This is a genomic window from Allobosea lupini (genome assembly GCF_900109525.1).
In the GTDB taxonomy this organism is placed as follows: domain Bacteria; phylum Pseudomonadota; class Alphaproteobacteria; order Rhizobiales; family Beijerinckiaceae; genus Allobosea; species Allobosea lupini.
In genome coordinates, this window is the sequence record NZ_FOAN01000004.1 from 55,442 (window position 1) to 110,601 (window position 55,160).

General features: G+C 69.2%; 52 protein-coding genes, 1 other RNA gene and 1 riboswitch (2 of these 54 running past the window's edge). Of the genes, 32 read left to right on the top strand and 21 right to left on the bottom strand.

Going from position 1 to position 55,160, the window contains the following annotated elements; all coding sequences use genetic code 11:
• The 5 genes from BMZ21_RS12920 to BMZ21_RS12940 all read left to right on the top strand — a co-directional run.
• Positions 1-979, top strand: the 3' end of a protein-coding gene (locus tag BMZ21_RS12920) for a hypothetical protein (RefSeq protein ID WP_143079703.1). Its footprint begins 1,391 nt before the window's first position; the window shows 979 of its 2,370 coding nt (coding positions 1,392-2,370); its start codon lies off the left edge, out of view; its stop codon occupies positions 977-979.
• Positions 976-4,515, top strand: a complete 3,540-nt coding sequence (locus tag BMZ21_RS12925; protein WP_091834584.1) for a hypothetical protein — start codon at positions 976-978, stop codon at positions 4,513-4,515. The genes BMZ21_RS12920 and BMZ21_RS12925 overlap by 4 nt, the downstream gene beginning before the upstream one ends.
• A gap of 240 nt (positions 4,516-4,755) precedes the next feature.
• Complete coding sequence (locus tag BMZ21_RS12930) at positions 4,756-6,243, top strand: hypothetical protein (protein WP_091834587.1); 1,488 nt, start codon at positions 4,756-4,758, stop codon at positions 6,241-6,243.
• Positions 6,240-8,897 carry a penicillin-binding transpeptidase domain-containing protein gene (locus BMZ21_RS12935; protein ID WP_091834591.1) on the top strand — a complete coding sequence of 886 codons (2,658 nt, stop codon included), beginning with the start codon at positions 6,240-6,242 and terminating at the stop codon, positions 8,895-8,897. The genes BMZ21_RS12930 and BMZ21_RS12935 overlap by 4 nt, the downstream gene beginning before the upstream one ends.
• Entirely contained in the window at positions 8,894-11,926 is a 3,033-nt protein-coding gene (locus BMZ21_RS12940; RefSeq protein ID WP_091834594.1) for an MATE family efflux transporter, read from the top strand. The genes BMZ21_RS12935 and BMZ21_RS12940 overlap by 4 nt, the downstream gene beginning before the upstream one ends.
• A 169-nt stretch (positions 11,927-12,095) precedes the next feature.
• Here BMZ21_RS12940 and BMZ21_RS12945 read toward each other — a convergent pair whose 3' ends face one another.
• From BMZ21_RS12945 to BMZ21_RS12965, 5 genes are all read right to left on the bottom strand, one after another.
• Positions 12,096-13,631, bottom strand: coding sequence for a flagellar basal body-associated FliL family protein (locus tag BMZ21_RS12945; protein ID WP_091834597.1), 1,536 nt, complete (start codon positions 13,629-13,631; stop codon positions 12,096-12,098).
• Positions 13,632-13,701: 70 nt separating this feature from the next.
• Positions 13,702-14,259: a hypothetical protein gene (locus BMZ21_RS12950; RefSeq protein ID WP_091834600.1), complete on the bottom strand. Its 558-nt coding sequence runs from the start codon at positions 14,257-14,259 to the stop codon at positions 13,702-13,704.
• Positions 14,256-15,812, bottom strand: a complete 1,557-nt coding sequence (locus BMZ21_RS12955; protein WP_091834603.1) for a hypothetical protein — start codon at positions 15,810-15,812, stop codon at positions 14,256-14,258. The genes BMZ21_RS12950 and BMZ21_RS12955 overlap by 4 nt, the downstream gene beginning before the upstream one ends.
• Positions 15,813-15,995: 183 nt before the next feature.
• Positions 15,996-16,949: a hypothetical protein gene (locus BMZ21_RS12960; protein ID WP_091834606.1), complete on the bottom strand. Its 954-nt coding sequence runs from the start codon at positions 16,947-16,949 to the stop codon at positions 15,996-15,998.
• Positions 16,950-16,998: 49 nt separating this feature from the next.
• On the bottom strand, positions 16,999-17,634 hold the full coding sequence (locus tag BMZ21_RS12965; RefSeq protein ID WP_091834610.1) for an OmpA family protein: 636 nt from the start codon (positions 17,632-17,634) through the stop codon (positions 16,999-17,001).
• Between the two features lie 293 nt (positions 17,635-17,927).
• Between BMZ21_RS12965 and BMZ21_RS12970 the strand changes: the two genes are divergently transcribed.
• Entirely contained in the window at positions 17,928-18,881 is a 954-nt protein-coding gene (locus BMZ21_RS12970) for a hypothetical protein (RefSeq protein WP_091834614.1), read from the top strand.
• Between the two features lie 114 nt (positions 18,882-18,995).
• Here the strand turns inward: BMZ21_RS12970 and BMZ21_RS12975 are convergent, their stop codons facing one another.
• On the bottom strand, positions 18,996-19,967 hold the full coding sequence (locus BMZ21_RS12975; RefSeq protein WP_091834617.1) for a D-2-hydroxyacid dehydrogenase: 972 nt from the start codon (positions 19,965-19,967) through the stop codon (positions 18,996-18,998).
• A gap of 105 nt (positions 19,968-20,072) precedes the next feature.
• A complete protein-coding gene (gene cobD, locus BMZ21_RS12980; RefSeq protein ID WP_091834620.1) occupies positions 20,073-21,077 on the bottom strand; it encodes a threonine-phosphate decarboxylase CobD in 1,005 nt (334 codons plus the stop codon).
• Between cobD and cbiB the strand changes: the two genes are divergently transcribed.
• The gene (gene cbiB / locus BMZ21_RS12985) at positions 21,076-22,056 is read left to right on the top strand and encodes an adenosylcobinamide-phosphate synthase CbiB (protein WP_091834623.1); all 981 of its coding nucleotides are present in this window, start codon (positions 21,076-21,078) and stop codon (positions 22,054-22,056) included. The two genes, cobD and cbiB, sit on opposite strands and share 2 nt — an antisense overlap.
• Here the strand turns inward: cbiB and cobO are convergent.
• Both cobO and cobU read right to left on the bottom strand, forming a co-directional pair.
• A complete protein-coding gene (gene cobO / locus BMZ21_RS12990) occupies positions 22,053-22,664 on the bottom strand; it encodes a cob(I)yrinic acid a,c-diamide adenosyltransferase (protein WP_091834626.1) in 612 nt (203 codons plus the stop codon). The two genes, cbiB and cobO, sit on opposite strands and share 4 nt — an antisense overlap.
• 15 nt (positions 22,665-22,679) lie before the next feature.
• Positions 22,680-23,201, bottom strand: coding sequence for a bifunctional adenosylcobinamide kinase/adenosylcobinamide-phosphate guanylyltransferase (cobU, locus tag BMZ21_RS12995; protein WP_091834629.1), 522 nt, complete (start codon positions 23,199-23,201; stop codon positions 22,680-22,682).
• A 47-nt stretch (positions 23,202-23,248) separates the two neighbouring features.
• Positions 23,249-23,428, top strand: a riboswitch (cobalamin riboswitch).
• 35 nt (positions 23,429-23,463) lie between these two features.
• Between cobU and BMZ21_RS13000 the strand changes: the two genes are divergently transcribed.
• Genes BMZ21_RS13000 through cobJ form a run of 9 tightly spaced genes read left to right on the top strand, consistent with a single transcriptional unit; the run spans position 23,464 to position 32,757 of the window.
• Positions 23,464-23,637 (top strand): CbtB domain-containing protein, encoded by a 174-nt coding sequence (locus tag BMZ21_RS13000; protein ID WP_082613285.1) that lies wholly within the window; start codon positions 23,464-23,466, stop codon positions 23,635-23,637.
• Between the two features lie 10 nt (positions 23,638-23,647).
• A complete protein-coding gene (locus BMZ21_RS13005) occupies positions 23,648-24,403 on the top strand; it encodes a CbtA family protein (protein ID WP_091834632.1) in 756 nt (251 codons plus the stop codon).
• A 48-nt stretch (positions 24,404-24,451) separates the two neighbouring features.
• Entirely contained in the window at positions 24,452-24,877 is a 426-nt protein-coding gene (locus tag BMZ21_RS13010; protein WP_091834635.1) for a DUF1636 family protein, read from the top strand.
• Positions 24,874-25,923, top strand: a complete 1,050-nt coding sequence (gene cobW / locus BMZ21_RS13015) for a cobalamin biosynthesis protein CobW (RefSeq protein WP_091834637.1) — start codon at positions 24,874-24,876, stop codon at positions 25,921-25,923. Before BMZ21_RS13010 ends, cobW begins: the two co-directional genes overlap by 4 nt.
• Before the next feature lie 4 nt (positions 25,924-25,927).
• Entirely contained in the window at positions 25,928-29,293 is a 3,366-nt protein-coding gene (cobN, locus tag BMZ21_RS13020; protein WP_091834640.1) for a cobaltochelatase subunit CobN, read from the top strand.
• Positions 29,290-30,591 carry a precorrin-3B synthase gene (gene cobG / locus BMZ21_RS13025; protein WP_091834644.1) on the top strand — a complete coding sequence of 434 codons (1,302 nt, stop codon included), beginning with the start codon at positions 29,290-29,292 and terminating at the stop codon, positions 30,589-30,591. Before cobN ends, cobG begins: the two co-directional genes overlap by 4 nt.
• The gene (locus BMZ21_RS13030; protein ID WP_091834647.1) at positions 30,588-31,220 is read left to right on the top strand and encodes a precorrin-8X methylmutase; all 633 of its coding nucleotides are present in this window, start codon (positions 30,588-30,590) and stop codon (positions 31,218-31,220) included. Before cobG ends, BMZ21_RS13030 begins: the two co-directional genes overlap by 4 nt.
• Complete coding sequence (locus tag BMZ21_RS13035; RefSeq protein ID WP_091834650.1) at positions 31,217-31,969, top strand: precorrin-2 C(20)-methyltransferase; 753 nt, start codon at positions 31,217-31,219, stop codon at positions 31,967-31,969. The genes BMZ21_RS13030 and BMZ21_RS13035 overlap by 4 nt, the downstream gene beginning before the upstream one ends.
• Positions 31,966-32,757 (top strand): precorrin-3B C(17)-methyltransferase, encoded by a 792-nt coding sequence (gene cobJ / locus BMZ21_RS13040; protein ID WP_091834653.1) that lies wholly within the window; start codon positions 31,966-31,968, stop codon positions 32,755-32,757. Before BMZ21_RS13035 ends, cobJ begins: the two co-directional genes overlap by 4 nt.
• Here the strand turns inward: cobJ and BMZ21_RS13045 are convergent.
• The gene (locus BMZ21_RS13045) at positions 32,700-33,461 is read right to left on the bottom strand and encodes a cobalt-precorrin-6A reductase (protein ID WP_091834656.1); all 762 of its coding nucleotides are present in this window, start codon (positions 33,459-33,461) and stop codon (positions 32,700-32,702) included. The two genes, cobJ and BMZ21_RS13045, sit on opposite strands and share 58 nt — an antisense overlap.
• Between BMZ21_RS13045 and cbiE the strand changes: the two genes are divergently transcribed.
• The 5 genes from cbiE to bluB are packed head-to-tail and all read left to right on the top strand — an operon-like array spanning position 33,460 to position 37,808.
• Entirely contained in the window at positions 33,460-34,710 is a 1,251-nt protein-coding gene (cbiE, locus tag BMZ21_RS13050) for a precorrin-6y C5,15-methyltransferase (decarboxylating) subunit CbiE (protein ID WP_091834659.1), read from the top strand. The two genes, BMZ21_RS13045 and cbiE, sit on opposite strands and share 2 nt — an antisense overlap.
• Positions 34,707-35,093: a cobalamin biosynthesis protein gene (locus BMZ21_RS13055; protein ID WP_091834662.1), complete on the top strand. Its 387-nt coding sequence runs from the start codon at positions 34,707-34,709 to the stop codon at positions 35,091-35,093. Before cbiE ends, BMZ21_RS13055 begins: the two co-directional genes overlap by 4 nt.
• Positions 35,090-35,857: a precorrin-4 C(11)-methyltransferase gene (cobM, locus tag BMZ21_RS13060; protein ID WP_091834665.1), complete on the top strand. Its 768-nt coding sequence runs from the start codon at positions 35,090-35,092 to the stop codon at positions 35,855-35,857. Before BMZ21_RS13055 ends, cobM begins: the two co-directional genes overlap by 4 nt.
• Positions 35,854-37,179, top strand: coding sequence for a cobyrinic acid a,c-diamide synthase CobB (locus BMZ21_RS13065; RefSeq protein ID WP_091834668.1), 1,326 nt, complete (start codon positions 35,854-35,856; stop codon positions 37,177-37,179). The genes cobM and BMZ21_RS13065 overlap by 4 nt, the downstream gene beginning before the upstream one ends.
• Positions 37,176-37,808 (top strand): 5,6-dimethylbenzimidazole synthase, encoded by a 633-nt coding sequence (bluB, locus tag BMZ21_RS13070; RefSeq protein WP_091834671.1) that lies wholly within the window; start codon positions 37,176-37,178, stop codon positions 37,806-37,808. The genes BMZ21_RS13065 and bluB overlap by 4 nt, the downstream gene beginning before the upstream one ends.
• Here the strand turns inward: bluB and BMZ21_RS13075 are convergent.
• Positions 37,805-39,001, bottom strand: a complete 1,197-nt coding sequence (locus BMZ21_RS13075) for an MFS transporter (RefSeq protein ID WP_091834674.1) — start codon at positions 38,999-39,001, stop codon at positions 37,805-37,807. The two genes, bluB and BMZ21_RS13075, sit on opposite strands and share 4 nt — an antisense overlap.
• Positions 39,002-39,148: 147 nt before the next feature.
• On the opposite strand from BMZ21_RS13075, the gene BMZ21_RS13080 reads away from it, so the two are divergent.
• Complete coding sequence (locus tag BMZ21_RS13080; RefSeq protein WP_091834677.1) at positions 39,149-40,069, top strand: LysR family transcriptional regulator; 921 nt, start codon at positions 39,149-39,151, stop codon at positions 40,067-40,069.
• On the opposite strand, the gene BMZ21_RS13085 is transcribed toward BMZ21_RS13080, so the two are convergent.
• Together BMZ21_RS13085 and BMZ21_RS13090 are read right to left on the bottom strand one after the other, a co-directional pair.
• Positions 40,053-40,706, bottom strand: a complete 654-nt coding sequence (locus BMZ21_RS13085; protein WP_091834679.1) for a CoA transferase subunit B — start codon at positions 40,704-40,706, stop codon at positions 40,053-40,055. The two genes, BMZ21_RS13080 and BMZ21_RS13085, sit on opposite strands and share 17 nt — an antisense overlap.
• Positions 40,707-40,721: 15 nt before the next feature.
• A complete protein-coding gene (locus BMZ21_RS13090) occupies positions 40,722-41,429 on the bottom strand; it encodes a CoA transferase subunit A (RefSeq protein WP_091834690.1) in 708 nt (235 codons plus the stop codon).
• Between the two features lie 197 nt (positions 41,430-41,626).
• Between BMZ21_RS13090 and BMZ21_RS13095 the strand changes: the two genes are divergently transcribed.
• From BMZ21_RS13095 to BMZ21_RS13115, 5 genes are all read left to right on the top strand, one after another.
• Positions 41,627-42,895, top strand: coding sequence for a phosphopantothenoylcysteine decarboxylase domain-containing protein (locus tag BMZ21_RS13095; protein ID WP_091834693.1), 1,269 nt, complete (start codon positions 41,627-41,629; stop codon positions 42,893-42,895).
• Positions 42,896-42,900: 5 nt separating this feature from the next.
• On the top strand, positions 42,901-43,386 hold the full coding sequence (gene dut, locus BMZ21_RS13100) for a dUTP diphosphatase (RefSeq protein WP_091834701.1): 486 nt from the start codon (positions 42,901-42,903) through the stop codon (positions 43,384-43,386).
• Positions 43,383-43,835: an RrF2 family transcriptional regulator gene (locus BMZ21_RS13105; protein ID WP_091834704.1), complete on the top strand. Its 453-nt coding sequence runs from the start codon at positions 43,383-43,385 to the stop codon at positions 43,833-43,835. The genes dut and BMZ21_RS13105 overlap by 4 nt, the downstream gene beginning before the upstream one ends.
• Positions 43,836-43,938: 103 nt before the next feature.
• Positions 43,939-44,913, top strand: coding sequence for a cysteine synthase A (gene cysK / locus BMZ21_RS13110; RefSeq protein WP_091834707.1), 975 nt, complete (start codon positions 43,939-43,941; stop codon positions 44,911-44,913).
• On the top strand, positions 44,910-45,362 hold the full coding sequence (locus BMZ21_RS13115) for a GNAT family N-acetyltransferase (protein ID WP_091834710.1): 453 nt from the start codon (positions 44,910-44,912) through the stop codon (positions 45,360-45,362). Before cysK ends, BMZ21_RS13115 begins: the two co-directional genes overlap by 4 nt.
• 5 nt (positions 45,363-45,367) lie before the next feature.
• On the opposite strand, the gene BMZ21_RS13120 is transcribed toward BMZ21_RS13115, so the two are convergent.
• From BMZ21_RS13120 to rpmH, 7 genes are all read right to left on the bottom strand, one after another.
• On the bottom strand, positions 45,368-46,219 hold the full coding sequence (locus tag BMZ21_RS13120; protein WP_091834713.1) for a VOC family protein: 852 nt from the start codon (positions 46,217-46,219) through the stop codon (positions 45,368-45,370).
• 159 nt (positions 46,220-46,378) lie between these two features.
• Positions 46,379-46,654 carry a hypothetical protein gene (locus BMZ21_RS13125; RefSeq protein WP_091834716.1) on the bottom strand — a complete coding sequence of 92 codons (276 nt, stop codon included), beginning with the start codon at positions 46,652-46,654 and terminating at the stop codon, positions 46,379-46,381.
• 24 nt (positions 46,655-46,678) lie between these two features.
• Positions 46,679-47,458, bottom strand: coding sequence for a GTP-binding protein (locus BMZ21_RS13130; protein WP_091834738.1), 780 nt, complete (start codon positions 47,456-47,458; stop codon positions 46,679-46,681).
• A gap of 9 nt (positions 47,459-47,467) precedes the next feature.
• The gene (locus BMZ21_RS31000) at positions 47,468-48,100 is read right to left on the bottom strand and encodes a CatB-related O-acetyltransferase (protein WP_091834739.1); all 633 of its coding nucleotides are present in this window, start codon (positions 48,098-48,100) and stop codon (positions 47,468-47,470) included.
• Positions 48,101-48,229: 129 nt separating this feature from the next.
• A complete protein-coding gene (yidC, locus tag BMZ21_RS13140) occupies positions 48,230-50,131 on the bottom strand; it encodes a membrane protein insertase YidC (protein ID WP_091834740.1) in 1,902 nt (633 codons plus the stop codon).
• Between the two features lie 39 nt (positions 50,132-50,170).
• The gene (gene rnpA, locus BMZ21_RS13145; RefSeq protein WP_091834741.1) at positions 50,171-50,545 is read right to left on the bottom strand and encodes a ribonuclease P protein component; all 375 of its coding nucleotides are present in this window, start codon (positions 50,543-50,545) and stop codon (positions 50,171-50,173) included.
• Between the two features lie 56 nt (positions 50,546-50,601).
• The gene (gene rpmH, locus BMZ21_RS13150) at positions 50,602-50,736 is read right to left on the bottom strand and encodes a 50S ribosomal protein L34 (protein ID WP_057189143.1); all 135 of its coding nucleotides are present in this window, start codon (positions 50,734-50,736) and stop codon (positions 50,602-50,604) included.
• A gap of 247 nt (positions 50,737-50,983) precedes the next feature.
• Between rpmH and ffs the strand changes: the two genes are divergently transcribed.
• The 4 genes from ffs (at position 50,984) to recR (ending at position 54,179) form a co-directional block, all read left to right on the top strand.
• Positions 50,984-51,080: signal recognition particle sRNA small type (gene ffs, locus BMZ21_RS13155), an RNA gene on the top strand.
• A gap of 139 nt (positions 51,081-51,219) precedes the next feature.
• A complete protein-coding gene (locus tag BMZ21_RS13160) occupies positions 51,220-53,076 on the top strand; it encodes a DNA polymerase III subunit gamma/tau (protein WP_091834742.1) in 1,857 nt (618 codons plus the stop codon).
• 19 nt (positions 53,077-53,095) lie between these two features.
• Complete coding sequence (locus BMZ21_RS13165; protein WP_091834743.1) at positions 53,096-53,419, top strand: YbaB/EbfC family nucleoid-associated protein; 324 nt, start codon at positions 53,096-53,098, stop codon at positions 53,417-53,419.
• A 154-nt stretch (positions 53,420-53,573) separates the two neighbouring features.
• A complete protein-coding gene (recR, locus tag BMZ21_RS13170; protein ID WP_091834744.1) occupies positions 53,574-54,179 on the top strand; it encodes a recombination mediator RecR in 606 nt (201 codons plus the stop codon).
• Positions 54,180-54,186: 7 nt separating this feature from the next.
• Here recR and BMZ21_RS13175 read toward each other — a convergent pair whose 3' ends face one another.
• Positions 54,187-54,474 (bottom strand): hypothetical protein, encoded by a 288-nt coding sequence (locus BMZ21_RS13175; protein ID WP_091834749.1) that lies wholly within the window; start codon positions 54,472-54,474, stop codon positions 54,187-54,189.
• Positions 54,475-54,687: 213 nt separating this feature from the next.
• On the opposite strand from BMZ21_RS13175, the gene dapD reads away from it, so the two are divergent.
• Positions 54,688-55,160, top strand: partial view of a 2,3,4,5-tetrahydropyridine-2,6-dicarboxylate N-succinyltransferase gene (gene dapD / locus BMZ21_RS13180; RefSeq protein WP_091834750.1) — the 5' portion only. 370 nt of this gene lie beyond the right edge of the window; the window shows 473 of its 843 coding nt (coding positions 1-473); its start codon is at positions 54,688-54,690; the stop codon falls past the right edge of the window.

The following is a 55,160-nucleotide window of genomic DNA, read 5'->3' on the forward strand; positions in this document are numbered from 1 at the left end:
GGACGAGGCCGGGCTGGAACGGCTGCTCGCCTGGTACGAAGACCCCAATCTCCCGCAGGCGCTCGCCCGCGAGGCCATGGCGCTGGCGGGACACGACCGGCGCGCGATGCGGCTGCTCCACGACGTCGCCGCCAGCGTCCATCAGAGCTGGATCGACGCCGGGCTTGCCGCCGAAGTCGAGCAGGCGATGGCGGCGGCCGCGACGCAACGCGGACAGCGCCGGCTCTCGCCGCTCGATGCCTTGCTTCTGGAGTTGCGCCGGCAGCCGCTGCGGCAGCCGACACCGGGCCTCGAGGCGATCGCTCGCATGCGCAGCGAGCTCGGCGATGCCGCACGGCAGGCGAATCAGCCCGCCGCGATCACCGACGAGCTCGGGCGGCGGCTAGGCGAGCTGACCCCGGGCGAGATCGTCCTGCTGCACGGCCATTTCGCGTCCCTGAAACGCGAGGTCGAGCAGGCTGCGGCCGCAGCCGAGCTCATCCGCGAGTGGGAAGACGCGGCCGGGTGTCCCGGCCTCGCGGCTCGCGCGCATCGGTCCGGCGATCCCGTGCGTGGCGCGCAGCGGCTCGCGGCGGCCAGCCGCAATTTCGCAGGCTCTCTCTCGCAGATCGAAAGCCTGACCCTGGCGCTGACCGAGCTCGGGAACGCGATCGACAGGCTGCTCGGCCCGGCCGGCGAAGGCACGGCGCGCAATCGGGCCCTGCGCGAGACGCTCGACGGCTATGGCCGCCTGCTCCTCGCGCAGCTGGTCCGGCACGAGGCCGATGCTGCCTTCGCCAGCGTGCCCTTCGCCGGGAAGGCGCTGGCCGATCCGCAGGACACCGGCTTCGGCGCGGCCTATCGCCGGCTCAGGGCCGGCTCCGGCGACATGCTGCCGCGCTATCTCGCCGCCGCCGCCGCGCTGACCGGGCTGGATCACCACTGGGGCAGCACGCTCGGCGGCAACTCCGGGTCCGCCGCTTCGAGGCAGGACGCATGACAACCCTGCCCTGCTACAATCTCGAGACCCGCCTCGGGAGCTTTTCCGCGACCATCGCGCTCGACCGCAGCGGCGAGCTGATCGACCTCATCGCCTTCGAGGCCCCCGAGGACATGGTCAAGGCCGTGACGGTCTCGTTGGTCTCGCATGCGCCGAGCCTCGCCAGCGGCATCGACATCGGCTGGCTGCAAGGCAATGCCCTCCTCGACAAGGCCGCAGTCCGGGCGGGCGAGCGGCTGGTGCTGGGGTTGAAGCGCGAAGCCGTGATGCGCGCCGTGGCGAACCACCGCGCGCAGGCCGACATCGACAGTGACGCCAGCCTCGAGATCGCGTTCTCCACCATCGTCGAGACCGCGGCTGGCACGCGCGCCTCGCCGCGGCGCCTGCTCAAGATCGCCGCGCTCGCCGGTGCCTCGCAGCCGGAATGGCAGATCGAGCCGGTCGAGATCGACCTCGATTCGCTGCAGGCCGGCAAGCAGATCGCGATCGGCCAGATCGCGGTCGGCATTCCCAGGGACATCGTGCTCGAAGGCCGGCGTGGGTTGACCATCGAGGCCAGCTGCTTCGGCATCAAGGCCCAGCATCTTTCGCTCGGCGTCGCGGCTCCCATGGACCATTCGGTCTCGCTCAGGCGCTTTCCGGATGCCGGCACCGCGACCAGCCGGCACCTGATCTGGCTCGCCGACGCGCCGGCGCTCGCCGGCCAGGAGTTACGCCTCGACGTGACGCTGACGCGCGACGCCGTGCTCGACTTCGTCGACGAGACGATCCAGGCCAATCCGAAGGCGCCGCTGCAGGTCAGGCTCACCGCCAAGCTCGGCGGCTGGGTCGGGCAGGACGGCGCCGGCCATGATCCCGACGGCCCGGCCAAGCCCTGGTCGAGCGCGCTCGAATCCCGCTCGGTGCCGATCCTCAGCCAGAACCGCGGCGAGGTGGCGCTCACCATCGCCGGACAGCACTTCGCCTGCCCGCTGGGCAGCAGCGCGCAGTTCGAGATCACAGGCGGACTCAACGCCGAGGTCGATCCGGACGACGAGACCTCGATCGTGCGCTGCGACGGGCTGGTGATCGACCTGCGCCGCTGGCCGCTGACCCGGACGGCGCCATTGACGGTCGAGGTCACCAGCAAGATGGGCGAGAGCGAGATCGCCGAGCCGCCGACGCCCTTCCCGCTCGAGATCGTGCGCGAGGGTGATTTCGGCCGGCGCGGCCGCGCCGTCGTGCCGATGCAGAACCTGACGACGACCTTGTCGCGCGCCGTTCGCACCAGCGGTGCCAATGTGCTGCGCGGCGAGATCACCGTCTCGCTGGCGATCAAGGCCGCCGACGAGGGCGGCCGTGCCTTCGCGCAGGCGAGCCTGCCGCTGCGCTATAGCCGCCGCGTCCACCGCCTGCCGATCTGCATCGATCTTGGCGCGTCCGCGACCTCGATATGGTCGGGCGCACCGCGTGCTGCCGGCCGGGCGACCGAGATCAAGCCGCTGGCGCTCGGCACCTGGCTTTCCGCCCATGTCGACCCGCGCCATGGCGAGGCAGCCCTGCAGGATGCCGGCGCCGCGCCGCTGATCCCGAGCCATGTCGGCCTCGATTCCAGCAATAATCTGCGCGCCGACCATGCACCGCACAGCCTGCCCGACCTCGCCTTGATCGGCTCCGACCGCGCCAGCGTGGCGCGCCGGCTCAAGGCCTTCGCGCGGCGCTACGACGTCTCGGCGCCGGCCCCGCCGCCGCAATCCGGCCTGCCCGAAAGCGGCAAGCGGATCGACTCGCTCAAGCACGCGCTGACCTCCGGCGCGGTCTCGCTGACGCTCAACGAGCAGGTCCATCGCTACGACGCCGCCACCGACCGCGTCGTCGCGACCAACACGGTCGAGATCGCGCCCTTGGTCGCCGATGTGCTCGACGAGCTGGTCGATCTCTACGTGCTGCGCCTCGGCGAAGACCGCCTGCGCGTCGAGGACCATGCGCCGCCGCCGGTGGTGCCGCGCATCCTGGTCTCCTGCCCGAGCGGCATCGGCGACGAGATCTCCTCGCGCTATCGTGCCGCGCTCGAACTCTTCGCCCAGCGCCTGGAGCGGCTCTTTCCGGGCGCGACCAGCTTCCCGGATGCCGCGGTCACCGTGCCCGAGGCGGTCGCCGCGGCGCGCTATGTCTCCAGCCTGCCGGAGGTGCGCGCCGCTGTCCCGGATCAAAGCGAGGCGCTGCTTGTCACGCTCGACATCGGCGGCGGCACCAGTGACGTCGCCCTCGCCACTTTGCGCCGAGACGGCGACCGGCTGAGCCATCAGACGCTCGTGACCTTCGGCCTGCCCGTCGGCGGCGATCTGATCGACGAGGAGTTGACCGGTATCGCTGCCACCCTGATCGACCGCGCGATGGACGGGCAGGACGCTCATTGGCAGCCGGCCTTCGCCGAAGCGTCTCTCGCCCGCGCCATCCAGCGCGAGGACGCTGGCGCGCTGGCGGCGCGCAGCTGGCTCCGCAATGCGGTGAAGCGGGCCAAGACAGGTCTCGCCACCCGCCTGAGCGAGAAGGCGCAAGGTGCCGGCACGCGCTACCGCTGGGATGTCGAAGCGGCCGACGAGACCTTCGACATCGTCCTTGCCGAGCTGAAGCCGGACGGCGATCCGGCGGGCCTCTATGTCGCCCAGAACGAACCGGCACTGGCTGATGTCACGCAGCGGCCGGGCCTGCAACTCGCAATCGACGGGCCCGACAGGGCCGGGACGCGCCGGCTGGTGCTGAAGCTCTCGCGCAGCGCCCTGGAGAAGGGCGCGGGCGAGGCGTCGCAACACCTTGCCGAGATCGGCGCCGTGCTCGGCGGCCTGCTGCCGCGCCTCGCCCGCGCCGCCGGCCCGAACCCAGCGCGCCGGCCGACCGTGATCATGGTGCCGACCGGGCGCGCCGCGCTCTGGCCGCCGATCTTCGAGGCGATCGCCACGGAAGCCGACGCCAGCCGCGCCGCGTTCCCGTTCGAGCGGCCATTCTCGCCGGCTGCGATGAAGAAGGCGGTGATCGCGGGCGCCGCCATCCTCGGCATCGAGGGCGACATGGCCGGCAGCGCCGTACAGTACAAGAACCCGCTCGGCATCGCCGCCATGGCGGTGCAGATGCGCGATCTCGGCGCCACCGGCCTGCGCACCGAATTCGCGGCCGAGCGCATCCATTATCTCGGCTACGACATCGGCTCGGGCGCACGCGTCCATGCCGAGCATGACGAGGCGGCGCCGAGCCTGGGCGGGCGTGCCAATCTCGGCCGCCGCTTCCAGTTCGTGCGTACGATTCCGGGCCTAGACCCGCAGGGCAAGGCGCTGGCGCGCCTGCGTCCGCTGCTGGATGGCCAGGACCCGATGGTGCTGCTCGAAGGCGATTCGATCGTGGAGGCCCATCGCGAAGGGCTAGACGGCTTCGGCGTCTGCGAGATCATCAGCGAGGTGCTGTCACCGGTGAGCCGCAAGGTCACGGTGGTCGCCGCCAACGAAGGCTGGGAAGCCTGCTGGCGGATCGAGCACGACCGCGTCTCGCGGATCTATTGAGAATCGAGATGTGCCCCGCTCGCCATTCGAGGTCATTCCGGACAAGCCGCGAAGCGGCGCCGATCGGGAATCCATTCCGGAGCCTATCAGATAAGGGTTCTGGAATGGGTCCCTGGTCTCCCTCCGGTCGCCCGGGACGACTCGCGTATTTGATGACGTCCGGTTCCGAAAATTGCCCCGGAGCGCACAAGAGCGATTGCGCCCTGCAAACCCTTCTCCCCGCCCGAGTGAGCTGACGCCATGGCCCTGCCCGATCTCATGGACCTGGTGATGCACGACCCGCGGCGGCTGACGTCGTTGCGCGCAGTCGCCGGCGAGCCGGGCGAGGCCATGCCCGGCATCGAGAACCTTTGGCGCAAGCCGGTCTTCAGCCTGACCGCCGGCGGCCAGCCGACCAAGGACGGCAAGGCCTCGCTGGAGGACCTGATCGACCGCTATCGCAGCATCGCGCTGACCGATGGCGGCAGCGGCCCGCAGCCGATCGACGTCCCCTTCACCTCGCTGGTGGTGCTGACCGCCGAGGCGCTGCCGGGCGCGCAGGAGCTCGGGCGCTTCCTCGCCGACCGGATCGAGCAGCGCTTCCGCGACGTGATCGATCCCGATATCGGCGTCACCGTCCATGTCGAGCAGAGCCTGCACGCAACCGCACCGGTCGCGGTCTATCTCGGCCATGGCGTCCATGCCCCACCGGCCGACAGCCGATTGCCGCATGGCGAGGTGGTGATCCGGCAGGATGCGCAGACCGCGATCGGCCAGCCGATCATCGGCGTCAACACGCCGGGCGGGCTCTATTCCGGCCAAGCGCGCTTCGCCTTCTCGCGCAGCGAGATGCTGACGCCGGCGGTGCATCCCGATCTGCCGGGCGGCACGATCTTCTTTCTCGGCCGCTACCCCGTCGATGCCTCCGCCCGCGATGCCGGCGGCCTGCCGCTGCTCACCGCTTTGCCGCAGACGCCCGAGGCGCGCGCCCAGGCGATCCAGGTCGAGACGCTGGCTTTGCCCGGCGGCAATGTCGATGCCCGCTTCGAGATCCTCGGCGTGCGCCCGCAGGTCGGCCGCGTCTCGCTGGGGCTTGTCGACGTCACGCTCGACCGCAGGCCGAGCCGGCTGCAGGCGCAGCCGCCCAAGGGCCCGCATCTCGCCGTCACCGGCCTCGCCATCCCCGAGAATTTCGGCGGGAGGCGCATGGCGCGCTACTGGGTCGAGCGCAGCCATGGCGGGCGATTGCTGTCCTCGGCCATGCTGGCCCAGCGCGACAGCATCGTCGTGCAGGGCCGCGACGCCCGCCGCTACGACCGGCGCGAGCTGCGCTACAGCCGCGTCGGCGGCGAGTTCCGCGCCGAGAGCATGAGCTTCGACGGGCGCCGCCGCTCGCTGCTGAGGCTGGAGGACGGCGAGTTCGGCTATATCGGCCTGCCGCGCGAGCAGACGCCGATCGCCTTCGGACCCGACCAGTCCTCGCGCGGCTACGGCACCTTCGACTGGCTCGGCGAGGCCGTGCGCGTCCAGTTCGGCTCGGGCGTGGTCGAGCGGCTCGACGATCTCTATGATCACAACCCGGTCGGCTTCATCGCGGCTGCGCCCGATGGCGTCGCCGTGCAGTCGGCCGGCGATATCTGGCTCCTCGGCGGGCGCAAGCCGCAGGCCGCCGGGACCTGCATCATCCCGCCGAACGGCCCCTTCGTGCTCGGGCCGCTGGTGGTCGAGCTCCGGGAGGCGACGCCATGAGCCATCCGCTCCTCCGCAGCCTGAAGCGCAGCCTCACCGCCGTCGCGGTCGGCGCCGTCACCATCGCCGGTTTCCTTTGGCTGTCGGGCGGGCTGATCGGCGAGCTCGCCGCCAGCCGTGCCTGGATCAAGCAGCCCGATTTCACCGAGACCAGCCGCTCGAACGAGGACCTGTTCCAGCAGGGCGTCGCGACCGGGCTGATCTGGCTCGATGCCGCCGGCCCGGTCATCCGTTCGCAGCCTTGCGAAGCGCTCTACGACGCCTCGCTGACCGTGCCGACGCCGCAAGGCACCAAGGAGTTTTCGCGGACCTTGCTCGACCGGCTCTGCAACCTGCCGGCCGGCGCGCAGATCCGCTCGGAAATGCTGGCCTGGAACAACTCCTTCCTGATCGCCGGCGCTCGCGACGACCGCGCCCCGGATCGGCGCTGCGCCGACGGCACGGCGCTGACGCTGCCGGTGGTGCCGGCCGGCTGCCGCCCGTCGAGCTGGACCGCGCGCGTCGCCCAGACCACCGACCTCGCCGCGCCGCTCAATGTGATGCCCAATGCGGTGCCGCCGCCGCGCGACTTCGCCGATTTCGCCAAGCGCCGGGGCAACCAGCTCTCCGACTGGGCCCTGTTTGGCCCCTTGCGCGCGCCCGAGGACAGGCTCGTTCTCTCGACGCGACTGCCGGCCGGCAATCGCCGTATCACCGTCGACATGATCTTGGAGCCGGCGCGCATCGTCGTCGGCAATGAGCGCGTCAATCTCGACCCCAAGCGCGACGAGCAGACCGTGCGCCTCGCCGGCCTCGCGATCGCAGCCGAGCGCGTCTGCTCCGACAGCGACGAATTCGCGACCTGCGCCGAAGAGGCCCAGCAGGGCCTGCCGCATGGCTGGCGCTTCACCATCACCGGCGCCCGCCGCCGCGACGTCGAGATCGGCTTCGAGGGGCAGCCGGTCCGGGCGGTGCCGCCGCGCGCCCGCGAGATCCTCGGCGGGCCGGGCGTCCAGAGCGAGGACGGCAAGGTCAAGCTCTGGCGTTCCTCGCATATCGAGGCCGATTGCGAGCGGGCCAAGACCAAGCTGGTCTGCGAGCTCGGCTGGCGTGGCGCGGTCACGCAGCGGCGCACCGGCGCGGCCCGCGCGCTCTATTTCGCCGACGGGACGCCGGCGCTCGACAATAACGGCGTGCCGCTGCCGATCGTCGACGAGCTCGGCCTGACCGCGCTGATCGGCTATGGCGCTGGCGATGTCGGCTCGCTCTCGGCCGCGCTCGGCCGGGCCCGCACCCGCGAGAACCTGACGCTCACCATCGAGCCGCGCCTGCAGAAGCTGGTGCAGGACGCCGTCTACGAACATATGGGCGAGCGTCTCGGCCGTGGGAAGCGTCCGCGCAAGCCCGGCCCGCTGCCGGTCAATCTCGCCCCCGAGCAGGAGCCGCCGGATCAGGGCGACGGCCGCGCCGTCGTGCTGCTGATGGATGCCGGCGACGAGCCCGGTGCGCTGCTCGGACTGGCGAGCTGGCCCGATTTCGTGCCCGGCATGCATAGCTGGGACATCCAGGCGCTATCGACCGGGCGCGACAGCGACTCGCCGCTCGCCGGCCATGGCTGGCGCGCCGGCGACGTCCACACCATGCCGGGCTCGACCTTCAAGCTGGTCACCGGCCTCGCCAGCATCCTCGGCATCCGCGAGCAGCCCCGTTTCGCAGACATGATCATGGGCCGGATGCCGCCGGGGCAGCAGGCGCAGGTCTTCGGCATCCCGGGCGGCGGCATCCTCAATGTCGACGGTGTCGCGATCGCCAATTATGGCGGCGCCGGCTTCAATGTCGGCATCCTCTCACCGGCGCAGAGCGGCTGCCCGGATGCCGGCCGCGGGGCGCAGATCGGTTTCTGCGAGGCGCTGATCAAGTCGTCGAACCTGTGGTTCGCCGGCATGGCGCTGACCATGGACGGGCGCAAGGTCGGCGGCCGGCCGACGACCGTGCCCGGGCGTACCGGCACGATCCTGGCGCAGATGACCGAGCATCTCTACCCGATCACCCAGCCGGGCACGCTGGCCCAGCCCGGCGTCGACCTGACCCGCGGCATCGTCCCGGGCGCGCAGCGGCTGACCGGCGAGGCGCTCGACCTCGCGGTCGAGGACAAGCGCAATGCAAGGCGCATCGACCTCGCCACCAACTCCTACGGCCAGGGCGTGCGCGCGACGCCGATCGCCATGGCCTCGATCTACGGTTCGGTCGGCGCCCGCAAGGTCATCCTGCCGCGCGTGCTGAAGCCGGTCTCCGACGTCGCCGAGACGCCGATGCCGAACGAGGGCAAGCCGGTCATCCCCGGCATGGACCCGCGTCAGGCCGAGCCCTTCCTCGACGATGCGCAGCGCGGCCTGCATGGCGTCGTCAACTCGCCCGGCGGCACCGCCGCCGGCGTGATGGCCTCGCTGCCGCCCGATATCCGCAAGCGCATCTACGGCAAGACCGGTACCGCCGACACCACCGACGGCATGAACTCGGCCTGGTTCGCCGGCTGGATGGACAATGTCGCGGGGCGCAAGCGCGTCGCCTTCACCTGCCTGGTCTCGCATACGCGGGAAACCGGCGGACGCGCCTGCGGACGCCTGATGGCCGGCCTGCTCGGCAAGGTCGCCGCGCTCGGAGACAAGAAGTGAGCGAGACCACCGCGCTGCGCCAATTGATGGGGCGCTGGCTGACCTTGCGGCCGTTCCGCCTGCCGCGCATCCGCATCGGCGGTGCCGGCGGGGCCGTGACCGGCCTCGTCCTGCTGGCGCTCTGCCTCGCCGTGCTCGGCTTCTGGTGGCACAATACCACCCATCTGATCGAGAGCGCCCGCCCCGTGGTCAGCCTGGAGCGGCTCGATCTCGCCCTCGCCCGCGGCGAGACCGTGACGATCGGCCGGCGCGAATTGCTGCAGCCGCAGCGCTTCGATGCGGCAGAGGCGCGCCATGTCGCCCTCACCCGTCAGCCGGACGGACGCGTCACCATCCGCAACGTCGCCAATACGCGCCGGCTCTGGCTCGACTATCTCAACGGCGCCGGCAGTTTCTCGGCGCGCTGGCGTTTCCAGCCGGGCGACCGCATCGCCGCCGGTGCGCTCGCCATCGCGGTCGACGAGGCCCGGCCCGGACGGCTGGCACTGACCCTGACCGAAGCCGGCAAGCCGGCCCGCAAGCTCACCATCGACTCGACGGGACCGCTCTCGACGCTCCGGCTCGACGGCAACGCGCTCTCCGTCTGCCAGCCGCGCAGCGGCGCCGACCGCATCCGCGAGATCGTCACCGGCCTGATCGCCACCGACGAACGCGGCGAGGACCGTATCGTCTCGCTCGGCGGCCGCCTGACCTGCTCGGTGCGCGAGGAAGCCCATGTCGGCGCCAGCGCACTGCCCTTCAAGGCGCTGACGATCGTCGCGCGCGGCGGCAGCTATTTCCTCGCTCCCGGCGATGCCGTCGACGCGCCGCGCCCGCCGGTGCTGTTCGCGCGCGGCAACCAGCGCATCACCGACTTCACCGACATCGCCTGGGAGCTCGATCCCGACGGGCCCGCGCGGCTCAGCCACATGATCATCGGCCGCACCCGCTATGCCGTCGACATCGGCGAGGAAGCGAACGGGCGCCTGCCGCTGCGCCTGACGCCGCTGAGCAAGACCCACCGCTTCGCCCCCGACGACGCCGAAGCCCTGCGCGCGACCGCGACGACCGACAGCGTCAGGCCGGTGGTGACGCCGCCGCGCCAGCCGATGTCGGCCGCCGAGCTCGGCAACCCGCTCTCATCGCTCAATGGCGTCGAGCGCATCGTGCGCCTGCTGCTGACTCTCGGCATTGCCGTGTTCGGCGTGCTCGCGGCGATGCACCACGCCACCCTGTTCCGGCGCAGCGCCATCCTGGTCCGGCTGGTCGGCGCGCTCGGCTCCACAGCCTTCATCGGGGCCGCAACCATGCTGGTGCTCGCGCCGGAACTGTCGCGGCTCGGGGGCGCCTCGATCTCCTATGAGGCGGCGGTGCACGCCACCATCCTCGCCTATGCGATCGCCTGCATCGCGATCATGATCGGGCCGCGCTTCACCACGCCGCTGCGCGTGACCTGGCTCGGCCTCGTCATGCTCTGCTGCCTCGGCAGTCTGACGCTGCTGGCCCTCGGCCTCGACGCGGAAAAGACCGACTTCACCATCCATGCCGAGAAGAACAAGCTCCTGTTCTTCGACCTGATCCCGGTCGTTGCGGTGGTGATCGCCTTCCAGCCGCAGCGCTCGATCGCGGCGCTGCCGCGCTCCTTCTTCATGGGCGTCGGCTTCAAGGACCAGCTGCTGCGTGCCGTGCCCGCCATACTGATCCTCGCCGCCTTCGTCGCCTGGGGCGTGCTCGGCACCGAGACCGGCGTCGCCGGCTTCCAGCCGGTCGAGCTCGGCAAGATCGCGCTCGTGCTGGTGCTGGCGCACATCTTCCTCGGTTTCTCGCGGATCGACTATTTCTACAACCAGCGCCACTACATCTCCTGGCTGACGGTCAGTCTCGCGACCGTGCTGGTCTTCATCCTGTTCCTGACCGCGGTGCCGTTCCTGAAGAGCGACTATTCGCCGGCGCTGATCATCATCATTACCACCGTCGTGCTCGCCTTCGCCTTCCTGCTGCCGAGCACGCTGAAGCGCTTGGTCGAGATCATGCGTGTCTTCCTGCGCCGGGCCGACGCGCCGCAGCGCAAGGTCCGCAGGCTCGGCTGGCCCCGCGGCGGCGTATTGGCGCTCGTCCTCGTGATCCTGCTCGGTATCAATGCCGCGCTGATCTACGTCTTCCCGGGGCTCGTCACCTATGCGATCTCGGGCCAGTGGAGCCTGCCCAAGGAGCGGCTCGCCGCCATCGACACGCTCGAGAAGGCCCGCGGCGGGCTGTTCCGCGTCCCGGCCGAGCGGCTCCTGACCTGGTACGATCTCGACCACGCCACCAAGCGGACGCAGACCGCCGCGCAGGACCGCAGCCCGGACGTGATCCATCGCGATCTCGGCTTCCAGCTGCTGCAGTCCAAGGTCGCGCTCGCCGAGATGCCATGCACGCTGGCCCGGCTCGATCTCGGCCTCGACAAGACGCCGGTCGAGGTGCGCCGTGCGCTCGACGAATTGCCGCCCTCGCCGGTCTCGCTCTGCGCCATGCTGCCCGGCGCCCGCGTCACGCCGATCGCCGAGCGCAAGGGCGAGGAACAGGACGAAACCGTCAGCCGCTTCACCGTCAGCGACCTCGTCCGGTTGCCGGTGGTGCAGAACGACTTCATCGCCACCTTCCTGATGGTGCGCTTCGGCCTGCCGGCCGGGCTGGCGCTATTGGCGGCGCAGGTGATCACCGTTTTCGGCCTGCTGGCGCTGGCAGTCAGCCTGATGCGCGAGCGCGCCATGGGCTCGGCCCAGGAAGGCGCGAACAAGGGCATGGCGATCATCCTGGTCGGCATCGCCACGATCTTTTCGCTGCACTGGAGCATTTCCTGGGGCAACGCGCTCGGCCTCCTGCCAGTGATGGGTCAGCCGATGACCTTCATCGCCGCGGCGACCTCGCATCACATGCTGATGGCGCTGCCCTCGATCGCGATCGCGCTGATCGCCGGCCGCCTCGCCGCGATTCGCCAGCTCTCGCCGACCAGCGACCCGCCGCCCTGGGGCCTGTGGCGCGGGCTGACGCGTGCGGGGCTGTAGCGGGGTCAGCTCGCCGTCATTCTCGGCCGAAGCCCTCGGGTCCGACTTTCGGCCGGCCCAAGGATAAACTCCGCGCAGAGCCGAGTATCGGGTGACGGGCAAGCGCCGACCGGAGCCTCATCCGGACTGAGAGGCGCAGGTCAAGCCCGAGCATGACGGCGCCGCCGGCTCAGCGCCGCGTGATCTGAATCGAGATGGCCCTGGGCTCTTCGACCTGGATCACCGGGAAAGCGGTGATGCCGCCGCGGATCGCATTGGGATTGAAGACCACGCGGGTAGGCGTCGACTTGGAGGCGACGACGGCCGGGCCTGTCCCGTTCTGGAACTTCGCCTTGGCCGGCGCGACCGGATCGAGCGCCAGCCCGCAAATGTCCTGGCCATCGATCGCAACGCTCGCCACCTCGCCGATATCGACCGACGCCTCGCTATAGCGCGGGCGGATCTCGTAGATCTGAGCCTCACAGGTGCTGCCGGCAGGTGCGGACAAGGTCACCAGCCGCGCCAGAGCGGAGCCGGGCATCGCGACAGGCCCACTTTGAGCGCTGGCACTCTGCTGGCTCAGCGAAGGCGCTGTCTGCTGCCCCAGAGAGGGTGCGGTCGCGCCTTGCTGCCCGCCGATCTGCTGACCAGAAGTCGGCTGCGTCGCTCCACTGGTCCCGGGTTGGGTCAGCGTCGGCGGAGCCTGATAAGGATCCTCGGCCGAGCCACCACGGGTCAGATACCAGCCCGCCCCCGCTGCGCCTGCTACGAGCACCAGGCCCGCAGCGACGATCAAGGGCAGGCGCGACGAAGAGCCGGTCGATGCCGGCTTGTCGCCCAGGACCTGGCGGCGTGAGCGCGGGGCCTGGGGGCTCTTCAGCACATCGGCGATGGAGGGTTCATCCCCGGCAGGACGCGGCTGGACGAGGGTCTGCTGCGGCTGCGCAGCGGCTGTTTGCGCAGGCTGCGGCTGAGCGGGTTGCTCGGCGCTCCTGGATTCGAACGGTCTCAGGGCCATCGAAGACGATCCCGGTGCTGTCGGCCGATCCAGTGCGGACGCCACGGCCTGCGGTTCGAAAGCACCGCTGCGCAGGAAGAGGTCGATCGGCGCAGCGATGTCCGCGAGAGACGAGACCACCACGATATGATGCGGCTGGCCACCCAGAATCTTGCCGAGGATCGCGACGGCGCGCTCGGCCTCCTCGCCGCGCGGCACCAAGGCCAGCACCGGGGTGGCGCCATGCTCGGCATCGGCGAAGAGATGGCGGCAGCGGTCGATCTTGGTGGTGAGGTGGTATTCCTGCTGGGTGACGCGCGCCTCGCTCGCCGTATCGGCGACCGAGAGGTCGATCGCGCCAGTGCCCCAGATCACGAGCTTGGCCTCGGAGGCCTTGTGCGTCACCGCCTCGCCATGGGTGAGCGCGCAATGAGCGGCGAGCGTCGGCACCATCCAGCTCTTGCCCTGGTCGATCGAGCCTGAGGCGGCGAGACGATAGCTGCCGCCATCGGGCAGGCCGAGGATCTGGCGCAAGGGTTCGCCGGGGCGCAGCAGGTTGCTGTACTGCGTGCTCCAGGGCTCGCAGACCTCGGAGCTCTCGGTCGCCAGCACGACGCGCGAAACCGGCACGCGGGCCGACCAGGCGAGCTTCTTCAGGATGATCGGCTGGTCGGTCGTCGGCACCACGACGAAGACGCCGGAGCGCCTGGCGTTCTGATCTCCGGCCATCATCTCTCCCGCAGGCCCTGCCGTCCCTTCATGCCGGGTAAAAGCGCTGCTTTCGGCAGCGCTCCCGGCGTTACAGCAGATAAACGCCCGCGAGCGGGTTGGCGAGCATCAATCGCAGCAGGTCACGCTCGGCGTCCTGCCGCGGCAGGTCGATGACGATGTGCTTGTCGACCGGCGCCGGCAGCGGCAGGCGGACCACGCCCTCGATCGAGACGACCTCGATCATGGTCGGGGCCGGATCGGTCTCCGACAGGCACTGGATGACCAGGGCCGGCGGCGCATCGTCCTCCTCGATCACATCGAGCTCGAACGAGCCGATGCGGCGGTGGGTCGCGCTGCTGTCATAGGCCGCAGCGGCGAGTTCGCTACGCGCCACGGCCTGGAAGGAGAGCAAGCGGCGATAGAGCCGTGCTGCCTCCGGATCGGTGCGGATGGCACGCTCGGCAGCGAAGTTGACCGGCTCGCCACGGACGCGGCGGGCATGCGCCCAAAGATCGGCCCGGCTGATGCTCGCGGCGACGGCCTCTTCCGGCTCGGTGCTCGCAAGCGCCGCCAGAACCAGCCTGGCCGTGGCGCGGCCGGCGCGGAGGTCGTCTTCGAGCGGACCCTGGTTAGCGAAGTCTGTCATGGCCGTTTCGATCGCCCTTGATAGCGCTGCGAGAAGACGTCGGTGAACCGCGCCTCGTCGCTGGCGGCCTGGGCGACCAGGTCCGTCGTTTCTCCGAAGCGCTTCTGTTGCCTGTTGATCCGGTGCAGGGCCGCTGCGACCGTTCTCAGTGCTCCCCCATGCCTTGCGAAGGTCAGCGCCAGTTTCGCATCGTCGATCCGGAAGCTCGCACGATCATGGCGCCAGCGCCGCAGCAGCTTCTGCCCCTCGGCCGTCGCCGCCGCACTTTCCGGCCCCTCGATCGCCTCGAGGGCATTGCCGATCAGCAACAGTTCGTCGAGCCGCCGGCCCAGAGCGGCGAGACTCGCGGCGATGCCGGCATAGTCGAACGGCTCCGGGCTCTGGTCGACCTGGCCGCGATTGGAGCCGGCGATACGGCGGCTGGCCTCGACCAGCCGGTTCTCCCAGGGCGCGACGGCGCGCGAGCGCGCCAGCGTCAGCGGCTGCTCGTGGGCGAGCGGCAGGATGGCGAGCGCCCGGCCGATGGCCTCGCGCTCCTCCTTGTTGAGGAATTTCGGCTCGGCCGGCAGGCGCATCAACGCGGCGTAGACGCGCTCGCGCACCACGCCGTCCTCATCCTCCTCGTCCGGCTCCTCGTCTTCGTCCGGTTCGTCGACCTCGAGCTCGCCGAGGATTGCCTGATGATCGAGCCAGGCGATCAGCGCCTCCTCCGGATTCTCCGAAGGCTGGCGCGCCATCAGCGTCTCCATCGAAGCCGGTGCCATGAAGTCGCGGCGGCCGACGCTGGAGCGCTCCTCGCGGATCAGGGCGCTGAAACGCTCGGCGAAGCGGGCGAAGCTCCAGGTCTCGCCATGCAGCAACGCGAAGCTCCAGAGCGCGATCAGATCGTCCGGATCGAATTCGCGCTGGCGCTCACGCCGGCCGGAGGCGTTGAGGAAGGCCTCGCGCTGGCGGATCAGGTCGGCGAAGGCGAGCAGCGGCAGATGGCGCCGGCGCCAGGCCCGCATGAAACGGGCCGGCTCCTGCACCGCACGCTTCATGCCGTCCTCGTCGAAGGAGGACAGGGCGAAGACCGCGTCGAGCGCGGTGCGCAAGGCGACCAGCCCGCCTTCCGAGCGCTCATCCGCTTCGGCCGCGAAGAGGAAGTCGGCGAGGCCGAGCGCGCGCCTGATCCGGCTCCAGGAGAAGGAGCGGGTCTTTGCCTCGCCCTTGTCGCCATAGGAGAGCACGATCTCGGCCGCGGAGGCCTCGATGGTCGCCCCGGCGAAGCTCACGCGCACCGGCCCATCCTGGCGCAGCGGCCGCAACAGGATGCCGCTCTCGTCGAGCATGCAGCCGATGGCGGCGTCGCGGGCGGGCATGCGCGGATTTGCGGTCAGCGCTCCCAGCGAGAACAAGACCTGCAGCATGTCCCAGAGGGGCAGATCGGCATTCTCCGAACCGCCACCCGTGATCGCGAGAACGAACTTCTCCGTGTCCCGGGCGGAAAACCGCCGCGAAGACGCGATCGTGCTGATCTCCGCGACCCTTGCAGGGTCAATACCCCAATCCATGTGTCAAATATCCGCATCGACCACCGGCTCGGTTGCGGCAAACGGACCCCCCTGCCCCGCTCGCGCCCAGCCGGCACATATTGCTGCCATAATTAAAGTAACAAGCCGCCCGGTCCATGTCGACCGGGCGGCTTTTTCGTAAGGGAAGGCCGGGATTCATGGTTACCCGGCCACCCAATCCGATCAGCGGGTGGCGACCTTGCTGACAACCAGACGGTTGCCGGAGAAGGTGACCTGACCGTTCAGACCGACCAGCTCCAGCATCAGGCGGAAATTACGGGTCAGGCGAGCGGAGTCGGCCGAGGTGGTGTAGAAGAAGTCGGCCGAGGTCGACGTCATCTGCGTGGCGCGATGGGCGCGGTAGCAACCCCAGCGAACGAACTCGCTCTCGACCCGGTCGACTTCCGTGGCGGTGAAGTCGCGCAGCTGGATCACGAAGTCGGTCGGCAGGCTGTTGCAGCCGTCGCCGCCAGCAGCGACCGGAGCCGCACCACCCGCACCGGCGCCACCGCCGAGGACGATACCGTCCTTGCCGACAGCAGCCGCACCACCGCTCGGGCGGGCAAAGCCCTCAAGCTTCTGGGCGATCGCCGCGCCGAGATCGGCGGCGAGGAGGCGCGAGTGGGTGCCGACCGTCTCGAGCAGGCACTCGGCGCTGCAGGGGTTCGGCAAGGCGGGCAGCTGGAAGCCGCCGACCTCGAAGGCCGCGATGAACTGGCCGGAGCGGACATTGAGCACGCGGCCGGCGATGCGGATCTCGGGGAAGCGGATGTCGGCAGCGACGGCGCGGCGGGCCGAGGCGTAGATCTGGTAGACGACCATGGCGTCGACCGGGGTCGAGACAGCGCGGGCGATCTCGATCAGCTCGGCGTCGCGGCGGCGGACCCGGGCGGTCTGGGTGATGCCCAGCGCCAGGCTGGTCTCGTCATAGACCTGGAAGCCGCGGGTGTTGAGATACTCCGAAAGCTGGAGCTGCACCCGATTGAAGATGCGGTTGTTGCGCGGAACCGTATCCGGATCGGCGTCGTCCGACATCACCAGGAGGTTGATGCGGGAATTCGGCGATTGGGCGCTGGCGACGACGCTGAAGGACATCAGCAGCGCGAGACCGAGCATGAGGCGCTTGAACAAAGCCATGACGATGCCCCCTGAGGCAAATGGTTGTTTCGGGAAGACGGTAGAAAACTCAGCCGGTGATGGCGATGACTTCAACGCGGCGATTGACGGGTGAATAGGGGCTGCGCGGATTGCGCAGCATATCAGGACCGAAGCCGTGGGCGACGAGGCGGCCAGGGCTGATCTCGCCGTAGGAGACCAGCCAGTCACGGACCGCGGCAGCCCGCTCCTGCGAGAGCTCGACATTGTAGTCGTAGCCGCCTTCGGCGCTAGTGTGGCCGGCGATCAGGAAGCGCTGATCGAGCAGGATCGGATCGCGCAGCGCCAGGGCAAGCCGCATTAGCGTGGCTTCTGCGCCCCGGCGCAGCGTCGCCGAGTCGTTGTCGAAGAAGACTGTGACTTCGACGCGGCGGGTCAGGTCGATCACGACATCCGAACCGTAACCGCGCGGATGGACCCGGCGGGGCACCGGCGCGACGCGGCGCACCACGACCCTGCCGCCACCACTTGCGCCACCACCTGAGCGACCCGGCACGCGATCATGCGGCGCCAGCGAGCGCAGGATATTGGTCGCACCCTGGTCGGTCTGTGCCAGCGCAGGAAGAGCGCTCAGCAGCGGCAGCGAAAGGACGAATCCACCGAGCGCCCGGCGGGACATCATCTGGGGAAGCTCGCCGTTGTCCTTGCGCTCATCTGCGTTCTTCATAGCCAGATCCCCTGTTTACCCTCTCTTCGCATAGTCCTGTAGCCTCGACAATGCGACGGCCGGCTCGGGTGAAGGCGGGTCGTAGCAGTGGCGTTGCCCGAGCTTTGCCACGGTTTGCCTGATTTTCGCGGCAGACCGCATTTTTTCCTGAACAGCGAGTGAATGAGCGCCCTCTCACGCGCGCACGTTCAAATTCCCGCACAGGGTTCCCCGGGCATCTGCGAAACCGGCTCAGGGATCGCCAAGGGTCTGGCAACGTGCCCAGCGCACACCCGTTCATGAGGAGACCCGCCATGGGCTTCCAGCTCGACCAGACCGCCCGCCTGCGCACCAGCCGCCTGCGCCTCGCCGTCGCCGCCCTCGCCGTCATCGTCTCGGCCGGCGCCGGTTTCGCGCAGGCCGAAGGCGGCAACCCGGATGCACCCAAGGTCGCCGAGCGGCCGCAGTCGCTGAAGCTGGAATTCTCCTCGCGCACCGTCTCGCTCGGCGTCGCCCAGTCGGCCCGCGAGATCATGACGACGCGCCAGATCGCCTTCGCGCCCGGCAGCTGGGAGGTCTCCTCCGATGCCCGCCGCGCCATCACCCAGCTGCGCGACATCTTCCGTGGCAATGCTCCCAAGGGCGCACCCTTCGCCATCCTGGTCTCGGGCGGCGACGAGGTCGTCAATTATCGCCGGGCCCGTGCGCTCCGCACCCAGCTGATCGAGATGCAGCTCGAGGATGCCGGCAAGGTCGTGATCGCCGCCCGCGCCACCGGCGAAGGCCAGGCCACCGACGACGGCAAGGCACGCGTCGATCTCGTCCCGCTCGACCCGGCCCGCTGCGGCGGCTGCGGCGATGCTCCCTTCCGCACGCTCGTCCTCGACACCGGCGTCCAGAAGCTGGTGCGCGCCAGCGCCGAGGACGCGGTCGTTCCGGCCTCGCAGGTCGCCGGCAAGGACGGCCAGGACACCAACGTCACCGCGGCGCCGCTGCCGCCGGTGCGCCAGCAGGCGACCGAGAAGACTGTCGAACGCGCCCAGGCTCCGCGCCCCGCCCCGAAACTGGCGACCGCGCGGCAGGCGGAACCGCGCTATGACGGCCGCACCGTCATGGTCGAGCCCGATGATTACGGGCAGCAGCGCCGCCGCATCAGCCGCAGCACCAACCGCGGCTGCGCCATGCCGGACATCATCATCGACGACTACTATCCGGGTGGCCCGCTGGTCGGCTGCGACGGCAGCTACGGCCCGCGCCCGCGCTGGTGAGTTCGGACCGGATCAAAGCCTCCCGGGCGAGCGCAGAGCCGCCGGGGAGGCTTTGCCTTTATGACTCCGCGCAACAGTGGCGCCGCAAACGCTTCGGACTCGTATCGGCGCTGTTCAGACGATCTGGTTGAGCAGCGCGGCCTCGCCGCGCTCCAGTCGGCCGAGATTGTCCAAGAGGATATCGACGACATTGCTCTCATAGGCGCGGGTCTCGCCGGCGCTGTGCGGCGTCAGCAGCACCTGCGGCATCGCCCAGAGCGGCGAGCTTGCCGGCAGAGGCTCCTCGTACACGCAGTCGATGCCGGCGCCCGCGATACGGCCCGCTTCGAGCGCGGCGATCAGCGCAGGCTCGTCGACGACACGCCCCCGCGCGACATTGATCAGATAGGCCGAGGGCTTCATCGCCGCGAGCGCGGCGGCATCGATCAGCCCTTCCGTCTCCTGCGTCAGCGGGCAGGTCAAGGCGACGAAATCAGCCTTCGCGAGCGCGGCGTGCAGCTCCGCCGGCGGCACGATCGCCTCGACATTCGGCTCCGAGCCCGGCCGGCGGCGCACGCCGATCACGCGCATGCCGAAGGCGGAAGCGATTGCGGCGAGCCGCAGGCCGATACGGCCGAGACCGACGATGACCAGGGTCCGGCCGCCAAGCTCGTCCTCGCGGCGGGAGCGATCGCCGATCATCGGCCGCCAATTGGCCTTTGCCTGGTTGTCGCGGGCGAGATGGAGCTGGCGCGCCAGCGCCAGGATCAGCGAGATCGCATGTTCGGCGACGGCGCGCTCGTTAGCGCCCTGGGCGCTGGCGAGGCGAACACCCGCCGCCGCCAGCTTCGGCTTGTCGAACTGGTCGGTGCCGGCGCTGATCGACTGGATGAAGCGCAGCTTGCCTAACCCGTCCAGGATCTCGTTGCGCCAGAGGCCGGAAACGACGAGGACATCGGCCTCCGCTGCCCGAGCCTTGAGATCGTCGACGGTTCGGACCTCGAAGCTCGCCGCCGCGCCGTTACGCGCCAGATACTCGTCGCGCAGCTGATAGGCCGCATGGGCGAAGCCGATGGTGAGGGCGGACTGCTTCGGCCAGGGCTGCATGCGACTTGTCTCCGGATCGCTGGAATCACCTGACGATAGCGACGATACGCAGCTTCGTCCCATTCGCACCCGCATGCGCCGGCTGCGATGACCGCGCAGCGAGGCTCAGGCCGACTTGAGGGCCTGCACCAACCGGGTCCAGCCCGCCTCGTGGCCCGGCAGGCCGAAGCGCAGGCGGCAAGGATCGTGCTGAAACCGGCGGACATAGATGCCGGCGCGGCCGAGCCTCTCGAACAGGGATGGCGCCTGCGGCGTCTCGATCAGGCGATAGAGCACGGTGCCGCCGACGACCCGGCCCTGTCCGGCAAGGAGAGCGTCGAGGCGCTTGCTGTCGGCGGCGCGCGCTTCGCCGGCCGCGGACAGCCACTGCGCATCGCCGAGCGCGACGGCTCCGACATGCAGCGCCGGCCCGGCCACCGCCCAGGGGCCGAGCATGGCCTGAAGGGCGTCGGTGAAGCGCTCTTCGCCAACGGCGAAGCCGAGCCTGAGGCCGGCCAGCCCGTAGGCCTTGCCGAAGGAGCGCAGAACGAGAGCCCCCTCCGGCAGGATCGGCAGCAGGCTCGTCTCAGGCGCGAAATCGGCAAAGGCCTCGTCGACCACCAGCAGGCCGCCTCGCGCGCCAAGCAACCCGGCCAGCTGGACCAGCGTCTCCTGCGCGACGACGCGCCCGTCCGGATTGTTCGGATTGACCAGCACGACGACATTGGCGTCACCGATCTCCGCGAGGTCCGCGATTTCGCGCACAATCGCGCCCGCCTTGCGCCAGGCCGGCGCGTGCTCGCCATAGGTCGGGCCGAGCACGGCGACATTCGCTGCCGGTATCAGACGCGGCAGCAACTCGATCAGGATCTGCGTGCCCGGCGCGGCGACGAGGCCGCTTTGCGGACGAATGCGGTAGGCCTTGCGGGCCGCCGCCAGCAGCGCGGCCTCGTCCGACTTGCCGGGCAGGCGCTGCCACAGGCTTAACGGCAGCTGCGGAAGCGGATAGGGGATCGGGTTGATACCGGTCGAGAGATCGATCCAGGGTTCTGGCGCCTGCGGAAACAGCGCCTTGGCCGTGGCGAGATCGCCGCCATGCCAGATCGCTTCCTTCGTCTCCACGGCCGCCATGTCGCTCTCCGCCAGCCTGCCGCTCCTCCTCGCCGCCCTCCTGATCGAGGCGGCGATCGGCTATCCGGCGCGCCTGTTCGCATGGATCGGCCATCCCGTCACCTGGATCGGCGCGCTGATCGGCGCGCTGGATCGCAGCCTCAATCGCGAGAGCATGAGTTTCGCGATGCGGCGTCTGGCCGGTGTGGCCGCGCTCCTGATCCTGCTGGGTGTGACACTTGCCGCCTCGCTGGCCCTCGTCGCGCTCTGCCGCCTCGCCGAGCCGCTCGCTTTGCTGCCGCTGGCATTGCTGGCTTCCAGCCTGCTGGCGCAGCGAAGCCTGCACGAGCATGTCGCCCGCGTGGCCCAAGGATTGGAGCAAGGCGGCCTCACCGGGGGGCGCAAGGCGGTCGCGATGATCGTCGGCCGCGATCCGGAGAGCCTCGACGAGGCCGGCGTCGCGCGCGCCGCGATCGAGAGCCTCTCCGAGAATTTTTCCGACGGGATCGTCGCACCGGCCTTCTGGCTCGGCCTCGGCGGCCTGCCGGGCGGGGCACTCTATAAGGCGATCAACACCGCCGATTCGATGATCGGCCACAGATCGCCGCGACATCTCGCCTTCGGCTGGGCTGCCGCCCGGCTGGACGATCTCGTAAATTTACCAGCTTCTAGGCTGACTGCTTTGCTGCTGATCGCCGCCGCGGCGCTCGACCGGCAGGCCGAAGCCGGCGCCGCCTGGCGCGCCGTGCGTCGCGATGCCCGCCGCCACCGCTCGCCCAATGCCGGCTGGCCGGAGGCGGCGATGGCAGGTGCGCTCGGGCTTCGTCTCGCCGGCCCGCGCGTCTACGGGGCGGTCAGGGTCGAGGATGGCTGGATGGGCGATGGCAGGGCGGAAGCGACGGCGGCGGACATAAGGCGGGCGCTCGCCCTCTACCGACGCTCCTGCCTGCTGCTCTGGGGGTTGGCGGCAGTTGCAAGCGTGGCCGCGCTCGCCCTCTAGAACTCGATCCCCTCCTGCGCCTTTACCCCGGCGGCGAAGTGATGCTTCACCAGCGTCATCTCGGTGACGAGGTCAGCCGCTTCGATCAGCTCCGGCTTGGCATTGCGGCCGGTGACGACGACGTGGAGATCGGGCCGACGAGCCTGCAACGCCGCCACGACCTCGGCGAGCGGCAGGTAGTCGTAGCGCAGCGCGATGTTGAGTTCGTCGAGCACCAAGAGCCGGATGCTCTCATCGGCCATCAGCTCCCTGGCCTTGCCGAAAGCGCGCGTCGCGGCGGCGATGTCGCGGGCCTTGTCCTGCGTCTCCCAGGTGAAGCCCTCGCCCATCGAATGCCAGGAGACCTGATCGCCAAAGGCGTCCAGCGCCTTGCGTTCCCCGGTCGACCAGGCGCCCTTGATGAACTGGACGACACCGATGCGCCAGCCATGGCCGAGCGCCCGCAGGATCAGGCCGAAGGCGGCGGTCGACTTGCCCTTGCCCGGGCCGGTGTTGACGATCAGCAGGCCCTTTTCCAGCGTCTTGCCGGCGACCTCGGCGTCCTGCACCGCCTTGCGCTTTGCCATCTTCGCCTTGTGGCGGGCAGCGTCCTCAGCTTCGTCGGTCATCGTCACGTCGCGCTTCTACTTCACCTGCATCGGCAATCCGGCGACCATGAAGACCACGCGCGCGGCCTGCGCCGCAAGCCGCTGGTGGAGCCGGCCGGCCTCGTCGCGGAAGCGGCGGGCGAGCGCATTGTCCGGCACGATGCCGAGGCCGACCTCGTTCGAGACCAGCACCACCTCTGCGCTCGCCTCGCGGCAGGCCGCGACGAGCTCGCCGGTGGCGATCGCGATGTCGCGTTCGGCGAGCAGCAGATTGGTCAGCCAGAGCGTCAGGCAATCGACCAGGATGGGCTGTCCGGCTCGCGCATTGCGAATCGCCTCGGGCAGCGCGACAGGCGCATCGACCGTCTGCCAGTCGGGCGAGCGCCTGGCGCGGTGCTCGGCGATGCGGGCGCGCATCTCTTCGTCATAGGCCTGCGCGGTCGCGATGTAGGTCCAGGGTGCCGGCAGCGCCTCGATCAGCGCCTCGGCATGACGGCTCTTGCCGGAACGGGCGCCGCCGAGGACGAGGGTGAGCAGGGGAAGGGTCATGTCTGGCATTCGCTTTCGGAGAGACGTCGTGCATTGCACAGCGCCGCGCCTGTGGCTAATGATCATCCGTGACGGTGCCTCGACGACGAGGTGAAAAGGGAACGCGGTGAAAGGCCGCGGCTGCCCCCGCAACTGTAAGCGGCGCGTCCTGCGCCATCGGCCACTGGGTTTCCCGGGAAGGCGGAGCAGGACACCAAGCCGTGAGCCAGGAGACCTGCCGTCATTCGATGTCGTCCAGCAGGCTGCCGGTGGGGTGGCCAAGGAGAACCAGATGAACACGGCTACCGTCACCAGCCAGGCCAGCGTTTCGGAGCGAGCGAAAGCCGTCGCCGCCGCGCTGATCCTCGGCTTCGTGCTGATCTACACCGTCGGCTTCGCCGCCTCGTCCACTGTCCACAACGCGGCGCACGACACCCGTCACGGCCTCGCCTTCCCCTGTCATTGAGGGGAACCACATGGTCACGCGTGTTCTCACGGTCAGTATCCTGGCCGGGCTTCTGGCTGGGCTGCTGATCTCGGCGCTCCAGCACGTCACCACCACCCCGCTGATCCTCAAGGCCGAGACCTACGAGGCGGCGTTGCGCGCGCAGGGCGCACCGATGCAGGCCGCCTTCTCAGGCGAAGCCCGCATCCAGCTCGCTCACAACGACCCAAAGGCAGGCCCAGACCATGCCGGCGAGCATGACTGGAAGCCGCAGGACGGCTTGCAGCGCACGGCCTTCACCAGCCTGGTGACGATCGGCACCGCGATCGGCTTCGCGGCGCTGCTTCTCGCCGGGATGATCGCGGCGAACGAGCAGATCGACCAGCGCCGCGCATTGGCCTGGGCGGTGTGCGGCTTCTTCGCTTTCGGGCTCGCCCCGGCAATGGGGCTGGCGCCGGAACTGCCGGGCTCCGCCGCAGCTGAACTGCAGCAGCGCCAGCTCTGGTGGCTGCTGACGGCGATGGTCACCGCCGGCGCGCTCTTCGTCTTCCTGCGCGTCGAGGCTTCCTGGGCCCGAGCACTCGCCGCCCTCGCCTTGCTACTGCCGCATCTGATCGGTGCTCCGCATCCGGCCGCGCCGGAAAGCAAGGTGCCGGCCGAGATCGCCGCACATTTCGCCGCGCTGTCGCTCGCCATCCAGGCCGCGCTCTGGCTCGTCACCGGTTTCGCCGTCGGCGTGCTCTGGCCCTGGGCCGCGCGCCGCAACGCCGCTCCCGTAGCGGCGTGACGCCTCGTGCGGCCGGCGACGGCCGCGCCAGCCCAAGGAGGCGTTGTCATGCTCGAAGGCGATCTCGCCCTCGCGACGCGAGTTCGGCAGCAGCCGGGCTGCACCATCCATGTCTGCACCACCTGCCGGCGCCAACGCGAAGACCTGCCCGAGGGCTATGACCAGCCGGGCATCGCGCTCGCCGCCGTGCTGGACGAGCGCCTGGCGGGCAGCGGCATCGCCGTCGTGCCGGTCGAATGCCTCTCGGTCTGCAAGCGGCCCTGCACGATCGCGCTCGCGGCGGAGGGCAAATGGACCTATCTGATCGGCGATCTCGACGTCGGTCTTCATCTCGACGAGATCGTCAGCGGGGCGGAGAAATTTGCCGCCAGCGCCAACGGCATCGTTCCCTGGAAGGAAAGACCCGCCTCGTTCCGCAAGGGCGTGGTCGCGCGCGTGCCTCCGCTGCCGCGCACACAAGGATCAAACGAATGAACGCTCCTCAGACCACGACGCTCGGCAAGGTGCCGTGCACGATCATCACCGGCTTCCTCGGCGCCGGTAAGACCACCCTGGTCCGCCATCTCCTGGAGAATGCCGGCGGCAAGCGCCTCGCCGTTCTCGTCAACGAGTTTGGCGATCTCGGCTTCGACGGCTCCTTCATCGCCGGCTGCGGCATCGAGGGCTGCACGCAGGACGACATCGTCGAATTGCCCAATGGCTGCATCTGCTGCACGGTCGCCGATGATTTCGTGCCGGCGCTGGAAAAGCTGCTGAACCGGGAAAACCCGCCGCAGCACATCCTGATCGAGACCTCGGGCCTTGCCCTGCCCAAGCCGCTGGTCAAGGCCTTCAACTGGCCGGCGATCCGTTCCCGCGTCACCGTCGACGGCGTCATCGCCGTGGTCGATGGGCCGGCGGTGGCCGAGGGCCAGTTCGCCGACGATCCCGAGGCGCTGAAGGCGCAGGCGGCGCAGGACCAGGCCGTCGACCATGACAACCCGCTGGAAGAGGTGTTCGAGGATCAGATCCTCTGCGCCGACCTGATCCTGCTCAACAAGAGCGACCTCGTCGACGCCGCAGGGCGCGAACGGGTCAAGGCCGAGATCGCCCAGCATTTGCCCAAGGCGATCAAGGTGGTCGAAACCGCCCATGGCAAGGTCGAGCCGGCGCTGATCATCGGTCTCGGCGCTGCGGCCGAGTCCGACCTCGCCGCCCGGCCCTCGCATCACGGCGAGGGCGAGGATCATGACCATGACGATTTCGACAGCGTCGCACTGCCGCTGCCGCAGGCCGGTTCGCCGGAAGAGCTCGTCGCCCGCGTCGCCAAGGCGGCCGAGGCCGAGGGCGTACTGCGCCTTAAGGGTTTTGCCGGCATTCCCGGCAAGCCGATGCGGCTCGTCGTGCAGGGCGTCGGCCGGCGCGTCGGCCACCATTACGACCGGGCCTGGGGCGCCGGTGAAGCACGCGACGGCCGGCTCGTGGTGATCGGCCTCAAGGGCTTCGATCGCGCCGCAGTCGAGGCCGCGCTCGCCGGCTGATGCCATGCATCTTCTCCCGACCAGCGAGGTGAGGCTCGACGACGGCGAAGACGCCGTCGACCTCGCCTTGCCGCCGGGAGACCTCGTCGTCCTCTCCTTCAGCGACAGCGATCTGTCGGCACTGGCGGCGGCCGCCCCCGGTAGCCGGCTGGGCCTCCGTCTGGTGCCGCTGCGGCGCTTCAAGCATCCGCTCTCGATTGACCTGTTGATCGAGAAGACCCTCGCCGGCTCGCGCTTCGTGCTGCTGCGCTGCCTCGGCGGGCTCGACTATCTCCGCTACGGCGTCGAGCAGATCGCCGCCGCCTGCCGGCAACATGGCGTCGCGCTGGCCGTCCTGCCGGGTGACGACCGTGCGGACGAGCGACTGGTGGGCTACGGCACGGTGCCCTCCGAGTTCGCGGCGAGCCTGGTCGGCTATTTCCATGCCGGTAGCGGTGCCGAGAACATGCGGCGGCTGCTGGGGCGGATAGATGACTATCTCGCCGCGCTGCCGTCCTCGCCCGAGCTCAACCTCAGCCCCGTCCCGCTCCCCACGCTCTTCGCCCTCGGCCCCAACGCCACGCCTCTTCCCTGGCGGGAGGCGCTCGCGACTATCCCGACAGACGCCCCGCTCGTCCCGATCCTCATCTACCGCTCCGGCGTTGCCGCCGGCGACACGGCGATGGTCGAGGCGATCGCGGCAACCCTGGCCGAGCGCGGGCTCGGCCCCCTGCCGCTCGCCCTGACCAGCCTCAAGGACGCGAGCGTCGCCGGCGAGCTCGCCACGCTGATCGCCACCCGCAAGCCAGCGCTGATCGTCACCACCAGCGCGTTCTCTGCCCGTGACGGCGATGGTTTTGTGCTCGATCCCGCCGATTGCCCCATCCTGCAGGCCGTGCCGGTCGGCAGCGCGCGCGCGGCCTGGGAGGCGTCTCCGCGCGGGCTTTCCGCCGCCGACCTCGCGATGCAGGCGGCTCTGCCGGAATTCGACGGGCGGCTCGGCGCCATTCCCGTTGCCTTCAAGGAGGAGATCGCCGATCCGGCGACCGGCCTGACATTGCGACGATTGGCTCCGGATGCCGAAGGCGTTGCGGCGCTCGCCGACCTCGCAGCGAACTGGGTCAGGCTCGGCCGCAAGCCGCGGAGCGAGCGACAGCTTGCGCTGGTGATGTCCGACTATCCCGCCCGTGGCGGCCGCGCCGGCTTCGCCGTCGGCCTCGACACGCCGGCGAGCGCGCTCGCGATCCGGGAGTTGCTGGATGGAGCTGGATACGACGTTGATCCCTCCCTAGACGCGGTCATCCCGGGCGATCGGAGGGAGACCCGGGATGACCTCGCGAATTGCTATCACGGCTCGAATCTCATGCAGGCCCTCACCGAGGGCCCAGCCGATTTCGCCGTCCCGCTCGCCAGCTACCGCGCCTGGCTCGCGACCATCCCGGCCGCCGCGCGCGAGACTTTGCTCGCCAGCCACGGCCAGCCCGAGACCGACCCAGCCTGCGACGGCGAGGCCTTCCGCTTCCGGCTCGTCCGCTTCGGCAAGCTCGCCATCGCGTTGCAGCCGGCGCGCGACGCCTCGCCCGACCGCAAGGCGCGCTATCACGACCCCGATGCGCCGCCTGGCCACGCCTATCTCGCCTTCTATCTCGGCCTCCGCGAGGTGCTGCGCGCGGATGCGCTGGTCCATCTCGGCACGCATGGCACGACCGAATGGCTGCCGGGCAAGGCGGTGGCGCTCTCGGCCGCCTGCTGGCCGCGGCTCGCGGTCGGCGCGCTGCCGGTAATCTACCCCTATGTCGTCGACGATCCCGGTGAGGCGGCGCCGGCCAAGCGCCGGCTCTCGGCGCTGACGCTCGGCCATCTACCGCCGCCACTGGCGAGTCATGACGCGGCCGGCGAGGCCGCGCTGCTGCGCGACCTCGTGGAGGAATACTCGCAGGCGCAAGTGCTCGATCCGCGCCGGGCCGAATTGGTCGCGCGCGAGATCCTCGACCGCGCCGAGCGCACCGGCCTCGCCGCCGCGAGCGGCGTCACACAGGGTCAGGACATGGCGAGCGCGCTCGCTGCACTCGACGCCCATCTCTGCGACCTCGCCGAGACCGCCTTCCGCGACGGCTTGCATGTCTTCGGCAGTTCGCAGGCCGATCCGACTTCCGCCGAGACCGAGCGCCGCAACCTGCTGAAGGCACTCGATGCCGGCTTCGTGCCGCCGGGACCTGCCGGCGCACCGCATCGCGGCCGGCCCGACGTGCTGCCGAGCGGGCGCAACCTCTCGACGCTCGACCCGCGCGCCTTGCCGACCCGCTCGGCTGCCAGGCTCGGGGCGAAGGCGGCCGAGGCCGTGATCGCCCGCCATCTCCAGGACGAGGGCGATTATCCGCGCCGGATCGTGATCGATCTCTGGGCCTCGCCGACGCTGCGCTCGGGCGGCGAGGACATCGCCCATGCCCTGCACCTGATGGGTGCCGAACCGCTCTGGGACCATGGCTCGACCCGGGTCACCGGCTTCTCGATCACCCCGCAGGCCAAGCTTGCCGCGCCGCGCGCCGACGTCACCATCCGCATCTCCGGCGCCTTCCGCGACACCTTTCCGGCGCAGATCGCCTTGCTCGAGGCGGCAGCACGCGCCGTCGCATCCCTTGACGAACCGGACGAGTGGAACGAGCCGGCCGCCGCCCACCGCCGCGGCGAGGCAGGCGCGCGCATCTTCGGCGCCGCGCCCGGCCGCTACGGTGCCGCCATGGCCGACCGCGCGCTCGACGGCGACTGGCAAACGCGTGCGGAACTCGGCGAGGCCTATCTTGCCGCGACGAGCCACGCCTATGGCGGGCCGGACGGCGCAGCGTCGCCCGACGCCCGGTTTGCGAACCGGGTCGCCGAGGCGCAGGCCTTCATCCATGTCAGCGACACGGCCGGGCGCGACATCCTGGAAGCGACCAGCGCTGCCGACGTGATCGGCGGTTTTGTCGCGGCCATGCAAGCTGAAGGCGGCAAGGCGGCGCTCTACAGCCTCGACACCTCCAACCCCGACATGCCGAGGGCGCGCACGCTGGCCGAGGACGTCTCGCGCATCGTCCATGGCCGGCTCTGCCATCCCCGCTGGATCGCGAGCCATCTCGCCCATGGCTGGCGCGGCGCGGCCGAGCTGGCAGAAGCGGTCGATGCGCTCTTCGTCTATGCGGCCGCTACCGACGCGGTCTCCAACGGCTTGTTCGACGCGGTCTTCCAGGCCTATTGCGGCGACCCCGCCATCTGGCAGGCGCTGGAGCAGGCGAATGCACCTGCCGCCGCCTCGATCCGTTCCCGCCTCGCCGAGGCGCAGGAGCGCGGACTCTGGACAAGCCGCTCGAACTCGGCGGCGATGCTCTCAGGCCGGGAGGCGGCTGAATGAGCGCCCCGGCCCGCGAGACGATGCGGCGCGGCTGGTGCCCCGGCACCTTGCGGCCGATGCTGACCGGCGACGGGTTGCTGGTGCGCCTGCATCCGCCGCGCAATGCGCTGACGCCGGACCAGCTCGCATACATCGCCGAGCTGGCGAGCCGGCATGGCAACGGCCAGATCGAGATTTCCGGCCGTGGCAACCTGCAACTGCGCGGCGTCCGCGAGGAGGCGCATCCGGCGCTGGTCGACGACCTGCTGACGGCGGGCCTCGTCGACGAGGCCGAGGGCGATGGCCCGAACCGGTTGGTGCTCACCTCGCCGCTCGCCGGCCGGGCGGCCGACGAACTGCTCGACGCGGCCGCGCTGGCTGCGGCGGTCGAGCGTGCCGGGCGCAGCGTTTCGGGCCTGCCGGCAAAGTTCTCGATCATCGTCGATGGCGGCGGCGCGCTGGCGCTCGATGCCTTCGCCGCCGATCTCAGGCTGCGGGCGGTTTCGACCGACGCAGTCGCGTTCGGGCTGCCGGGCGGGCATTGGTGCGGTCCGGTTGCAATGGATAAGGCGCCGGCACTGGTGACCCGTTTACTCGGTGCTTTCGCCGCCGTCAGCGGGCAGAGCGCGGGGCGAATCCGCCGCATGCGCGATCTCGCGGCAGACGCGGTGAACATGCTGGCGACCTCGTCCGGACTCGAATCGATGCCGGCCCCTGCGACCCGGCCGAAGCCATCACCGGTCGGCCTCGTCGCCGAGCGGAATGACAGGGTCACCGTGCTTGCGGGATTGCCCTTCGGCCGGACCGACGTTGCTGGCTTGCACCGTATGGGCAAACTCGCCCGCGACACTGGCATCCACGAGATCAGACCATCGCTCTGGCGCGGCTTCGCCTTCTGCGGCCTCTCGACTGACGCAGCGACCAACCTGCGAGCGTCCTTCCACAATGAGGGCCTGATCGTCCAAGCGGACGATCCGCGCCTTGCGGTCTCGGCCTGCACCGGGTCCCCTGCCTGCGCCCGCGGCGAAGCACCTGCGCTGGCCGATGCCGCGGTCCTCGCACAAGCGATCGCGCCGCTCCTCGCCGACGGCCTCGGCCTCCACGTCTCCGGCTGCGCCAAGTCCTGCGCCCATCCCGGCAGCGCCGACCTCACACTGGTCGGACGCGACGGAGGCTACAACGTCGTCGTCGCGGGTGGCACCGGCGATGCCGCCATCGCGCACCTTTCGCTCACGGAACTTGTGCGCCGGCTCGAACCGGGTCAGGACATCCGCGCGCGCCTGGAAGCGGCGCAGCATGAGAAGCAGGTTGGAAGTTGAGCACGCGTCACGCCTATATCCGCGACGGAGCCGCGATCTACGAGCGCTCCTTCGCCATCATCCGGGCCGAATCCGACCTGTCGCGCTTTTCCGGCACGGCCGAGCGCGTTGTCGTCCGCATGATCCATGCCTGCGGCATGACCGACCTGCCTAAGGACGTGGCGATGTCGCCGGATTTCGCCGAGGCGGCCGAGGCTGCGCTGGCGAAGGGCGCGCCGATCCTGTGCGATGCCCGAATGGTCGCCGACGGCGTCACCCGCGCCCGCCTGCCGGCCAGGAACGAGGTGATCTGCACGCTGCCCGACGCTTCCGTGCCGAAACTGGCCGAGGCGATGGGCACGACACGCTCCGCCGCGGCGATGGAGCTGTGGCGTCCGCATCTCGCAGGCTCCGTCGTCGTGATCGGCAACGCGCCGACCTCGCTGTTCCGCCTGCTCGACATGCTCGACGAGGGCGCGCCGAAGCCGGCGGCCGTGATCGGCATTCCAGTCGGCTTCGTCGGCGCGGCGGAATCGAAGGAGGCGCTGGCGCAGGACGGGCGTGTGCCCTTTCTCGTGGTGCATGGGCGTCGCGGCGGCTCGGCCATGGCGGCGGCGGCCGTCAACGCGCTGGCACAGGTGAAGGAATGAGCGGCGTGAGCGTCGAGGCATCCCGCACCCTCCTCTACGGCGTCGGCCTCGGCCCCGGCGATCCCGACTACATGACGGTTCGCGCCCGCGACATCATTCTGAAGGCCGACCGTCTCGTGCATTTCTGCAAGCGCGGCCGGCGCGGCAATGCCCGGGTCACTGCGGATGCCATCATCGCGCCCGACCCGGCCCGCGAGATCGAACTCGCCTTCCCGGTGACGATCGAGGTGCCGGTCGAGGACGAGGGCTATACCGGCCCGATCGCCGCCTTCTACGACGAAGCAGCCGAGCAGCTCGCCGGCGAGATGGCTGAAGGCCGCAGCGTCGCCGTGCTCTGCGACGGCGACCCCTTCTTCTACGGCTCCTTCATGCATCTGTGGCGCCGCCTCGCCCATCGCTTCCCGACCGAGGTGGTGCCGGGCGTCACCGGCATGGCCGGCGCCTGGTCCCGCGCCGACGCGCCGATCAGCTGGGGCGACGACGTGATGACAGTGGTGCCGGGCACCCTCGCCGAGGGCGAACTGACCCGCCGCCTGGCCGATACCGATGCCGCCGTGATCATGAAGCTCGGCCGCAACCTGCCCAAAGTGCGCCGCGCGCTGCAGGCGGCCGGTCTGATCAACCGCGCCATCTATGTCGAGCGCGCCACCATGGCCGGACAGGTGGTGACACGGCTCGCCGAGAAGCCCGACGACGAAGCCCCCTATTTCTCGATGATCCTCGTGCCCGGCGAAGGACGGCGGTTGTGAGCGGCTCGCTCGCCATCATCGGCCTCGGGCCAGGCGAGGCGCGCTACCTCACGCCCTCGGCGCTGGCGGCGCTCGAGTCCGCCAGCGATCTCGTCGGCTACGGGCCCTATCTCGACCGCGTTCCGGCTCACGCCCGCCAGACCAAGCACGCCTCCGACAACCGCGTCGAGGTCGAGCGTGCCCGGCATGCGCTGATGCTGGCGGCGGAAGGCAAGGCGGTTGCGGTGGTTTCCGGCGGAGATCCCGGCGTTTTCGCCATGGCGGCGGCCGTGTTCGAGGCCCTGGAAGCCGGCGAGCCGGACTGGCGCAAGCTTTCGATCAGCGTCGAACCCGGCATCACCGCGCTGCTCGCGGCCGCGGCCAAGGCCGGCGCGCCGCTCGGCGGCGATTTCTGCGCGATCTCGCTCTCCGACAATCTCAAGCCCTGGGAGGTCGTCACGGCGCGGCTCACGGCGGCGCTGTCGGCCGATTTCGTGATCTCGCTGTACAATCCGATCTCGAAAGCGCGGCCCTGGCAGCTCGGCAAGGCGCTGGAGCTGGCGGCGACGATCCGCGCGGCGGAGACGCCGGTGATCTTCGCCCGCGCCGTCGGACGGCCCGACGAAAGCCTGCGCATCCTGACGCTGGCGGAGGCGATTGCCGCAGCCGGGACAGCCGACATGGCGACCCTGGTGATGATCGGCGCCAGCGCGACGCGGCTGATCGCCCGCGAGGGCGAGAACCCGATCGTCTATACGCCGCGCTCGGTGACGAAGAGTCCCTGCGTCACCAGCCAGGGCAGGACGTGATCGATATGCTCAACGGTCTCGACATCGGGCTTGGGCGGCCGCTCGACCATCACCACGGGAAGTCCGAGCCGCCGCGCCGCGACGAGCTTGCCCAGCGTCATCGGCCCGCCGGCATTCTTGCTGACGAGGATCTCGATGCCCTCCTCCCGCATCAGCTTCTCCTCGGCGTCCGCCTCGAACGGCCCGCGCTGCTGCAGCACCTTCGCATGCGGCAAAGGCAGATCGCCCACCGGCTCGATTACGCGGATCAGATATTCGTGCTGCGGAGCGGCGAAAAAGTGAGGCAGTTCGAGCCGGCCAATGGTCAGGAAGACGCGGCGCGGCTCATCGCCCAGCGCTTCGACCGCAGCGTCGATGTCGGGCACGCATTTCCAACGATCGCCGTTCTGCGGCTTCCAGGATTCCCGCCTGATCGCCAGCAGCGGCACGCCTTCCGCCTTGCAGGCTGCCTCGGCATGATAAGGCATGATCGCGGCGAAGGGGTGGGTCGCGTCGATGACGGCGACGACGCCCTCGTCGAGAAGATACTGCCGGAGACCGGCAATGCCGCCAAAGCCGCCGGTGCGGGTCGGCAAGGACAGAGGGCGCGGGTCGGCGGTATGGCCCGCGAGCGAGATCACGGCGCGAATCTCGGGTGCCTGTTCAGCCAGGAGCTGATCGAGCGCAGCCGCTTCGCTGGTGCCGCCGAGGATGAGGACCGTCATGGAACAGTTTTCGCCTGAAACGACCAGACTGTCGAGCGTACCGCCCGGCCCCTGGCTTTCGCTGGTCGGGCTCGGAGAGGATGGCCGTGCCGGCCTCTGCGCCGAGGCGCTGGCGGCGCTGGAGAGCGCCGAGATCGTCTTCGGCGGCGAGCGCCACCTCAAGCTGATCGGCGACGTGCCCGGTGAAGCCAGGCCCTGGCCACAGCCTTTCCGCAATGCGCTGCCGGCGATTCTGGCCGAAAAGGGCCGGAATGTCTGCGTGCTCGCGACCAGCGATCCGTTCCATTACGGCATCGGCGCCGGGCTGACCAAGGCGGTGCCGGCGGCGGAGATGCGCGTCATCCCGCAGCTCTCTTCCTTCTCGATGGCCTGCACGCGGATGCGCTGGCCGCAGGAGGAATGCGGGCTGGTCTCGCTGCATGGCCGTGCCCTTCAGAGGATCATCCCTTTTCTCCAGCCGGGCGCGCGGGTCCTGGCCCTGTCCTGGGACGATTCGACGCCGCTCGCCGTCGCGCAGCTGATGAGCGCTCGCGGCTTCGGCGAAAGCACGATCACCGTGCTGGAAACGATCGGCGGACCGAACGAACGCATCCGGCAGACTCGCGCCGACGCCTTCGCTCTGGATGGCATCGTGCCGCTCAACCTGCTGGCGATCGAGGTGGTCGCCAGCCGGGACGCCCGCATCCTGCCGTTGGCAACCGGTCTCTCCGACGACTGGTTCGAGCATGACGGCCAGCTCACCAAGGCCGATATCCGGGCGATCACGCTCTCGGCGCTGGCCCCGCGCGCCGGCGAACTGCTCTGGGACATCGGCGCCGGCTCAGGCTCGATCGGCATCGAATGGAGCCTGCGCCATCGACACAACCGTGCCATCGCCTTCGAGGAGCGGCCGGAGCGCGCCGCCCGCATCGCCCGCAACCGGCTCGCGCTCGGTGCGCCGCCGCTCGAAGTGGTCGAGGGCAAGGCACCGGAGAGCTTTGCCGGAAAGGCGTCGCCCGACGCCGTCTTTATCGGCGGCGGCCTGACCGACCCCGGCGTGTTCGAGGCTGCCTTCGCGGCGCTGAAGCCGCGCGGACGGCTGGTCGCCAATGCCGTGACGATCGAGGGCGAAGCCAGGCTCGCCGGGCTGTTCGCGGTTCATGGCGGGAATCTGCGCCGGATCGGCGTCTCGCATCTCGATCCGATCGGGACGATGCATGGCTGGCGCGCCGCGATGGCGGTGACGCAGTGGCGGGTGGTGAAGCCGTGAGCGACGTCACCGCCGGCATCGGCCTGCGCCCGGGCACATCGGAGGCCGATATCGAGGCCTGCCTGACGCAGACGCTGGCCGCCGCCAACCTGCCCGCGGATGCGATCAAGCGCCTCGCCACCCTCGCCTCGCGCCGGGACGAGCCGGGGCTGGCGGCAGTGGCGCAGGCGCATGACCTCTCCCTCGTCGCCATCCCCGACGAAGCGCTAGCCGGCTTCGAGGCCGCCTGCGCGACGCGCTCGACCCGGATTTCCGGGCTCTACGGCGTCGGCTCGGTGGCCGAGGCAGCCGCGCTCGCCGCGGCCGGGCCAGGAGCGACCCTGATCCAGCCGCGCATCGCTACCGCTCGCGTCACCTGCGCGCTCGCCCGGAGCGCGGCGTGACCGTCCATTTCATCGGCGCCGGCCCCGGCGCGGTCGATCTCATCACCCTGCGCGGGCGCGAGCTGATCGGCGCCTGCCCGGTCTGCCTCTATGCGGGCTCGCTGATCCCCAAGGCGATGCTCGGCTGGTGCCCGGGAGGCGCGCGCATCGTCGACACCGCCCCGCTCGATCTCGACGCGATCATCGCCGAGATCGAGGCGGCCCATGACCAAGGCAAAGACGTCGCCCGGCTGCATTCCGGCGACATCTCGATCTGGAGCGCGACGGGGGAGCAGATGCGCCGGCTCGATCAGCTCGGCATCCCCTACGAGATCACGCCGGGCGTACCGGCCTTCGCCGCCGCGGCGGCGGCACTCAAGCGCGAATTGACGCTGCCGGGCGTCGCGCAATCGCTGGTGCTGACCCGCACCTCCGGCCGCGCCTCGGCGATGCCGGAGACCGAAAAGCTGACGACTTTCGCAGCCTCCGGCGCGACGCTGGCAATCCATCTCTCGATCCATGTGATCGAGCAGGTCGTCGCGGAACTCATGCCCTTCTACGGCGCGGACTGCCCGGTCGCGATCGTCTTCCGCGCCTCCTGGCCGGAGGAGCGCGTCCTGCGCGGGCGGCTCGCGGATATCGCCGATGAGGTGCGGGCAGCCGAGCTGGAGCGGACCGCGCTGATCCTGGTTGGCCCGGCGCTGGCCGCCGAGGATTTTTCCGAGAGCGCGCTGTACTCCACCGGCTATGACCGCCGCTTCCGGCCGCGCGGAGGCCAGGAATGACGGCCAAGGCCCTGCTCATCGCCGCGCCGCGTTCCGGCTCCGGCAAGACCACGATCACGCTCGGCCTGCAGCGAGCACTGTCCCAGCGCGGCCTCAAGGTCCGTGGGCTGAAATGCGGGCCGGATTACATCGATCCAGCCTTCCACGCCGCCGCGACGGGCGCCCCCAGCGCCAATCTCGACAGCTATGCGATGCCGGATGCCCTGCTCGGCCAGATCGCCAACGAGGCAGCCGGGGCGGCCGACATTATCGTCGCCGAAGGCTCGATGGGACTGTTCGACGGCGTGCCCGGCCCTGACGGGCATACCGGCACTGGCGCAGACATCGCGGCGCTGCTCGGCTGGCCGGTCGTGCTGGTCATCGACGTCTCCGGACAGGCGCAATCGGCCGGAGCGGTTGCGCTCGGCTGCATGCTCTACGACAAGCGCATTCGCGTCGCCGGGGTGATCCTCAACAAGGTTGCCAGCGAAAGGCATCGCCGGCTGGCTGCTGCCGGCATGGAGCGTATCGGCTTGCCGGTTCTCGGCGCCTTGCCGCGCGAGGCGAGCCTGATCCTGCCCGAGCGTCATCTCGGCCTGGTCCAGGCCGGCGAGACCGAGGACCTGCGCCAGCGGCTCGATGCGCTGGCCGAAGCCGTCGCGGCGGCGGTCGATCTCGACGCCGTCGTCGCTGCTTCCAGCGCGACCAATTTGCCGGCTTCCGGGCGGCAGGTGTCGCCGCTGCCGGTGCCGGGCAAGCGCCTCGCCATCGGCCGCGACGCCGCCTTCAGCTTTGTCTACCCGCATGTCGAGGCCGGCTGGCGGGCGCAGGGCGCCGAGCTCGTGCCCTTCTCGCCGCTCGCGGACGAACCGCCACCGGAGGGCTGCGACGCGTGCTGGCTGCCGGGCGGCTATCCCGAACTGCATGCCGGCCGGCTCGCCGGCGCCTCGCGCTTTCTCGATGGCCTGCGCGATTTCGCCCACACCCGTCCGGTCCATGGCGAGTGCGGCGGCTACATGGTGCTGGGCAAGAGCCTGATCGACGCCGACGGCACCAGCCACGCCATGGCCGGGCTGCTCTCGGTCGAGACCAGCTTCGCCAAACGGAAGATGAATCTCGGCTATCGCAATGCGGTGCTCGCCACCGACGGACCGCTCGGCCGCGCCGGCGATCGCCTCAGCGGCCACGAATTCCATTACGCGACCGTGATCTCGCAGGGCGAGGACCCGCCCTTTGCGGAGGTCACCGACCCACACGGCTCGCCGCCAGCGCCCGCCGGCAGCCGTCGCGGCCTCGTCTCGGGCTCGTTCTTCCACGCCATCGCGGTGCGGGAGGGCGCGTGAGCGCGCCGCCCGTCTTCGACGACCGCTTCCGCGACAAGCTCGGCGAGATCTTCGCCTGGCGCCGCGATGTCAGGCGTTTCCGCCGCGAGCCGGTGTCGGAGGAGCTCCTGACCAGGTTGTTCGAGCTGATGCAGCTTTCGCCCTCGGTCGGCCATTCGCAGCCCTGGCGCTGGCTGAAGGTCGCAGATGCCGAGCAGCGTGCCGCGGTGCAGGCCAGCTTCTCCCGCTGCAATGCCGATGCGCTGGCCGCGTATGAGGGCGAGCGCGCAGCGCTTTATGCCCGCCTGAAGCTCGAAGGCCTGTGCGAGGCGCCGGTGCAGTTCGCGGTGTTCTGCGACCACGCCACGGCGCAGGGTCATGGCCTCGGCAGCCGGACCATGCCGGAGATGCTGGACTATTCGGTCGTGGCGGCGATCACCCAGTTCTGGCTCGCCGCCCGCGCCCATGGGCTCGGCCTCGGCTGGGTCTCGATCCTCGACCCCGCTGAGATCGCAGCAATCGTCGGCGCGCCGCCTGACTGGAAGCTGATCGGCTATCTCTGTCTCGGCTATCCCGAGGAGGAACACGAGGTGCCCGAACTCGTCCGCGCCGGCTGGGAACGCGACCAGCGACTCACCGGACGCGATTAGACCTTCCGCCCGGGCGCACCGCGCAGGCCGAGCGCGGTCAGGACGGCGATCACCGCCGCACCGCCGACGAGCCCGGCCGCCGAAGGCCAACCGAACGCTTCGATGACACTGCCGATGGCGACGGGCCCGACGACCTGGCCAAGATTGCTGCCCTGCATCAGCAGGCCGATGACGACAGGTGTCAATCCGGCCGCCGGCGCCAGCACCGGCGCAGACGACAGCAGGGTCGCAGGGATGATCCCGCCGACCATCGAGAACAGGACGCAAAGGAGGAAGGTCGCGGAATCCGGCAGCAGGGCGAGAAAGATGCCGATGGCAGACAGACCCATCACGAGGCTTGCGGCCACGATCAGGCCGACGCGCGAGACGCCGCGCGCGAGCAACAGGCCGGCGGCGAGGTTGCCGATGATGTTGACGGCGCTGGCGAGGGCGCCGAGCAGGCCCGCCGCCGCGAGCGAGACCTGCATGCGCTGCATCAGCAGCACCGGCAGGAAATTGAACAGGGCGAAGAACATCAGCGCGTAGAGCGCGAAGATGAAGCCCAGGAGCACTGGCCCGCGCGCGCTCAGCACCGCGCCGGCGTCGCCGGCAAGAGCCGTCCCGGATGGCCGCGTGCCGCCGCTAGTGTTCGGCACCGTCAGCACGGTCAGGACCATCGCGGCGACCGCGAGCGCACCGGTAACCTGCCATATCATCCGCCAGTCGGTGAGCCAGAGCCCCGCGAGCATGGCGAGCGCGATGCCGGTCGGCATGAAGCAGCTCCACAGCGCCATAGCGATGTCGCGCTGGGCAGGGCTGGCAACGCGCTGGAGGATTGCGGGGGCGGCAATGGTGATCAGCAGGAAGCCGAGCCCTTCGACGACGCGTGAGGCGAGCAGCATCGGAAAGCGTGGCGCCGCCGCTCCCAGGAAGGCGCCGAGCGCGATCGCCAGCAGGCCGAGCAGCAGAACGCGCCGAGCGCCGAGCGCGATGGCGAGCGTGCCGACCGGGATGCCGCCGACCATGCCAAGCACGGCGAAGATCGAGGCAAGCCAGCCGAGCGTGCCGAGATCGAGCCCGAACTCGGCCTGGACCAGCGGCATCGCGATCGCCGCCTTGCCGACCTGCAGCGCCGCGACGATACCGCTGGCGACGACCACGGAAACAGCGAGCCAGTCGGTCCTGGCGTCCTCTGTTGCGACGGCAGCCGTCATGAGCGCGATCTCGCGACGATGATCTCTGCGGGATGGTCGGCCATGCTCGGTTCCTTGGATGGCATTACGGCGTCGCCCGGAGATGTCGTTTTCAGTCGATCTCGAAAAGTGAGATAATTGGCATCGAGTCGATCAAGGAAATCGATCATGCTGGATGCACTCACCCTAGACCAGATGCGTACCTTCGTGACCGTAGCCGAAGCCGGCAGCTTCCGGTCGGCCGCGACGCGGCTGTCGCGGGCCCAGTCCGCCATCAGCCATGCCATCGCCAATCTGGAGGGGCAGCTCGGCCTGCAACTGTTCGACCGCTCGGGCCATCGCCCGGCCCTGACGGCGGAAGGCAAAGCCTTGCTCACCGACATCAGGGAGGTCCTGCTGCGCGTCGGCGCCTTGAAGGCCCGCGCCCATGGGCTGAGCCGGGGCGTCGAGATCGAGCTGTCGCTGACGATCGACGTGCTGTTCCCTATTCCCCTCATCGGCGCCGCCCTCGCCGGCCTGCGCGAGCAGTACCCCTCCGTCTCGATCAGGCTCGCCATCGAACCGCTCGGCGGGCCGATCGCGGCGCTTCTGGAGCGCCGCAGCGCTCTCGCCATCACGGTCGGCGAGAATTTCCGCGACCCGCGCATCGCGATCGAGGCCCTGACCAGCATGGAGGCGATTGCGGTCGTCGCGGCGACACATCCGCTCGCCCGGGCGGGCGACGGGCGCATCCTGTCGCGCTCCGAACTCGCCGGACATCTCCAGATCGTGCAGATCGACCCGACGCCGATCTCGGGCGCGCAGGATTTCGGCGTGCTCTCGCCGCAGACCTGCCGCGTCACCGGGCAGGACACCAAGCATGCGATGATCCTGGCCGGGCTCGGCTGGGGCCGGCTGCCGAGCTGGCTGATCGAGCGAGACCTTGCCGAAGGCAGGCTGGTCAGGGTCGCGACAAGGGCGCTCGGCCGGAACGCGCAGCTCCCGGCCGAAGCCTATCTCGCCCACCGCCTCGACGAGGCGATGGGCCCGGCCGCCCGCGCCTTCGCGCAGGCGCTGGCGCTGCTTTGCGAGGTCAGAGCGCGACCTTGAACGGCGCTTCCGTCTTGGCCTTGATCTCGTCGAGCGAAACGCCCTCAGCAAGCTCGATCAGGGTCATGCCGCCGCCATTCTCGTCGATCGTGAAGACGCCGAGATCGGTGATCACCATGTCGACGACGCCGGCGCCGGTCAGCGGCAGGTCGCAGGCCTTGAGCAGCTTCGGCGATTCCGAGCCGTCCTTGTTCTTGGCGACGTGCTCCATCACCACGACGACCTTCTTGACGCCGGCGACGAGGTCCATGGCGCCGCCCATGCCCTTCACCATCTTGCCGGGGATCATCCAGTTGGCGAGGTCGCCATTCTCGGCAACCTGCATGGCGCCGAGGATGGAGAGGTCGATATGGCCGCCGCGGATCATGCCGAAGGAATCCGAAGACGAGAAATAGCTCGTCGTCGGCAGCTCGGTGATGGTCTGCTTGCCGGCATTGATCAGGTCCGGGTCCTCCTCGCCCTCATAGGGGAAAGGGCCCATGCCGAGCATGCCGTTCTCCGACTGGAGCTGCACGCTCATGCCATCGGGGATGTAGTTCGAGACGAGCGTCGGAATGCCGATGCCGAGATTGACGTAGAAGCCGTCCTTCAGCTCCTTGGCGGCGCGAGCGGCGATCTGTTCACGGGTCCAGGCCATGTGCTGATCTCCTTCTCAAGCCGTTTCGCGCTTGCGCACGGTGCGCTGCTCGATGCGCTTCACCGGATTGGCGACGTGCACGATGCGCTTCACGAAGATGCCGGGGGTGTGGATCTGGTCGGGATCGATCTCGCCGGCCGGGACAAGATGCTCGACCTGAGCGATCGTCATGCGCGAGGCGCTGGCCATCATCGGATTGAAGTTGCGCGCCGTCTTCCGGTAGACGAGGTTGCCCTCGGTATCGCCCTTCCAGGCATGGACGATCGAGATGTCGGCGAAGAGGCCGCGCTCCATGATGTAGCGCTCGCCGTCGAACTCGCGCTCCTCCTTGCCCTCGGCGATCAGCGTGCCGACGCCGGTCTTGGTGAAGAAGGCCGGGATGCCGGCGCCGCCGGCCCGGATGCGTTCGGCCAGCGTGCCCTGCGGGTTGAATTCGAGCTCGAGCTGGCCGGAAAGATACTGCTCGGCGAAGAGCTTGTTCTCGCCGACGTAAGAGCTGATCATCTTCCTGATCTGCTTGGTCTCGAGCAGGATGCCGAGGCCGGCGCCGTCGACGCCGGCATTGTTGGAGATGAAGGTCAGGTCCTTGGCGCCGGAGTCGCGGATCGCCTCGATCAGCGTGTCGGGAATGCCGCAGAGGCCGAAGCCGCCGGCCATGATGGTCATGCCGTCCTTGACGACGCCGGCGAGCGCCGCCTTGGCGTCAGGAAAAACCTTCTTCATCGGGATGCCTTCGTCGCTGGTGATCGTAAGGGAGCCTCGAAAAACAACTAGCCGAGCGCATGGTGCGGTTGCAACATCAGTCGCCGACGCGCCCGTCCTGCGGCCATGCGCAGCCAGGAGCCTCGAACGGCGAGACATGACAGCCCGGCCCGGCCGATGCTACCAAACGGCGCGCCCTGCCTTCCGGAGCCACGCCCGTGCCCGCTTCCCGCTCCATCCTGCTGATCATCGGCGGCGGCATCGCCGCCTATAAGTGCCTGGAGCTGATCCGGCGCCTGAAGGATCACGGCATCGCCTGCCGCTGCATCCTGACCAAGGCGGGCGAGCAGTTCGTCACGCCGCTGGCGGTGTCGTCGCTCGCGGGCGAGAAATGCTTCACCGACCTGTTCTCTCTGACCGACGAGGCCGATATCGGCCATATCGCCCTGTCGCGCTCGACCGATCTTCTGGTCGTCGCGCCCGCCACCGCCGACCTGATCGCCAAGATGGCGAACGGCCATGCCGACGATCTCGCCTCCACCGCGTTATTGGCAACGGACAAGCGCGTCCTGATCGCACCGGCGATGAACCCGCGGATGTGGCAGCATCCGGCGACGCGGCGCAACATGGCGACGCTGCAGAAGGACGGCGTCCTCGTCGTCGGCCCCAATTCCGGCGCCATGGCCGAGCGCGGCGAGAGCGGCCCCGGCCGCATGGCCGAGCCGCACGAACTTCTGGCCGCAATCGAGATGGCGCTCGCCGGCGACAACAGGCAGACGCCGTCGATCGGCTTCCTGGGCCGCCTGCCCGGCGGGGCGCCATCCGGGCCGAAGCCGCTTGCGGGCAGGCGCGTGCTCGTCACCTCCGGCCCGACGCACGAGCCGATCGACCCGGTGCGCTATATCGCCAACCGCTCCTCCGGCAAGCAGGGCCACGCCATCGCGGCAGCCGCGGCGGCCGCGGGCGCGCAGGTGACGCTGATCTCCGGGCCGGTGACGATTCCCGACCCCGTCGGTGTCAACACCGTCCATGTCGAGAGCGCGCGCGACATGCTGGCGGCGACTGAAAGCGCGCTGCCAGCCGATATCGCAATCTTCGCCGCGGCCGTCGCCGACTGGCGGACCGCCGATGCCGCTGGCCAGAAGATGAAGAAGGATGGCAAGAGTCCGCCCAGCCTCGCGCTGGTCGAGAATCCCGACATCCTCGCCACCATCGCGGCGCGCGAGATCGACCGGCCGGCCCTAGTCGTCGGCTTCGCGGCGGAGACGCAGAACGTCGTCGACTACGCCCGCGCCAAGCTGGCGAAGAAGGGCTGCGACCTGATCGTCGCCAACGATGTCGGCGGCACCGGGGTGATGGGCGGCGACGCCAATACCGTTCACCTCGTCACAACGGACAGCGTCGAGACCTGGCCGACCTTGCCCAAGGTGGATGTGGCGACGCGTCTCGTCGCGCATTTCGCCGACCTGCTGGCGCATAAGGGCTGAGATCGATGGCGACGCTCCGCATCAGGCGCCTGCCGCACGCCCAGGGCCTGGCGCTGCCGGCCTATGAGACGGTCGGCGCCGCCGGGCTCGACCTGCGTGCCGCCCTGCCGGACGGGCCGCTGCGGCTGGAGCCGGGGGCGCGGCTGCTCGTGCCGACCGGCCTCGTGCTCGAACTGCCTGATGGAACGGAAGGGCAAGTCAGGCCGCGCTCGGGCCTGGCGTTGCGCCATGGCGTCACCCTGCTCAATACACCGGGCACGATCGACGCGGACTATCGCGGCGAGGTCGGGATCATCCTGATCAATCATGGCCGGGAGGCCTTCACCATCCAGCACGGCGACCGTATCGCACAGCTCGTCATCGCTGCCGTGCTGCAGGCGGACATCGCCGAGGTCGGGGAACTCAGCGAGACCGAACGCGGCGCCGGCGGCTTCGGCTCGACCGGGGTGAGCGATGCCGCGCTGCGGCAAGCGGCCGGAGACAAGGCATGATCCAGCTCTCGCGCCGCAGCCTGCTCGCCGTCACCGCGGTTGTCGACATCGCCCTGCACGCCCGCCCGACCCCGGTCGCGGCCAAGGCGCTGGCGGCCCGGCACGAACTGCCGCCGCGCCATCTGGAGACCGTGCTGCAGGCGCTGGTCAGGGTCGGCATCCTCAAGGGCGTGCGCGGCCCGCGCGGCGGCTATGAGCTCGCCAAGGAGCGCCGCCGCATCACTGCCGGCGAGATCGTGCGCGCCGCCATGCAGGCCAATGCCGACGAAGCCCTGCCGCCGTTGCCGCAATCCGCGCTGGTCGACGTGGTCATCGACCCGATGATGCAGCAGGCCATGGAAGCCTGGCTCGCCAAGCTCGACGCCGTCACCGTCGCCGATCTCTGCCGCGAGGCGGAAGGGCGCGCAGCGACAGGGAAGCCGGCGATCGATACGGATTTCACAATCTGATCTGTTTAATCTGCCATTTCTCGACAGATTCTGTGATTTGATGCTACGCTGACCAAAGGTTCTCGTTTCGGATCACCCGCTCGTCACCAGCAAGGAGGCCGCCATGGCCGATGCAGCCCAGAAGCCCGCCCATGTCCCCGGCCGCGGCCGCGTCTACGATTCGATCACCGATACGATCGGCGATACCCCGCTGGTGCGCCTGAACCGCCTGCCGGCCGAGCGCGGCGTCAAGGCGACGATCCTGGCCAAGCTCGAATTCTTCAACCCGATCTCCAGCGTGAAGGACCGCATCGGCGTCGCCATGATCGACGCGCTCGAAGCTTCCGGCGCGCTCAAGCCCGGCGGCACGCTGATCGAGCCGACCTCGGGCAATACCGGCATCGCGCTCGCCTTCGCCGCCGCCGCCCGCGGCTACCGTCTGATCCTGGTGATGCCCGAGACGATGTCGCTCGAGCGCCGCAAGATGCTGTCCTTCCTCGGCGCCGAGCTGGTGCTGACGCCCGGCCCTGGCGGCATGCGCGGCGCGATCACCAAAGCCGAGGAGCTCAAGAACGAGATTCCCGGCGCGATCATCCCGCAGCAGTTCGAGAATCCGGCCAATCCGGCGATCCACCGCAAGACCACCGCCGAGGAAATCTGGAACGACACCAATGGCGCGGTCGACATCGTCATCTCCGGCGTCGGCACCGGCGGCACCATCACCGGCGTCGGCCAGGTGCTGAAGGCCAAGAAGCCTTCGGTGAAGATGGTCGCGGTCGAGCCGGAAGATTCACCGGTCCTGTCGGGCGGCCAGGCCGGCCCGCACAAGATCCAGGGCATCGGCGCCGGCTTCGTGCCGGGCATCCTCGACCGGAGCGTCATCGACGAGGTCGTCACCGTCGGCAACCAGACGGCGTTCGAGACGTCGCGGACGCTCGCCAAGGCCGAGGGCATACCGGCCGGCATCTCCTCGGGCGCGGCGATTGCCGCGGCGCTGGAGGTCGGCGCCCGGCCGGAGAACGCCGGCAAGACGATCGTGGTGATCATCCCGTCCTTCGCCGAGCGCTACATCTCCAGCGCCCTGTTCGAAGGCCTTTGATCCCAACGAACCTACAGATTGTCCGGGTCGGCGAAGCCCTGCCGGACGACCTGCCTGCCTTGCAGGACGAGGCGGCGGCCGAAGGCTACCGCTTCGTCGAGGGCATCCTGGAGGAATGGGGTGCCGGCCGCTACCAGACCGGCGACGAGCGCAACACACTGCTCGCGGTCTATCGCGAAGGCGTGCTGGCGGCGATCGGAGCGGTGACGCCAGATCCTTATGACCCGGCGCCCGATCTGCTGCGCATCCGCCATGTCTATGTCCGGCCGGCGAATCGACGTGAAGGCGTCGGCCGTCTCCTCGCGAGCGCCTTGATCCAGCAAGGGCTCGCGCTGGCGCCGCGGCTTTCGCTCAACGCCGCCGATGCCGGCGCTTCCGCATTCTGGGAAGCGATGGGCTTCCGGCCGGATACCGCCGGGACGCGCCGGACCCATTTGCTGATGCGCTGAGCCTCTCAGGGCCGGAGCGTGATCCGGTTGCCCCAGGGATCGACGACCGACCCATCATCGCCACCAGCGGCCGCCATGCGCCGGCTCAGCGCGGCATGAGCTTCCGCATCGCGCGCGACCAACTCGAAACTCGACAAGCCCGCCTCATTGTCCCGGCGCGGCCCGGCGCCGTGGCTGTGCCAGGTATTGGCGGCGATGTGGTGGTGATAGCCGCCGGTCGCCATGAAGCTCGCGCCGGGATAGTGCACCATCACCTCGAAGCCGAGTGCATCGCGATAGAAGCCCTCGGCCTGCTGGACGTCACCGACGCGCAGATGGACATGGCCCATCACGGTACCGTCCGGCATGCCGGCATAGGCTTGCGGCTCGGCATCGCGCAGGAGCGCGTCGAGATCGAGCCGCTCGGTCGCCATCTTGATCCGGCCGCCATCGAGCCGCGGCCATTCCGGACGGCTGCGGTCGCGATAGACCTCGATGCCATTGCCCTCGGGATCAGACAGATAGAGCGCCTCGCTGACGAGGTGGTTCGAGGCACCTTCCAGCCCGGTGCGCGTCTCGGCGGCGTGCCGCAGCCAGTTGCCGAGGTCGCGGCGCGAGGGCAGCAGGATCGCCATGTGGAACAGGCCGGCGGCCGAGGACGGGTGCTGCGCGCCGGCTTCCAGCTTGACCAGTGGCTCGCCGCCGGCTCCGAGCACGGCGTGGTCGGCATCCTGCTTGAGGACCGAAAGCCCGATCGCATCGCGGTAGAACGCCGTCAGCCCGGCGAGATCGCGCACGCGCAAGCTCACCGCGCCGATATGGACGGGCGCGTCGAGTGCCTCGTTGCGATGGGCCAAGGTCTCTGTGGCTGCGGACATGGGGGGCTGCTCCAAACTTGCGGGCGGCATCGCCGCCTGGCCACAAGATGGGGTTTTCAGCGGCGCTTGTCGCCCTAGGGCAGGACAAGCCTGATATTGCATTGACGCAATGAAGGGGCGCCCAGGAGCAATGCGACATGGCTTCGGCGAGCCGTGATGTCAGCGCTGCTGCCTCAGCGCCCCGACGAATTCGGCGACTGGGTGGATGCCCGGGGTCTCGGCCGCCAAGGCATCGAGCGCCTCGGCGATATCAGCACAGCCCGCCGGCGTCAGCGCACGCAAGCTGGACGAAACCTTGTTGTAAGACGACGTTCCGCGGCTTGCGAGCGAGCGATCGACCACGAAGGTCTCGATCGTCCCGTCCAGGCGCTCGACGAAGAGGGCGAGCGAGCCGCCATCGGCCGCCGCGGCGCTGTCCGTCACAGCCTTGAACATTCGCCCTCCGGGAATCGCTGCGTGCTACGCCCGCTCCGCCAGGGCCCGCGCGATCGCTGCTCGGAACTCGGGAATGCCAAGGCCCTTCTCGCTGGAGGTCAGCAGCACCTCGGGGAAGGCGGCCGGGCGGCGCTTGATCTCGTCATAGGTCGCCTCGGCCATGAAGGTCTGGTCGGCCTGCTTCAGCGCATCGCCCTTGGTCAGCACGACCTGATAGCTGACAGCGGCCTTGTCGAGCGTCTCCAGCACGGCGCCGTCGACATCCTTGATACCGTGGCGGGCGTCGATCAGCACATAGACGCGCATCAGATTGGCGCGCCCTCGCAGATAATCGTGGATCAGCTTCGTCCAGGCCGCGACCTTCTCCTTGCCGACGGCGGCATAGCCATAGCCGGGCATGTCGACGATGGTCAGAGCATGGCGCGAAAAAGTGGGAACCGGTTTTTCGCCGAAGCCATGCTCCGAACTTTGAGTGTCGATCACGTTCTTCGCAGTCGGGCGATCTCGCCCGCCTGCGACGTGATCGATGCGCTCATCATGGCCGACCTGGCGGAAGAAGTTGAGCTGCTGGGTGCGGCCCGGCGTATGCGAGGTCCGCGCCAGGGCGTTGCGGCGGGTCAGCGCGTTGATCAGACTCGACTTGCCGACATTGGAGCGGCCGGCGAAGGCGATCTCCTGCCCGACCATGGGTGGCAGGTCGTCGATCTTGGTCGAGGCCCAGACGAAATCCCAGGGACCCTCGAACAGTTTCCGGGCGGATTCGAGCTCGTCGGCGGTAAAGGGCGTGGTTGTGCTGGCGGTCATGGTCCTTGCCTACACGGCCGAGCGCAGCGCGTCGATGTCCGCGCCGGCGATCAGGGGCAGGTTGCGCGCGATCTTGTCCGGCTCCCAATCCCACCAGCGGATCTCGAGCAGCGCCGTGACCACCTCGGGCGGGAAGCGCGTCTTCACGACGCGGCCGGGATTGCCGACCACGACGGCGTAAGGCGGCACGTCGCGGGAGACCTGGGCACGCGTGCCGATGACGGCGCCGTCGCCGACCGTGACGCCCGGCATGATCACCGCCTCGCGGCCGATCCAGACATCGTTGCCGATCACGGTGTCGCCCCGCAGGCCCAGCCCGTCGCGGGTGAAGTCCGGCACGGTCTCGAATCCGAACATGCCGAACGGATAGGTCGAGAAGCCGCCCATGGGATGGTTGGCGCCATTCATGATGAACTGGGCTGCCTGGGCGATCGCGACGAATTTGCCGATGATCAGCCGGTCGCCGATGAAGTCGAAATGATAGCGCACGCAGCGGGCGAGGAAATGCTCGGGCCCGCGCGAGTCGTCATAGTAGCTGTAGTCGCCGACCTCGACGAGCGGATGATCGACGATGGCCTTGAGGAAGGCGGTGCCCTTCCAGCCGGCGATCGGATGGCGGGTTTTCGGATCGGGAAGAGGCATGGCGCGGCACTAAGCACATCGCCATGATCGGGGACAAGCCGCGAAGCGGTGCAAAAAGCAAAACGCCGGAGCCCCACGAGGCGTCCGGCGTTCGATTTTTCTCACATGCAAGGCTCTCGCCCGGCTACTTCACTTCTTGTTGCTGTTTGCCGGCTTGCCGGGCGCGGGCACGGCCGGGGTCGCAGCCGCGGCAGCCGGCTTCTTGCCGAACATGGCCTTGATGTTGTCCCAGAGCTCGATCTTCACGCCGTGCTTCTTCATGATGAAGCCTTGCTGCGTCACCGAGAGCAGGTTGTTCCAGGTCCAGTAGATCACCAGGCCGGCCGGGAACGAGCCGAGCAGGAAGGTGAAGAACACCGGCATCCAGGTGAACATCATCTTCTGGACCGGATCCGGCGGCTCGGGATTCATCTTCATCTGCACGAACATCGTGATCCCCATCAGGATCGGCCAGATGCCGAGATGGAGCATGGCCGGCGGCGTGAACGGCAGCAGGCCGAACAGGTTGAAGAGATTGGTCGGATCGGGCGCGGCGAGGTCCTTGATCCAGCCGTAGAACGGCGCATGCCGCATCTCGATGGTGATGAACAGGATCTTGTAGAGCGCGAAGAAGACCGGGATCTGCACCAGCACCGGCCAGCAGCCGGCCAGCGGATTGATCTTCTGCGTCTTGTACAGCTCCATCAGCGCCTGCTGCTGCTTCATCTTGTCGTCAGCATAGCGCTCGCGGATCGCCATCATCTCGGGCTGAACCGCCTTCATCTTCGCCATCGAGGCGTAGGACTTGCTGGCGAGCGGGAAGAACAGGGCTTTCAGCAGGACGGTCACGACCAGGATGGCGATGCCGAAATTGCCGACATGCTTGTAGACCCAGTCCATCACGTAGAACATCGGCTTCGTGATGAAATAGAACCAGCCCCAGTCGATCATCAGCTCGAAGCGCTTGATCCCCTGGTTCTTCTCGTAGCCGTCGATCGCCGCCACTTCCTTGGCGCCGGCGAACAGGCGCGAGGAGGCGCTGGCGGAGGCACCGGGCGCGACATTGACGGCTTCGCCGAGGAAGTCGGCCTGGTATGTGCGGACCGAACCGGTCTGGACCGAGGAGTAGCGGCCCTCGTATTTCTTGCCCTGGTCAGGGATCGCGGCCGCAGCCCAGTACTTGTCGGTGATGCCGACGAAGCCGCCGAGCACGTCCTTCCAGACCTTGCCATGCGCCGCCGAGCCGAGCGCCGGTTCCTTGTCGATGGCGTCGTAGGTGTATTCCTGCAGGCCCTGCTCGCCGAGCGAGCCGATCATGCCCTCGTGCAGCACGTAGTAGCCGAGCGTCGCCGGCTTGCCGACGCGCACGACCTGGCCATAGGGGTAGAGCGAGACGGCGCTCGTGCCCTTGTTCTCGACCTCGTCGCGGATCGAGAACATGGCGTTGTCGTCGACCGCAATGGTGCGCTTGAAGGTCAGGCCCTGGCCGTTGTCCCAGGTCAGCGTCACCGGCTTGGCCGAAGTCAGGACCTGGCTGTCGGCGGTCCAGACCGTATTGGCGTTCGGCAGCGCGACATTGGCGCCCGGCCCGGCGACCCAGCCGAAATCGGAGTAATAGGCATTCGGCCCGCCGGCCGGCGAGAGCAGCACGATGATCGGGCTCTTCGGATCGACCGTCTCGTGATAGGCCTTGAGCGAGACGTCATCGATGCGCGCACCGGTCAGCGAGAGCGAGCCGGCGATCTTGGGCGTGTCGATCCTGATGCGAGGGCCGGCGGCGAGCGCCGCCTCGCGGGTCGCAGCAGGAGCGGCCGTGACCGGAGCCTGGCCGGGCTGCGCCGGGGCGCTGCCCTGGGCCGGAGCCGGAGCGGTGCCGGAAGCGGTCGGCGCGCCGGAGGGCTGCGTCGCCTGCTGGCTCTGCGTCTGCTGATTCTGCAGGGCGATCTGCTTCTGCTTTTCCGCCTGCGGCAGGCCGTAGAAATACTGCCAGCCGAGCAGCACGACGACCGAGAGCGTGATCGCCAGCAACAGATTGCGGTTGTCTTCTTTCATCATCCGTCTCGGAGGCAGTCTCGCGGCCCGGAAGGGGCCCTAAGAGGCTTTGCGGGGGGCGGAGCGGCGCTTGCCGCCACTGGCTGGGCGGGCGCGGTCGAACGCGACCGAAAGGTCGGCGACCATCGCGGTAAAATCGGCCTGGACGGTCTCGGGCCGGGCGACGATCACGAGATCGCAGGGCTTGCCGATCTGCTCTGCGAGCGCAAGTGCAGCAGCAGCGCGCAGGCGGCGGCGGATGCGGTTACGCACCACGGCGTTGCCGGTCTTGCGTGAAGCGGTCAACCCGAGACGCAGATCATCCTGGCCCGGCTTGTCGAGCACCTGCACGGTGAAAGCGGACGAACGAAAACGGCGGCCGTGCTCGGCCGCCGCGAGAAAGTCCTTGCGTTGCGTCAGACGGGCGAGGCGCATGGCGGTTGGCCAGTCTTCCGGAACAGGCGCGCCTGCAACGCGCGCCTTTGGGCTCATCAGGCCGACAGGCGCTTGCGGCCGTGGGCGCGACGAGCGGCAATGACCTTGCGGCCACCCGTGGTCGCCATGCGGGCGCGGTAGCCGTGACGGCGCTTACGCACCAGCTTGCTGGGTTGATAGGTTCTCTTCACGGTCCGTCTCCGGGGCCTTGTTCGGCAGGGCGGGCGCAGCTTTCGCGGGAAAGCCAATGCCAGCCAGGCCTGTCATGCAAAAAGGGCCGCGCCGCCCGGTAGGCAGCGCAGGTCGCGGGCTTATGGCGGATGGGGAGACCTGAGTCAATGCCGAAACGGCTGCGCCGTGCCGTCGCAGCGGCGCTTTTTGCCTCGGTCCGTTTGCCTCGGACTTGCGCTCGCGCGCCGAAGCGCCGATATAGCGCCCGGGAGGTTGGCGAGGGACGTCTCACTCGCCAACCCGGTCAGGTCCGGAAGGAAGCAGCCGTAACGAGACCGAACGGGTCTTCGTCCAACCTCCTACTTTGCGCGCGAATCCTTCGACGCGAATCTGGCTGCGTGCGAATGCGCGAGCCTTGGCTTCCCTCACATTCCTGACGCGTTCGCGCGCTGCTATGGCAGAGCGGCGTTGACCGGGACGTTGCGATTGGCGAAAGCAGGGGCATGACCGACGAGACCGTCCCCGCCGACGAGCCGGGTTTCCCCGGCATGGCCCCGGTGCCAGCTCCGGCCGCCGCAGCGCCGGCGGGTTATCGCGTCCTGGCGCGCAAATACCGGCCGGCGCATTTCGGCGACCTGATCGGCCAGGACGCCATGGTCCGGACGCTGACCAACGCCTTTGCCGCGGGCCGCATACCGCAGGCCTGGATGCTGACCGGCGTGCGCGGTGTCGGCAAGACCACGACGGCGCGCATCCTGGCGCGCGCCCTGAACCACCAGAACGCCGACGGCACGGGCGCCCCGACCACCGACCTCTCGCAATTCGGCGTGCATTGCCAGGCGATCGTCGAGGGCCGGCACATCGACGTGATGGAGATCGACGCCGCCTCGAACAACGGTGTCGACAATGTCCGCCAGATCAACGACGCCGTGCGCTACGCCCCGGTCTCGGCGCGCTACAAGGTCTACATCATCGACGAGGTCCACATGCTCTCGGGAGGCGCCTTCAACGCCTTCCTGAAGACGCTGGAGGAGCCGCCGCCGCACGCCAAGTTCATCTTCGCCACCACCGAGATCCGCAAGGTGCCGGTCACGGTGCTGTCGCGCTGCCAGCGCTTCGACCTGCGCCGCGTCGATGCGGCGCTGCTGGTCGGCCATCTCGACAAGATCTGCCGGGCGGAAGGCATCGAGGCCGAAGAAGAGGCTCTCGCCGCCGTGGCGCGCGCCGCCGAGGGCTCGGTGCGCGATTCGCTCTCGATCCTCGACCAGGCGATCGCCCATGCCGGCGGCAAGATCACGCTGGACGAGGTCCGCAGCATGCTCGGCCTCTCCGACCGGGCACGCGTGATCGACCTGTTCGAGCTCACGATGAAGGGCGACATCGCCGGCGCCCTGACCGAGCTCAGGGCACAATACGACGCCGGCGCCGATCCGGCGGTGGTGCTCTCCGACCTCGCCGAGTTCAGCCATCTCGTCACCCGCCTCAAGCTGGTGCCGGAGGCGGCCAAGGATAACAGCCTGTCCCAGGCCGAGCGAGTGCGCGGCGCCGATTTCGCCCAGCGCTTGTCGATCCGCGTGCTGGCGCGGGCTTGGCAGATGCTGCTGAAGGCCGTCGGCGAGGTCCGCCAGGCCGACCGGCCGGTGATGGCGGCCGAGATGGCGCTGGTGCGCCTCGCCCATGCCGCCGATCTACCGACGCCGGACGAAGCGCTCAGAATGCTGCGCGACGGCAGCGGAGCCATAGGCGGAAACGGTTCTCCTGCCCCGCGCCCCCCTTCGGGCGGCGGCGCGACCGCGCTCGCGGCCCGGCCGGTGCTGGCCAGCGCCAACCCGATGCCCGCCGCGGCGCCGGCGGCCCAGGTTCGGGTCAGCGCCCTGCCGCAGCCGCAGAGCTTCGAGGAGGTCGTCGCGCTCGCCTCGCGGCATCGCGACATCACCATGAAGCTGGCGCTGGAGCGCGATGTCCGCCTGGTGCGCTTCGAGCAGGGCCGGATCGAGTTCGCACTGGCGGAGCACGGCAACCGCCTGCTCGCCAACGATCTGTCGAAGCGGCTGAAGGAATGGACCGGCCAGACCTGGCTGGTGGCCATCGTCAATGCCGAGGGTTCGGCGACCCTGCGCGAGCAGGCGGTGGCGGCCCGCGACAAGCGCGAGAACGATGCCGCCAACCACCCCTCCGTGCGCGCCGTGATGGAGCGCTTCCCGGGGGCGCGCATCGTCGATGTCCGCGATCCCCGTGCTGCTGAAGCCGAGGCGTCCGCCACCGCCACGGGCGGCGACGAGGACCTGCCCGAATTCGAGCCGCTCTTCGACGACAGCGAGCCCGATTTCGACGGTATCGAATTCTTGACCGACAACTGACCGCGAAGGGAGCACCGCCATGCGCGACATGATGGGCCTGATGAAACAGGCACAGGACATGCAGAAGAAGATGGCCGAGATGCAGGCCCAGCTCGATACCCTCGAATTCGAGGGTTCGGCCGGCGGTGGCCTGGTCAAGCTGGTCATGACCGCCAAGAACGTGCTGAAGTCGGTGAAGATCGACCCGAGCCTGATGGTCCAGGGCGAGGAGGAGATCCTCGAGGACCTCGTCATCTCCGCCAGCAACGACGCCCGCAACAAGGCGGAGCGCGCCGTGCAGGAGCGGATGGCCGAGATGACCAAGGGACTGCCGCTGCCGCCCGGCATGCCGAAGCTGTTCTGACGATCCATTTTTGCGAGTCATCCCGGGCGATCGCAGATCGACCCGGGATCCATTCCGGAGCCTTTCCGACAGAGGTCCCGGAATGGATCCCGGCTCTCCGCTTCGCTAAGGCCGGGATGACGGCGCGGCAGCGGCAAAGCTCACGTTAAGACCCATGTCCCGCACCATCGCCGGCCCCGAGATCGAGCGCCTGATCCAGCTCCTGGCCAAGCTGCCGGGCCTGGGTCCGCGCTCGGCCCGCCGCGCGGCACTCCATCTCGTCAAGAAGCGCGAGCAGTTGCTCGGCCCGCTCTCGGAGGCGATGGCGGTGGCGCGCGAACGCATCGTCGTCTGCTCGACCTGCGGCAATGTCGACACCAGCGATCCCTGCGGGCTCTGCCGCGATCCGCGCCGCGACGACAGCCTGATCGTCGTCGTCGCCGATATCGCCGATCTCTGGGCGCTGGAGCGCTCGGGCGCGGTCGGCGGGCGCTATCACGTGCTTGGCGGCGTGCTTTCGGCGCTCGACGGCATCCGGCCCGAGAACCTCTCGCTTGACGCGCTGGTGGCGCGCGCCTCGGAACCAGCGGTGAAGGAAGTGATCTTGGCGCTCAACGCCACGGTCGAGGGCCAAACCACGGCGCACTTCATCACCGACCTCTTGGCGCATCTCGAGATCAAGGTGACCAAGCTCGCCCATGGCGTGCCGGTCGGCGGCGAGCTCGACTATCTCGACGACGGCACGCTGGCGGCGGCGATCCGCCAGCGCACGGGGTTTTGAGTTCGCTTCAATCGTCCCAGGGCGAAGCGTTCTTGCAGCGGTAGCCGACGAAGCATTGCGGCGTGTCGCGGGCCGGCACCCAGGCCGGAAAAACCGTCTCGTCGAACTGACAGAAGCTGCGGTCGCGCACGAAGCGGTCGTAGGTATAGCCGCCGGTGCCGAGCACAATAGCGCCATTGGCGAGGACGCTCTGTCGGTTGGCTGCACAACTCAGCGTCGGCGATTGGGGCCGCCCCTGCGCCTGCGCCGCTCCAGCGAGACCAAGGACGAGAAGAGCAATCAGGGTCCGGGTCATCGTCCGCCTCCACAGCGTTAAGCCTGTTTGCATTGTAGCATGGATGAATTGCCCGCGGCCCCGCTTTGCCTTGACGTCGCCGCGGGCTTCCGCCATCGCTCACCCCGTCACGCCCGGGCCCGTCCCGAGCCGCCACGTCTTCCCCTTTTCATCCGCGCCCGCAAGGCGTGGATGGTCGGCACAAGGCCGGCCATGACGAGAGAGAGCCGCTCCATGTCCCTGACCGATCTCGCCGCCACCATCGACGCCGCCTGGGAGAACCGGGCCGAGATCGGCCTCAACACCAAGGGCGCCGTGCGCGATGCTGTCGAGCAGGCGATCGAGCTGCTCGATTCCGGCCAGGCGCGCGTCGCCGAGAAGGTCGGCGGCGAGTGGGTCACGAATCAGTGGCTGAAGAAGGCGGTGCTGCTCTCCTTCCGGCTCGCCGACAACGAGATCATGGCGCACGGCCCCGGCGAGGGCGTGTTCTGGGACAAGGTGCCCTCGAAGTTCGCAGGCTGGGGCGAGAACCGCTTCCGCGCCGCCGGCTTCCGCGTCGTGCCGCCGGCGGCTGCGCGCAAGGGCTCCTATCTCGCACCGAACGTCATCCTGATGCCGTCCTTCGTCAACATCGGCGCCTATGTCGACTCAGGCACCATGGTCGACACCTGGGCGACGGTCGGCTCCTGCGCCCAGATCGGCAAGAA

What these genes read in the sequence shown, in the direction of transcription:
- BMZ21_RS13090 (WP_091834690.1), bottom strand. Translation starts at nt 41,429, where the DNA reads ATGAAGAAGGTTTTTCCTGACGCCAAGGCGGCGCTCGCCGGCGTCGTC.
- rnpA (WP_091834741.1), bottom strand. Translation starts at nt 50,545, where the DNA reads ATGCGCCTCGCCCGTCTGACGCAACGCAAGGACTTTCTCGCGGCGGCC.
- BMZ21_RS12975 (WP_091834617.1), bottom strand. Translation starts at nt 19,967, where the DNA reads ATGCAGCCCTGGCCGAAGCAGTCCGCCCTCACCATCGGCTTCGCCCAT.
- cobW (WP_091834637.1), top strand. Translation starts at nt 24,874, where the DNA reads ATGAACGCTCCTCAGACCACGACGCTCGGCAAGGTGCCGTGCACGATC.
- BMZ21_RS13085 (WP_091834679.1), bottom strand. Translation starts at nt 40,706, where the DNA reads ATGGCCTGGACCCGTGAACAGATCGCCGCTCGCGCCGCCAAGGAGCTG.
- BMZ21_RS13165 (WP_091834743.1), top strand. Translation starts at nt 53,096, where the DNA reads ATGCGCGACATGATGGGCCTGATGAAACAGGCACAGGACATGCAGAAG.
- BMZ21_RS13130 (WP_091834738.1), bottom strand. Translation starts at nt 47,458, where the DNA reads ATGACCGCCAGCACAACCACGCCCTTTACCGCCGACGAGCTCGAATCC.
- BMZ21_RS12955 (WP_091834603.1), bottom strand. Translation starts at nt 15,812, where the DNA reads ATGGATTGGGGTATTGACCCTGCAAGGGTCGCGGAGATCAGCACGATC.
- BMZ21_RS13010 (WP_091834635.1), top strand. Translation starts at nt 24,452, where the DNA reads ATGCTCGAAGGCGATCTCGCCCTCGCGACGCGAGTTCGGCAGCAGCCG.
- BMZ21_RS13075 (WP_091834674.1), bottom strand. Translation starts at nt 39,001, where the DNA reads ATGACGGCTGCCGTCGCAACAGAGGACGCCAGGACCGACTGGCTCGCT.
- BMZ21_RS13005 (WP_091834632.1), top strand. Translation starts at nt 23,648, where the DNA reads ATGGTCACGCGTGTTCTCACGGTCAGTATCCTGGCCGGGCTTCTGGCT.
- cobU (WP_091834629.1), bottom strand. Translation starts at nt 23,201, where the DNA reads ATGCCAGACATGACCCTTCCCCTGCTCACCCTCGTCCTCGGCGGCGCC.
- recR (WP_091834744.1), top strand. Translation starts at nt 53,574, where the DNA reads ATGTCCCGCACCATCGCCGGCCCCGAGATCGAGCGCCTGATCCAGCTC.
- cobD (WP_091834620.1), bottom strand. Translation starts at nt 21,077, where the DNA reads ATGGCGGCCGTGGAGACGAAGGAAGCGATCTGGCATGGCGGCGATCTC.
- BMZ21_RS31000 (WP_091834739.1), bottom strand. Translation starts at nt 48,100, where the DNA reads ATGCCTCTTCCCGATCCGAAAACCCGCCATCCGATCGCCGGCTGGAAG.
- BMZ21_RS13105 (WP_091834704.1), top strand. Translation starts at nt 43,383, where the DNA reads ATGATCCAGCTCTCGCGCCGCAGCCTGCTCGCCGTCACCGCGGTTGTC.
- cobO (WP_091834626.1), bottom strand. Translation starts at nt 22,664, where the DNA reads ATGACCGACGAAGCTGAGGACGCTGCCCGCCACAAGGCGAAGATGGCA.
- BMZ21_RS12965 (WP_091834610.1), bottom strand. Translation starts at nt 17,634, where the DNA reads ATGAAGAACGCAGATGAGCGCAAGGACAACGGCGAGCTTCCCCAGATG.
- BMZ21_RS12945 (WP_091834597.1), bottom strand. Translation starts at nt 13,631, where the DNA reads ATGGCCGGAGATCAGAACGCCAGGCGCTCCGGCGTCTTCGTCGTGGTG.
- BMZ21_RS13080 (WP_091834677.1), top strand. Translation starts at nt 39,149, where the DNA reads ATGCTGGATGCACTCACCCTAGACCAGATGCGTACCTTCGTGACCGTA.
- BMZ21_RS13120 (WP_091834713.1), bottom strand. Translation starts at nt 46,219, where the DNA reads ATGTCCGCAGCCACAGAGACCTTGGCCCATCGCAACGAGGCACTCGAC.
- BMZ21_RS13035 (WP_091834650.1), top strand. Translation starts at nt 31,217, where the DNA reads ATGAGCGGCGTGAGCGTCGAGGCATCCCGCACCCTCCTCTACGGCGTC.
- BMZ21_RS12930 (WP_091834587.1), top strand. Translation starts at nt 4,756, where the DNA reads ATGGCCCTGCCCGATCTCATGGACCTGGTGATGCACGACCCGCGGCGG.
- BMZ21_RS13045 (WP_091834656.1), bottom strand. Translation starts at nt 33,461, where the DNA reads ATGACGGTCCTCATCCTCGGCGGCACCAGCGAAGCGGCTGCGCTCGAT.
- cbiE (WP_091834659.1), top strand. Translation starts at nt 33,460, where the DNA reads ATGGAACAGTTTTCGCCTGAAACGACCAGACTGTCGAGCGTACCGCCC.
- cobG (WP_091834644.1), top strand. Translation starts at nt 29,290, where the DNA reads ATGAGCGCCCCGGCCCGCGAGACGATGCGGCGCGGCTGGTGCCCCGGC.
- yidC (WP_091834740.1), bottom strand. Translation starts at nt 50,131, where the DNA reads ATGAAAGAAGACAACCGCAATCTGTTGCTGGCGATCACGCTCTCGGTC.
- BMZ21_RS12925 (WP_091834584.1), top strand. Translation starts at nt 976, where the DNA reads ATGACAACCCTGCCCTGCTACAATCTCGAGACCCGCCTCGGGAGCTTT.
- BMZ21_RS13000 (WP_082613285.1), top strand. Translation starts at nt 23,464, where the DNA reads ATGAACACGGCTACCGTCACCAGCCAGGCCAGCGTTTCGGAGCGAGCG.
- cobN (WP_091834640.1), top strand. Translation starts at nt 25,928, where the DNA reads ATGCATCTTCTCCCGACCAGCGAGGTGAGGCTCGACGACGGCGAAGAC.
- BMZ21_RS13125 (WP_091834716.1), bottom strand. Translation starts at nt 46,654, where the DNA reads ATGTTCAAGGCTGTGACGGACAGCGCCGCGGCGGCCGATGGCGGCTCG.
- BMZ21_RS13175 (WP_091834749.1), bottom strand. Translation starts at nt 54,474, where the DNA reads ATGACCCGGACCCTGATTGCTCTTCTCGTCCTTGGTCTCGCTGGAGCG.
- BMZ21_RS12935 (WP_091834591.1), top strand. Translation starts at nt 6,240, where the DNA reads ATGAGCCATCCGCTCCTCCGCAGCCTGAAGCGCAGCCTCACCGCCGTC.
- BMZ21_RS13065 (WP_091834668.1), top strand. Translation starts at nt 35,854, where the DNA reads ATGACGGCCAAGGCCCTGCTCATCGCCGCGCCGCGTTCCGGCTCCGGC.
- BMZ21_RS13160 (WP_091834742.1), top strand. Translation starts at nt 51,220, where the DNA reads ATGACCGACGAGACCGTCCCCGCCGACGAGCCGGGTTTCCCCGGCATG.
- cbiB (WP_091834623.1), top strand. Translation starts at nt 21,076, where the DNA reads ATGTCGCTCTCCGCCAGCCTGCCGCTCCTCCTCGCCGCCCTCCTGATC.
- BMZ21_RS12950 (WP_091834600.1), bottom strand. Translation starts at nt 14,259, where the DNA reads ATGACAGACTTCGCTAACCAGGGTCCGCTCGAAGACGACCTCCGCGCC.
- BMZ21_RS12970 (WP_091834614.1), top strand. Translation starts at nt 17,928, where the DNA reads ATGGGCTTCCAGCTCGACCAGACCGCCCGCCTGCGCACCAGCCGCCTG.
- dut (WP_091834701.1), top strand. Translation starts at nt 42,901, where the DNA reads ATGGCGACGCTCCGCATCAGGCGCCTGCCGCACGCCCAGGGCCTGGCG.
- cysK (WP_091834707.1), top strand. Translation starts at nt 43,939, where the DNA reads ATGGCCGATGCAGCCCAGAAGCCCGCCCATGTCCCCGGCCGCGGCCGC.
- BMZ21_RS12960 (WP_091834606.1), bottom strand. Translation starts at nt 16,949, where the DNA reads ATGGCTTTGTTCAAGCGCCTCATGCTCGGTCTCGCGCTGCTGATGTCC.